The organism is bacterium (assembly GCA_030652805.1).
Classification (GTDB): Bacteria; JAHJDO01; JAHJDO01; order JAHJDO01; family JAHJDO01; genus JAHJDO01.
Genome location: JAUSPT010000036.1, coordinates 1 through 56,729, shown reverse-complemented (window position 1 = coordinate 56,729; position 56,729 = coordinate 1). Strand labels below are relative to the sequence as shown.

Annotated in this window: 49 protein-coding genes and 1 tRNA gene; 37 read left to right on the top strand and 13 right to left on the bottom strand. The window is 39.9% G+C overall.

All coding sequences use genetic code 11. From position 1 onward, the window contains the following. From Q7J67_03975 to bioF, 25 genes are all read left to right on the top strand, one after another. Window positions 1-590 (top strand): hypothetical protein (locus Q7J67_03975; GenBank protein MDO9464436.1); only part of this gene is annotated, 590 nt, incomplete at its 5' end. Window positions 591-621: 31 nt separating this feature from the next. Next, complete coding sequence (ltrA, locus tag Q7J67_03970; protein MDO9464435.1) at window positions 622-1,893, top strand: group II intron reverse transcriptase/maturase; 1,272 nt, start codon at window positions 622-624, stop codon at window positions 1,891-1,893. A gap of 10 nt (window positions 1,894-1,903) precedes the next feature. Continuing rightward, entirely contained in the window at window positions 1,904-2,692 is a 789-nt protein-coding gene (locus Q7J67_03965) for a DUF1559 domain-containing protein (GenBank protein MDO9464434.1), read from the top strand. A gap of 82 nt (window positions 2,693-2,774) precedes the next feature. Then, window positions 2,775-3,557: a LamG domain-containing protein gene (locus Q7J67_03960; protein ID MDO9464433.1), complete on the top strand. Its 783-nt coding sequence runs from the start codon at window positions 2,775-2,777 to the stop codon at window positions 3,555-3,557. A 45-nt stretch (window positions 3,558-3,602) separates the two neighbouring features. Next, on the top strand, window positions 3,603-6,227 hold the full coding sequence (locus tag Q7J67_03955; GenBank protein ID MDO9464432.1) for a hypothetical protein: 2,625 nt from the start codon (window positions 3,603-3,605) through the stop codon (window positions 6,225-6,227). A gap of 118 nt (window positions 6,228-6,345) precedes the next feature. After that, complete coding sequence (locus tag Q7J67_03950) at window positions 6,346-6,525, top strand: hypothetical protein (GenBank protein ID MDO9464431.1); 180 nt, start codon at window positions 6,346-6,348, stop codon at window positions 6,523-6,525. Beyond that, a complete protein-coding gene (locus tag Q7J67_03945; protein MDO9464430.1) occupies window positions 6,522-9,050 on the top strand; it encodes an alpha-galactosidase in 2,529 nt (842 codons plus the stop codon). The genes Q7J67_03950 and Q7J67_03945 overlap by 4 nt, the downstream gene beginning before the upstream one ends. Continuing rightward, window positions 9,047-9,418, top strand: a complete 372-nt coding sequence (locus Q7J67_03940) for a cupin domain-containing protein (GenBank protein MDO9464429.1) — start codon at window positions 9,047-9,049, stop codon at window positions 9,416-9,418. Before Q7J67_03945 ends, Q7J67_03940 begins: the two co-directional genes overlap by 4 nt. Before the next feature lie 21 nt (window positions 9,419-9,439). Then, window positions 9,440-10,867: a trimethylamine methyltransferase family protein gene (locus tag Q7J67_03935; GenBank protein MDO9464428.1), complete on the top strand. Its 1,428-nt coding sequence runs from the start codon at window positions 9,440-9,442 to the stop codon at window positions 10,865-10,867. Further along, complete coding sequence (locus tag Q7J67_03930) at window positions 10,860-11,897, top strand: transaldolase family protein (protein MDO9464427.1); 1,038 nt, start codon at window positions 10,860-10,862, stop codon at window positions 11,895-11,897. The genes Q7J67_03935 and Q7J67_03930 overlap by 8 nt, the downstream gene beginning before the upstream one ends. Beyond that, window positions 11,894-13,375, top strand: coding sequence for a CoA-acylating methylmalonate-semialdehyde dehydrogenase (locus Q7J67_03925; GenBank protein ID MDO9464426.1), 1,482 nt, complete (start codon window positions 11,894-11,896; stop codon window positions 13,373-13,375). Before Q7J67_03930 ends, Q7J67_03925 begins: the two co-directional genes overlap by 4 nt. 14 nt (window positions 13,376-13,389) lie before the next feature. Then, on the top strand, window positions 13,390-14,277 hold the full coding sequence (locus Q7J67_03920) for an SMP-30/gluconolactonase/LRE family protein (protein ID MDO9464425.1): 888 nt from the start codon (window positions 13,390-13,392) through the stop codon (window positions 14,275-14,277). A gap of 22 nt (window positions 14,278-14,299) precedes the next feature. Beyond that, entirely contained in the window at window positions 14,300-15,643 is a 1,344-nt protein-coding gene (locus Q7J67_03915; protein MDO9464424.1) for a sialidase family protein, read from the top strand. Between the two features lie 25 nt (window positions 15,644-15,668). Then, entirely contained in the window at window positions 15,669-16,703 is a 1,035-nt protein-coding gene (locus tag Q7J67_03910; protein MDO9464423.1) for an alcohol dehydrogenase catalytic domain-containing protein, read from the top strand. A gap of 4 nt (window positions 16,704-16,707) precedes the next feature. Continuing rightward, a complete protein-coding gene (locus Q7J67_03905; GenBank protein ID MDO9464422.1) occupies window positions 16,708-17,541 on the top strand; it encodes a sugar phosphate isomerase/epimerase family protein in 834 nt (277 codons plus the stop codon). Next, a complete protein-coding gene (locus tag Q7J67_03900; GenBank protein MDO9464421.1) occupies window positions 17,538-18,599 on the top strand; it encodes a uroporphyrinogen decarboxylase family protein in 1,062 nt (353 codons plus the stop codon). Before Q7J67_03905 ends, Q7J67_03900 begins: the two co-directional genes overlap by 4 nt. 51 nt (window positions 18,600-18,650) lie before the next feature. After that, the gene (locus tag Q7J67_03895; protein ID MDO9464420.1) at window positions 18,651-20,000 is read left to right on the top strand and encodes an aminotransferase class III-fold pyridoxal phosphate-dependent enzyme; all 1,350 of its coding nucleotides are present in this window, start codon (window positions 18,651-18,653) and stop codon (window positions 19,998-20,000) included. A gap of 16 nt (window positions 20,001-20,016) precedes the next feature. Beyond that, window positions 20,017-23,076 carry a glycoside hydrolase family 38 C-terminal domain-containing protein gene (locus Q7J67_03890; protein ID MDO9464419.1) on the top strand — a complete coding sequence of 1,020 codons (3,060 nt, stop codon included), beginning with the start codon at window positions 20,017-20,019 and terminating at the stop codon, window positions 23,074-23,076. Between the two features lie 118 nt (window positions 23,077-23,194). Beyond that, complete coding sequence (locus Q7J67_03885) at window positions 23,195-24,025, top strand: carbohydrate-binding family 9-like protein (protein MDO9464418.1); 831 nt, start codon at window positions 23,195-23,197, stop codon at window positions 24,023-24,025. Then, window positions 24,022-25,284 carry a sialidase family protein gene (locus tag Q7J67_03880; protein ID MDO9464417.1) on the top strand — a complete coding sequence of 421 codons (1,263 nt, stop codon included), beginning with the start codon at window positions 24,022-24,024 and terminating at the stop codon, window positions 25,282-25,284. The genes Q7J67_03885 and Q7J67_03880 overlap by 4 nt, the downstream gene beginning before the upstream one ends. 109 nt (window positions 25,285-25,393) lie before the next feature. Next, a complete protein-coding gene (locus tag Q7J67_03875; protein ID MDO9464416.1) occupies window positions 25,394-26,380 on the top strand; it encodes an AIR synthase family protein in 987 nt (328 codons plus the stop codon). Window position 26,381: 1 nt separating this feature from the next. After that, complete coding sequence (locus tag Q7J67_03870; protein ID MDO9464415.1) at window positions 26,382-27,506, top strand: uroporphyrinogen decarboxylase family protein; 1,125 nt, start codon at window positions 26,382-26,384, stop codon at window positions 27,504-27,506. A 5-nt stretch (window positions 27,507-27,511) separates the two neighbouring features. Continuing rightward, complete coding sequence (locus Q7J67_03865; GenBank protein MDO9464414.1) at window positions 27,512-28,318, top strand: histidinol-phosphatase HisJ family protein; 807 nt, start codon at window positions 27,512-27,514, stop codon at window positions 28,316-28,318. Beyond that, the gene (bioB, locus tag Q7J67_03860) at window positions 28,311-29,285 is read left to right on the top strand and encodes a biotin synthase BioB (GenBank protein MDO9464413.1); all 975 of its coding nucleotides are present in this window, start codon (window positions 28,311-28,313) and stop codon (window positions 29,283-29,285) included. Before Q7J67_03865 ends, bioB begins: the two co-directional genes overlap by 8 nt. A 21-nt stretch (window positions 29,286-29,306) precedes the next feature. Continuing rightward, complete coding sequence (bioF, locus tag Q7J67_03855; GenBank protein MDO9464412.1) at window positions 29,307-30,488, top strand: 8-amino-7-oxononanoate synthase; 1,182 nt, start codon at window positions 29,307-29,309, stop codon at window positions 30,486-30,488. Here bioF and Q7J67_03850 read toward each other — a convergent pair whose 3' ends face one another. The 13 genes from Q7J67_03850 to Q7J67_03790 form a co-directional block, all read right to left on the bottom strand. Further along, window positions 30,489-30,851: a PilZ domain-containing protein gene (locus tag Q7J67_03850; protein ID MDO9464411.1), complete on the bottom strand. Its 363-nt coding sequence runs from the start codon at window positions 30,849-30,851 to the stop codon at window positions 30,489-30,491. Between the two features lie 43 nt (window positions 30,852-30,894). Beyond that, entirely contained in the window at window positions 30,895-31,722 is an 828-nt protein-coding gene (locus Q7J67_03845) for an ABC transporter permease (GenBank protein MDO9464410.1), read from the bottom strand. Window positions 31,723-31,895: 173 nt separating this feature from the next. Then, the gene (locus tag Q7J67_03840) at window positions 31,896-32,873 is read right to left on the bottom strand and encodes an ABC transporter permease (protein ID MDO9464409.1); all 978 of its coding nucleotides are present in this window, start codon (window positions 32,871-32,873) and stop codon (window positions 31,896-31,898) included. After that, window positions 32,866-33,807 (bottom strand): NAD-dependent epimerase/dehydratase family protein, encoded by a 942-nt coding sequence (locus tag Q7J67_03835; GenBank protein MDO9464408.1) that lies wholly within the window; start codon window positions 33,805-33,807, stop codon window positions 32,866-32,868. Before Q7J67_03835 ends, Q7J67_03840 begins: the two co-directional genes overlap by 8 nt. A gap of 54 nt (window positions 33,808-33,861) precedes the next feature. Further along, window positions 33,862-34,089, bottom strand: a complete 228-nt coding sequence (locus Q7J67_03830; protein ID MDO9464407.1) for a type II toxin-antitoxin system HicA family toxin — start codon at window positions 34,087-34,089, stop codon at window positions 33,862-33,864. Continuing rightward, the gene (locus tag Q7J67_03825) at window positions 34,086-34,298 is read right to left on the bottom strand and encodes a type II toxin-antitoxin system HicB family antitoxin (protein MDO9464406.1); all 213 of its coding nucleotides are present in this window, start codon (window positions 34,296-34,298) and stop codon (window positions 34,086-34,088) included. Before Q7J67_03825 ends, Q7J67_03830 begins: the two co-directional genes overlap by 4 nt. Before the next feature lie 261 nt (window positions 34,299-34,559). Continuing rightward, complete coding sequence (locus Q7J67_03820) at window positions 34,560-38,654, bottom strand: LamG domain-containing protein (GenBank protein MDO9464405.1); 4,095 nt, start codon at window positions 38,652-38,654, stop codon at window positions 34,560-34,562. A gap of 242 nt (window positions 38,655-38,896) precedes the next feature. After that, on the bottom strand, window positions 38,897-39,253 hold the full coding sequence (locus Q7J67_03815; GenBank protein ID MDO9464404.1) for a four helix bundle protein: 357 nt from the start codon (window positions 39,251-39,253) through the stop codon (window positions 38,897-38,899). Between the two features lie 195 nt (window positions 39,254-39,448). Then, window positions 39,449-40,855 carry an undecaprenyl-phosphate glucose phosphotransferase gene (locus Q7J67_03810; GenBank protein MDO9464403.1) on the bottom strand — a complete coding sequence of 469 codons (1,407 nt, stop codon included), beginning with the start codon at window positions 40,853-40,855 and terminating at the stop codon, window positions 39,449-39,451. Beyond that, window positions 40,855-41,988, bottom strand: a complete 1,134-nt coding sequence (locus Q7J67_03805; GenBank protein ID MDO9464402.1) for a glycosyltransferase — start codon at window positions 41,986-41,988, stop codon at window positions 40,855-40,857. The genes Q7J67_03810 and Q7J67_03805 overlap by 1 nt, the downstream gene beginning before the upstream one ends. Window positions 41,989-42,129: 141 nt before the next feature. Then, window positions 42,130-43,434, bottom strand: a complete 1,305-nt coding sequence (locus Q7J67_03800) for a DUF1015 domain-containing protein (protein MDO9464401.1) — start codon at window positions 43,432-43,434, stop codon at window positions 42,130-42,132. Window positions 43,435-43,446: 12 nt separating this feature from the next. Next, window positions 43,447-44,724 carry a DegT/DnrJ/EryC1/StrS family aminotransferase gene (locus tag Q7J67_03795; protein ID MDO9464400.1) on the bottom strand — a complete coding sequence of 426 codons (1,278 nt, stop codon included), beginning with the start codon at window positions 44,722-44,724 and terminating at the stop codon, window positions 43,447-43,449. Window positions 44,725-44,759: 35 nt separating this feature from the next. Continuing rightward, complete coding sequence (locus Q7J67_03790) at window positions 44,760-46,085, bottom strand: hypothetical protein (protein ID MDO9464399.1); 1,326 nt, start codon at window positions 46,083-46,085, stop codon at window positions 44,760-44,762. Between the two features lie 153 nt (window positions 46,086-46,238). Here Q7J67_03790 and Q7J67_03785 point away from each other — a divergent pair, with 153 nt between their 5' ends. The 12 genes from Q7J67_03785 (at window position 46,239) to Q7J67_03730 (ending at window position 56,567) form a co-directional block, all read left to right on the top strand. Next, window positions 46,239-47,084: a sulfide/dihydroorotate dehydrogenase-like FAD/NAD-binding protein gene (locus Q7J67_03785; GenBank protein ID MDO9464398.1), complete on the top strand. Its 846-nt coding sequence runs from the start codon at window positions 46,239-46,241 to the stop codon at window positions 47,082-47,084. Then, window positions 47,060-48,481: an NADPH-dependent glutamate synthase gene (gltA, locus tag Q7J67_03780; protein MDO9464397.1), complete on the top strand. Its 1,422-nt coding sequence runs from the start codon at window positions 47,060-47,062 to the stop codon at window positions 48,479-48,481. The genes Q7J67_03785 and gltA overlap by 25 nt, the downstream gene beginning before the upstream one ends. Window positions 48,482-48,592: 111 nt before the next feature. Further along, window positions 48,593-49,315, top strand: coding sequence for an amino acid racemase (locus tag Q7J67_03775; GenBank protein ID MDO9464396.1), 723 nt, complete (start codon window positions 48,593-48,595; stop codon window positions 49,313-49,315). Beyond that, window positions 49,308-50,657 carry an adenosylmethionine--8-amino-7-oxononanoate transaminase gene (gene bioA, locus Q7J67_03770; GenBank protein MDO9464395.1) on the top strand — a complete coding sequence of 450 codons (1,350 nt, stop codon included), beginning with the start codon at window positions 49,308-49,310 and terminating at the stop codon, window positions 50,655-50,657. The genes Q7J67_03775 and bioA overlap by 8 nt, the downstream gene beginning before the upstream one ends. Then, a complete protein-coding gene (locus Q7J67_03765; GenBank protein ID MDO9464394.1) occupies window positions 50,629-51,168 on the top strand; it encodes a TlpA disulfide reductase family protein in 540 nt (179 codons plus the stop codon). Before bioA ends, Q7J67_03765 begins: the two co-directional genes overlap by 29 nt. 197 nt (window positions 51,169-51,365) lie before the next feature. Continuing rightward, window positions 51,366-51,824: a nucleotidyltransferase gene (locus tag Q7J67_03760; GenBank protein MDO9464393.1), complete on the top strand. Its 459-nt coding sequence runs from the start codon at window positions 51,366-51,368 to the stop codon at window positions 51,822-51,824. Window positions 51,825-51,920: 96 nt separating this feature from the next. Further along, window positions 51,921-53,039, top strand: a complete 1,119-nt coding sequence (locus Q7J67_03755) for a pyridoxal phosphate-dependent aminotransferase (protein ID MDO9464392.1) — start codon at window positions 51,921-51,923, stop codon at window positions 53,037-53,039. Beyond that, window positions 53,032-53,781, top strand: a complete 750-nt coding sequence (locus Q7J67_03750; GenBank protein ID MDO9464391.1) for a glycosyltransferase family 2 protein — start codon at window positions 53,032-53,034, stop codon at window positions 53,779-53,781. Before Q7J67_03755 ends, Q7J67_03750 begins: the two co-directional genes overlap by 8 nt. Then, the gene (waaF, locus tag Q7J67_03745) at window positions 53,769-54,809 is read left to right on the top strand and encodes a lipopolysaccharide heptosyltransferase II (GenBank protein MDO9464390.1); all 1,041 of its coding nucleotides are present in this window, start codon (window positions 53,769-53,771) and stop codon (window positions 54,807-54,809) included. The genes Q7J67_03750 and waaF overlap by 13 nt, the downstream gene beginning before the upstream one ends. Beyond that, on the top strand, window positions 54,809-55,546 hold the full coding sequence (gene cobS, locus Q7J67_03740; GenBank protein ID MDO9464389.1) for an adenosylcobinamide-GDP ribazoletransferase: 738 nt from the start codon (window positions 54,809-54,811) through the stop codon (window positions 55,544-55,546). The genes waaF and cobS overlap by 1 nt, the downstream gene beginning before the upstream one ends. Continuing rightward, window positions 55,543-56,478: a PfkB family carbohydrate kinase gene (locus Q7J67_03735; GenBank protein ID MDO9464388.1), complete on the top strand. Its 936-nt coding sequence runs from the start codon at window positions 55,543-55,545 to the stop codon at window positions 56,476-56,478. Before cobS ends, Q7J67_03735 begins: the two co-directional genes overlap by 4 nt. 15 nt (window positions 56,479-56,493) lie before the next feature. Continuing rightward, a tRNA-Gly gene (locus Q7J67_03730) sits at window positions 56,494-56,567 on the top strand. Window positions 56,568-56,729: the final 162 nt, after the last annotated feature.

Below are 56,729 nucleotides of genomic sequence, written 5' to 3'. Positions count from 1 at the left end.
AGGTAGGTAGCCTGACTGCTGGGGCGTGTGGTAACATACGTTCTCAATGCGCAGTGACAAAGTCGCCAGAAGGGGAGTTTGCTCGTTATGAACAAACGACTCGTAGTCAGTCAGAGCGGCGAGGCAAAGACATAGGCTGTAGTAAAACGAACGACTGTAGGCATCGTAAAAGTGAGCCAGCAAGTATGACTGATAGAGCTGGAGATTTCGGGAGGCAATCCTTCGTTCTATGGGAGAAGCCTGCCATTATCAGGGAAGAAAATGGGTGTAAGCACCTGATGACCCGACGGTGTAAAAGGCGGCAGCATGTGTTGAAAGTTCATCTAAGCAACTGGGGAGAGCCTGTATGTTTCCAAGAAAGAGATAGGGTTTTGACGAAGAAAGGGGTTGTCCCTAAAGAAAACAACCAAGACCGCCAAGAGTGTTGCTCTTCGTGGTGGTTAGGAATAAAAGAGCGACTGGGGATAAGCTACAGTATAAGGCGAAATGCAGAAAGCTGTGGTAAAGGCATGCAGGAAGTCGGAGATGACCATAGTAGCGAGGATAGCAAGGACACTATAACCTTGCTTAGCGAAGGGTCATTAGCTTGAGTATGTTTTCAAAGGAGTGTGGAGACCTATTATGAGTGTCGTAAAGGCTAAAACCATATCAATGAGTTGGGTTAGGACATTCCAGAGAAAGCTATACTGTGCAGCCAAGAAGAGTGCAACGAGAAGGTTTGGGATATTGTATGACAAGGTCAAGAGAACAGATGTATTAGAAGAAGCGTGGAAGCGAGTTTCGAAAAAGAACAGCAGTGGTGGAGTAGATGAGAAAAGTATCAAGTGGATTAAAGAGCACGGAGTAGGTAAGTTTATGGAAGAAATACGGGAAGAACTGGAGAGAGGAGAGTATAGAGCAGCTAATATACGGCGGGTATATATCCCAAAGGGAGACGGACGACAAAGACCGCTGGGAATACCAACAGTAAAGGATAGGGTGGTGCAAATGGCGGTAAAGCTGATAATAGAACCGTTGTATGAGGCAGATTTTCTCCAATGTTCCTACGGATTTCGACCAAAGCGAAGTACACATCAAGCAGTAAAGGAAGTGCATAAACAGGTCAACTATCGTAAGTGGGTAGTGGATATAGACCTGAAGAGCTACTTTGATACAATTCCGCATGGACAGCTAATGGAATGCGTGCGAAAGCGAGTAACAGACCGCAGGATACTACATCTTATCAGAAAGTGGCTTAAAGCAGGAATACTAGAAGAAGGTAAGGTGAGGTATGTAACAAGCGGTAGTCCGCAGGGCGGAGTTTTAAGCCCGTTGCTCAGCAATATCTATCTGCATGAATTTGATAGACAATGGAGTGAGCAATACGGAAAGCTGGTGCGTTATGCGGATGATATGGTGATACTTTGCAGAACGCAAGAAGCGGCGAAACAAGCTTTACAAAGAGCAGCAGCGATAATAGGGAAGTTGGGATTGGAAATGAACCAAGAGAAAACGAGGATTTGTCATGTGCGGGAAGGGTTTGATTTTCTGGGATTTACCTACAGAGAAGGGTATTCAGCAAGATTGGAAAGGAAGGTTCGGGTAAAATACCCAAGAAAGAAAACGATGAAGTCCATAAGGCAGAGAATAAAGGAAGTCATCAAAGGCTTTCCATTGGGAACGGAGTTAAAAGAGGTTATAGCGGAAATCAACAGGAAGGTAAGGGGGTGGGCTAATTATTTTCGTATAGGCAATGCATATGCAGCAGCAATTAGTCTGAATAATTATGTATGTGCGCAACTTCGTATATTTTGGAGACGACGAAAACAACGAAAAGGTATATCTGGCACTCGGAAATGGCCGAATGCTTTCTTTTATGAAAAGGGGGTATGTTATGTTCCAAACTTACTTTAGTACTCAACGAATGCTACATAAAGAAACTCAGGGGGAAAGCCGTGTGAGGGAAAACCGCACGCACGGTTTGGTCGGTGAGGCGAAGCGAAATAAGTGTAACTCCTTTAGGGATAAGCACTTACACGGCTTTACTTTAATAGAACTTTTGGTCGTGATAGCTATTATAGCCTTGCTTGCATCCATACTTTTACCAGCGCTTAGTGAGGCAAGGGAGATGGCAAGGCGAATAAAATGCGTATCTAATCTCAGGCAATTAGGATTGGCGTTTCAGATGTATGCCGATGATTATGATGACTGGCTGCCGCCTTTTTGTAGCGGCAACCCGGCGGATTACCCGCCATATTACACCAATATTCTGGTAGACGGAGGTTATCTGCCTCCTGTAGAGTGGCAGAATGTGAATTACGGATGGGTGAGCTCACAACCAGCAAGTGTGTGGTTGTGTCCTTCAGCCAGGAGTTTTAACCATAGTGCAGGTTATGGGATATCTTACGGGGGGACTTTGACCACCACCATACATGTTTACAGACTATACTACGCAACACCGCCCAATACAAAGATATCCAGGCTACTCCGGCCAAGTGAAATAATGTTGATAGGAGACGCCCAAACGTCCGGTACTGATGAGAGCACGTATGAGGTCATCAGGTGTCCGATTTGTTGGCCTGACTATATCAATGCATCTACCCGGCACAATGGCGGCGGCAATTACTGTTTTATAGATGGGCATGTTTCGTGGCTGTCATACGATGATGTTGCCGCGAATAAGAATGATATGTTTGCCCACGATTCATGGTGATTTTGGTAATGTTTAAATATGCATAAAATTAGATAAATGTTACTTTAATCAGAATTTGATAATTAAACAAGGAGGAGAAGACATGTATGACATAAACAAAAAAATCAGGATGAGGTTAGTTAAAGATTTTTTGGTTGTATTTCTTTTATCAGCTTTTACGTTTAGTTCTTTAGCCAGTGCAGAGGAAGGACTTGTAGGTTGCTGGAATTTTGACGAAGGAAAGGGGGATATAGCCAAGGATTCTTCTGATAACAAGAAGGATGGAAAAATCAGTGGAAATCCTCAATGGGTGAAACAAGATAAGGGTTATGCTTTGAGCTTTGATGGCATAGATGATGAAGTTACCATATCAAATGCGCCGGTATTTTTCCCCTCTGATAATTGGACTGTTTCATTTTGGTCAAAAATCGACCCTGCTCAAACTAGTTGGCAAGGGGTGATTTGTTTTAAAAGTGGCGCTGCTTGGGGGATATATGCGTGTCATCCATATACTGCGTCTCATCCTAATACGGCTTTTCTCTATACAGCGGGAGAAAAACACACAGGGGCGACAGCAATATACTTTCCAACTAAAGAGATTCTAGGCCTCGGCAATTGGAAATATTACACCCTGACTAAAAGCGGTTCTATTTATAGATGGTATATTGATGGAGACAATTATGCCTCTCAGGATAAAGGTAAAGGAGATGTCACGATGAATACCAGTTCTACGTGGAAGATTGGTTTTAAATATATGAACAGATACAAGGGCACAATTGATGAAGTCATGGTTTACAACAGGGCATTAACAGCTCAGGAAATAAAAAAACATTATGAAGCCGGAAGCTGGCGTGTTGAAGAGGGTTCAGAATTTGGTATTTTTTAAATTGATTTGACAACTAAACTATAACGAAAAAAGGAGGAAAAGAAAATGGGAAGAATAAAGAAAGCGGCACTGGCGGTAACTGTCCTCTGCGCGCTGGGCTGGATTATCACAGGAAGCGCGCAGGGCGAGGCGGCAGAGGCGCGGTTCAAGAACCTGGCGTATGTCTATCCCCGCGGCGTGCCTTGTGTAGCGCGGCTGGCGGTTTCCGGCGCGGACGAAGTTGAGTTCGACGTAGGCGGCTGGCTGACGCAAACCGTACCGGTGAAGGAAGGCGAGGCGCGGTTCAAGGTGGATACGATCCTCCTGCGGCCTGGCGACTATAACGTGCAAGCCCGACTGAAGCAGGCCGGCCGCGAGGTGGGCTGTGTACGGATGCTGCTGACTATAGCTCCGCCGCGTGACACGGAACGGATGCCGGTATGGAACTGGCTTGGCATCGATGGGTGCCGCGAAGGGGACGCAATCGAGGACTCCCGCCTCCGAAAGGAGTGCGGTTATACTGGTGGTTTGATTTTATGGCGGATGGATCCGACCGAGAGGCCTTCTAGCCGCACCAATGATATGCGTCTGCTTGATCAGGCGGCGCGGCTGGGTTTCGACGGAGGCTTTATGCTCGCCCCGTACAATTCGAAGGTCCTTCAGGATCGCCAAGACCTGCGCGGCGTCTTTGCGGACGGGTCAAAGGGAAAGGGCATCTACCCCAGAGCGCCGAAGGCGTTGGACTTTGCGCGGCGCACAGCCGACACATGGGTGAAGTCGCTGGCCGAATTCCCCGCGTTTCGCTACCTGTTTCTGAATACCGAGATCGAACCTCCTCTCGCAATCCATCCCGAGATGGCCCGTTTGGCGCAAAAGGAGATCGGCCTGGATCTGGCGAAGCTGCCGATTTCGTCGCAAAAAACCCCAGGGCTTGATGAGGGGCCAGGGACACATGGAAAATTAAATATAAACCCCGCCGAGTTCAAGAACGGGATCATCCCCGATGACCACCCTCACCTTCGTTACCTGAAATGGTGGTGGGAGGGGGGGCAGGGAACGGCGGCAATGAATACGGCGATGGCTGAGGCCGCAAAGAAGCATCATCCCGAGCTAATCACACTCCACGATCCCTATCGTCTCGCTCCCGTGCGGCATTCACATAGGGGACTGGATATGATCGCGACGTGGACCTACGGCACCCCGGACATCAAGCACCTGGTTTACACCACCTATTTGCAGGCCGCTGCGCGCCCTGACAAACTGCTGGTCAACCAGAACATCACGCTTCTTGTGGGTGACAATGAAATGATGGTGACAAGGACAGACGTCAAGAACGACTTTAAGTATGACTTCCATGGGGATCGGGGTTATTTCTCAGCGGGACCGGATTACGTCCGCGAGGCAACCTGGCTGGTCATCTCACAGCGTCCCGACGTGCTGACATACTACCCAGGGGGTATAAATGACTTCACCAACCCGCGGAATGACCCTAATGCGAACCTGCCGGAGACCCTGGGAGCGATAGCACAAGTCACCCGCTTGCTGGTCAAGCCCTACGGTCCGGCTATCCTTGACAGCGAACGCTGGAAACCGCGTGTTGCCCTGCTCGCCTCGGCGGTTGGCGCCTGGTTCGGAGGGTACGGGGGAACCGGGGCATACCTTCCTAATCTAGGCTGGGCAGGCGAGCAGACCCTGCCGTATGCCACGCTCCTCCTGATGAATCACGCGCCGTTTGACGTGCTCCTGGACGACGACCTCATTGAAGGAGCCGCCAGCCGGTACGAGACGCTCGTCCTGCCCTTATCCTGCATGGTAACGCAGTCCATGGCAGACCGGCTTAAAGAGTTCATCGCCGCCGGCGGCCGCGTCATCGTCAACGAACCCTTCCGCCTTGATTTGCCCGGAGCAATCCGCACCCGCTACAACTTCGCGTTCGAGCACCACACCAGGGGAAATACCGCCGCTGAACACCTGGTCACCGCTCACGAGCATCGGAAGCGTGTGGAGAAATACGCGGCTGATCTGGCAAAACACATGGAGGGAATCGGCGGGCCTGTCCGGATCAGCGGCCCGGTACAGTCGGGTATGCGCGTCCTCACCAACACGCTGGAGGCAGGTGAAGTGCGATATCACTTCCTTATCAACGATTACCGCACGTATGGTCCCAGGTTCGGCAAACACAAAGTCCGGTTCGAGCTGGGTGTGCCGCAAATGGCTGATGTTACGGTTATGGATCCCAAGCGGCCTGTCCTCTATGACGCCATTCGGCGCAAGGAGATCACAGTGGAGAAGCAGGACAATGGCGCGGTAAACTTTGAGATCGGTTTGCCGGCAGCTAGCGGCAAACTGATTGCAGCCCTGCCCGAGCCGATAGACGGGGTAAGGATAGATCTTCCGAAAGAGGCCGCGCTGGGTAAGACGGTAACGTTCCAGGTCGTTGTTCTCGGCAAGTCCGGCCGCGTTATTCGCGGCAGTCTGCCGTTGCGGGTGGATATTGAAGACGCGTGGCAGCGCCGCAGCGAATGGTCCCGGTTTACCACCACCCGCCGCGCAAAGGACGGTGTGTGCGAGTTTACGTTTGTTCCCGGTGTCAACGACCTGCCTGGAGAATGGACGATCAACGTGACCGACCTCGTGGGCGACAAAAGAGCCACTGCGACGATCATGATCACGGATCCAGCCGCGGACTGAGGCGAAAAAGAAAGTGTGGAGAGCTTGTATTGCCAATATCTTTTTATAAATAAAACAAAAACGAAAAAAAAGTTAAAAAAATTAACTTTTGATAGCTAAACTATAACAAAAAATCGGGATGAAGTTAGTTAAAGATTTTTTGGTTGTATTTCTTTTATCATCTTTTGCGCCTGGTTCTTCAGCCCATGCAGAGGAAGGATTAGTAGGGTACTGGAGTTTTGATGAAGGGGCTGGTGACATAGTAAAAGACAGCAGCGGCAATGGAAATGATGGAAAAATCAAGGGAGCTCAATTATGAAGATATCGATAGGTTTAAATATAAAAATAAATAATGGACTTCTTACAATCACTGCGCCTGAGTGGCCTGGTTTTAAAATCGGCCCGTCTGACTGCCGGATTGTAGTTAATGATAAAGAAATCCATATGGAGGGTGTGAAATCTCACGAACTTAAAGGCAAAAATACAGAACTTATCTGGAAAAGCAAATTAACAGGCGCAACTATTAAACAAACCATTATACAGGAAACATCGAATCGCCTGAGGTGGAAAAGCACATTGACAAATATGGGAAAGGAACAGTTTGTTTTCAGTCACGTTGATCTGTTGACCATAAGTGATGTGCCTGAATCAAAATTTGAGTTTGGTTCAAAGTTGTCACAGGTACGTATTCTTGAAAATAGAGCCTATCGAGGCCAGGTACGGTCAATAGGTCAAATTATGACAGGTATAGACGGGCTTAAAGCTCTTGACGGAACAGAACGTTCTTTTTGTTCCGAAGCCGTAACCTTGGCATACAGTAATCATGACAAAAAGGGAGTTTTGATTGCTTTTGAAACTTTCAGTCGTTTTAAAGGAATGATAAAAGCATCAGCTCAAAAAATAAAAAAAGAAGAAACATCATCGTGTGGATTTGATAACGTTGATGGCGCCTCAATAGATTCATCACGTATATCAATGATCTGTCCTGAATTAGAGACAGAAGATCATTTTACTGAAGCGTCAATAGGGTTTTGCGGAGCTGATTTACCTATAGAACCCGGGCAGAGTATTGATCTGGAAGAATTCGTTATCGAAATTGGAGACGATCCTTATCTTCTTCTTGAAAAGTATGCAGAAAGAGTTGCTAAACGCTACAGCATAACCGATGTGCAAAAACCGTTTGCAAACTGGTGCAGCTGGTATTCCCACCGTTTGAGCGTAACTGAGAAAGATTTACTTGAAAATGCTGAAATAGCCAAAGCCAGGTATCTTGACAAGATAGGACTGCGTTTTATTCAAACTGACTTAGGCTGGGAAAAAGATAATATACCAACGTATTTTGAAGAAAATAAACGTTTTTCGCATGGTTTGAAGTGGCTGGCAAAAAAACTTATGGCATTGGGCTTTCAATTAGGTGTCTGGACGGGTTTTACCTGCGTTAGCGAGAATCATCCTGTTGTTAAAGAACATCCTGACTGGCTGATAAAAGATAAAAAAGGCAATTTGAAAGACATGGGGAAATGGTTTTGGCAGCCGCATGACAGAATTTTTACGCTTGATGCAACTAATCCTGATGTACAGGGGTGGGTTAGAGGAAAAATAATGTCTCTTGCTAAGAGAGGCGTTCGATATCTTAAGTGGGACTTTGGTGGAAACTTACATACACCCGGCAGTCATCATAATTCTCAAATAGCCTGCAGTAACGCAAATGAAGGAATGAGAATAGTAAGCCGAATTATACACGAAGCAATGAATTCTCAGGATGAAAAAGGGCTGGTGTTGGATTGTACTGGCAGGGAAACAGCTAATCTAGGTTATGTTGACCTGCTTTATACGAATAGAGATACTGGCAATACAGGAACAGGATATAAGTATTTAAAAGAAATTTATGCAGCGTTAGGAACACATCTTTTTAAAAATCAACGATGGGGACTTATTCAGCCATCATGTTTTGTTGTGGGGTTGCCGGGAACTTTAGAAGAGGCTCGCGTGCGAGCTACAGCCACATTTCTTTGTGCGGGGCATGTTGATATTTCTGATAATCTGGCAATATTGCCGGAAGATAGATGGCAAGTTTTGCTGGCTACGCTTCCTCCTTTGCAAAAACCAGCTGTGGTTGTAGATCTATTCTACCCTGTTCGCATCAGTCTTGGTAGTTATGCAGCAATGTGTAAAGGCGAAAACAAGGACAGTCCATCCACAATCGAACCACAGGGAGCGAACATTTGGCATGTTCCAATCAAATCAGAGTGGGACAGCTGGCACCTTGTAGCTGTTTTTAACCTGTTTGAACCTGAAAAGGAAGAGTCCGGCTGCCCTGTACCTTTCAGATTTGGGGTGGATTTTAAGCTTCTGGGCTTAGATTCTGAAAGAAGTTATTGGGCATATGAATTCTGGTCAGGACAGTTTCTGGGAACAATTCCTGTTCCACTCAAGCCAAAAGGTTCATACCGGCATCCCGGAGACTTTGCTGCATTAGTGAATGATTCATTACCCGGTAAACTGGATGTAACATTCTATGGCCCATCAGTTAAACTTCTGGTTATCCGTCGGAAACGGTCTCATCCATGGCCTGTAGGGACTACATTTCATCAGAGCAGCGGTCTGGAACTGACAAAAGTAAAATGGAATGTGCGCAAACGAACATTATCCGGTGAATTACATCGTCCGCCTGGTGAGAGAGGCTCAATCATAATCGCAGGATTAAGATCCCAGAGTAAGGTTGCTGTAACAGTTGAAGACAGGAAAGCATTGACCCGAATTACTGCAAATGGGGCAGTTTGCATTCCTGTAGTTACTGAGGATTGGACTACAAAGTGGCAATTGAGGGAGTTGAAGATATGATTATTATTCATGAAAACAACGCGCTTGAAATGAAGGTACCTGCTCCGTTTAAGCGCACTCTTAAGGTTCTTCTTTCTCCTGCTATTAATCCGGAGCTCAAATCTCTTGCTGTTGGATTAACGATTCTTCCCCCTGGTGGAAAATCTGAAGAACATAAACATATAGAAGGGGAGATGTTTTATGTTGTTTCCGGAAAAGGAAGTATAAAAGTTGGAGAAGAAATAGAAGATGTGACAGCGGGTACAGCGATATGGTCATCATCAGGGAAAAGTCATCAGTTGATGAATAATAATAATGACACATTGAAAATTCTATGGGTTTTGAGCCCTCCTGGCAGGGAAGCAGCTATATTAAAACAATCAGGTTAAAAATAAAAAGGATATGATTTTATGAAACCAAAATTCTTTGAAATTTTATCTCAGGAAGAGATAGTACAGATAGATACTGAATCCAGACGTATACTGGAAGAATGCGGTATAAGGATATTAAATGATGAGTGTCTTGAACTTCTTGAAGGGATTGGCTGTAAGATAGACAGGTCATCGAAAATAGTCAAAATGTCTTCAGATGTAGTACGGAAAGCCATAGAATCAACACCAGAAAAATTTTCACTTTATGGTAGAGATCCTTCATATAAGCTTGATGTAGGAGGGAATAATGTATATTTTGGACCGGGGGGTTTTGCAGTTTTTGTCGAAGACCTTGAAACAGGAAAAAGACGTAGGGCAATAAGAAAAGATTTAATTGAGCATTTAAGGATTTCGGATGCATTGCCTGGATGTGAGTTTAACCATGTAAATGTATTTCCTTCCGATGTGCCGGAAAAAACAGGAGATCTTCACCTATGGGCAGAAGCATTAATTTACCAGACAAAACCCATCATGAGTGAAAATTACAACCCAAAATCCGTTGATGCTTTAGTAAAGATGGGAACGGTTTTGAGAGGATCACAAGAAGAGTTTATTAAGAAACCATTAATTTGTTTGGATATGTGTTGCCTTTCTCCTTTATCACAAGACACTCGACAAGTGGAACTTCTTATGTCAGGGGCAAAATATGGGTTGCCTATAAGTATAGAGTCAGGTCCGATAGGGGGCGGTTCTTCTCCGGTTACACTGGCATCAATAGTATCACAGGCAAATGCAGAGATACTCAGTGCCATAGTTATTACTTATGCGGTAAAACCAGGAACTCCTGTTCTCTATGGCAGCTGGGGTAGACATCTTGATATGAAATATACAACAGTTACAATGGGAGGACCGGAATATGCGCTTCAAAAAGTTTGTATGGCACAGATGGGTCGTTACTATAAGTTACCTACTCGCGGCGGAGGTGTACTTACAGATAGTCTGATATCAGATACTCAATCCGGATACGAAAAGATGATGACTGCTCTCATACCTGCAATTGGAGGGATAAACTATATTTCTGGAATGGGGCTAAATGAGACAGAGAATTGCCAAAGTCTTGCTCAGTTAGTTATTGATGATGAAATAGTAGCAATGGTAAAAAGAATTATGCGAGGCATAAAAGTAGACACTGAACATCTTGCAACAGATATTATTATATCCAAAGGGCCCGGTGGGTCTTTCCTGGAAACAGAACATACTCTGAACTACTTCAGAGAACATTTTGATCCAAAAATCTCAAACAGAAAAGTCTATGAAAGATGGGTTAATGATGGTTCAAAGACAACAAAAGAAAGAGCTGCTGAAAAAGCCAGAGAAATTTTGAACAAAAAACCAGAACATACATTAGATTCTAAAATTGTAAACGAAATTTATAATATAGTAAGGGAGGTGGAAGGAAATGGTTAAAGATAGTTATTTGCAATGGTTAGTAAAAGAAATAAAAACGACATGGTGGCATGATTCAGGAGATCCTGATGAGCTTCAACAGGCACTGTTGCACGGTGCTACGGGAGTTACCACTAATCCTGTACTTATATCTAAAACTCTGCATTCTAGTCCTGAGAAATGGAATCATTTGCTGAAAGATATTAAAAAGGATTTATCCTCTCAGGAACAGGCAGAATTTCTTGTGAGCGTTGTAGTTAAGAACGCAGCAAAGATGTTTAAACCCGAATATGAACGTACTTCAGGGAAACTGGGGTATGTTTGCGCTCAGGTCAATCCGGCTATAGCAAGGGATACAGAAGCAATGATATCCATGGCAAGAAGGTTTCATTCCTGGGCGCCGAATATTGCTGTAAAGTTTCCAGTAACAGCAGCAGGACTGGACGCATTGGAGGAATGTGCATCTGAAGGAATTACAATAACAGCTACTGTGAGCTTTACGGTTCCTCAGGTTATTGCTGTTGCTGAACGGTTTCGTAAGGGTAAGCAACGCGCTCAACAGGCTGGTAAGATACCCGGGCAGTGTTTTGCCGTTATCATGATAGGCCGTCTTGATGATTACCTGCGTGATATGGCTAATGACAGCAAAGCCAATATTAATGAGTCAGATATTCGACAGGCAGGTCTTGCTGTAACAAAACGGGCTTATTCTATATTTAAAAAACACGATTACGAAGCAACTTTAGTAGTTGCAGCATTACGGGGAACATATCACATGGAGGAATTGACAGGAGCTGAACTGATAATGTCCATCCATCCGAAATATCAGACATTACTTTTACAGCCGGGGATACCGAGAGACCCGCAGCGTATTGATGTGTCCATAGATTCAGAAGTCATTAATAGATTAGAAACAATACCTGAGTTTGTACGTGCGTATGAACCTGAAGGTATGAAGCCAGAAGAATTTGTGACTTATGGAGCTGCGCAGCGAACATTAACCCAGTTCAGTCAGGCTGGCTGGATGCAATTGGAGGAATACAGGATATGAGTGTAAAAACCATAAAAAATTATATTAATGGAAAATGGATAGAAGCAGAAAATACCGGCTACATTGATATTGAGAATCCAAGTACAGGCGAAATAATCGGGAAAGTGCCGTTATCAACGCCTGCAGAAGTAAATCGTGCTATTGACGCTGCTTCTGAAGCGTTTAAGAACTGGAGCCGCACACCTGTTTCTCGACGAGTTCAGCCTTTATACAAGCTGATTGGATTACTTCGGAAAAATGAAGAAAAAATTGCTCGAACTCTTGTTGAGGAAATGGGAAAATCCATTCCCGACGCTCGCGCAGAAATGAAACGAGTGCTTGAAAATTGTGAAGTAGCCTCTGGTATGCCAATATTACAGCAGGGTGATAAACTGATAGGTAGTTCTTATGGAATTGACGGCGAGGTAATCCGTTTGCCTCTGGGTGTATTCACAATGATTGCACCATTTAACTTTCCTGCGATGGTTCCTTTTTGGTTTCTTCCCTATGCCATAGCTACCGGAAATACTTTTATAGTTAAAGCTTCCAAGCAAGTCCCCTTAACTATGCAGCTAATTACTGAATATATAGACCAGATAGGATTACCTATAGGAGTTTTCAATCTTGTCAATGGGGATAGAGTGGTTGCAGATACTTTTATGGAAAGCACAAAGGTTAAAGGTGTATCGCTGGTCGGCTCGACTCGCACATGCCAGATTGTCGCTGAAAAATGTGCTAAAACCAATAAACGTTTTCAAGCGATGGGTGGGGCTAAGAATCATTTGGTTGTCTTGCCTGATGCTAAGATTGATGATGCTATTCGCAATATGATTACTTCATGTTATGGTTGTGCAGGTCAAAGATGTATGGCTTCTTCTGCGATAGTCGCTGTTGGGAATGATATGTACAGGACAATTTGTGAGAGGTTTATTGAGGAATCAAAAAAGATTATAGTTGCCAACCCGCTTGATCCAAAAGTTGCAGATGAACCTATGGTCATGGGACCGGTTATTTCCGCCAAGTCAAAAAAGTTTATTCTTGATATGATTGAGACAGGAATAAATGAAGGCGCAACACTGGCTCTGGACGGCAGGAACATTATGGTTGATGGCTGTGAAAAAGGTTATTTTATTGGTCCAACAATCTTTACGGATGTAAAGCCCGGAATGAAAATTCATGAAACTGAGATATTCGGTCCGGTAGTTGTTATTTTAAAAGCTGATACTCTTGATGAGTCAATAAAGATTATTAACGACCATCAATACGGGAATGGTGCATCTATCTATACGCAGAATGGCTATTATGCTCGCAAGTTCAAACTTGAGGTTGAATGCGGAATGATCGGCATTAATATAGGTATCCCTGCCCCTGTATCGTATTTACCGTTTGGCGGGATGAAGGCTTCGCAGTTTGCTGATATCAAAGCGCAGGGCAAAGCAATTGTTAACTTTTTTACGGAAGATAAGATAATAACTGAGAGATACTGGCCTGAGAAGTAATTTTTTGGTTTTTTATGATGTACAATATTGAAATTATTGCTGAAGATAACAATCGCTGTGGTGAGGCGCCATTATGGGACTCGACGAACCATCGACTCATATGGGTAGATGCTGAAGCATCATTGGTTTTCCAGTATTCAACATCTGATGATAAAAAGAGTATTATCAGTCGTGACCTTGCGGTATCTGGTATAGCACTGAATAGAAACAATTCATTAATAGTTGCAGGAGCGGGACTGCACCTATGGCGAGGTCAGGACAATTATAGGACAATTGTCAGCCAATACGATGGTGAATCACTTTTCTTTAATGACATTATTGCTGATTCTAAAGGCCGTATTTACGCTGGTACATATTACTGGGAAACGAATGGTATGGAGAAAACAGGAAAGCTTTATTTAATAGACATTGACGGTTCAATCCGTGTTGTGGATGATGGAATAAAACTTTCTAACGGACTTGGGTTCAGCCCGGAAAATCGTACGCTTTATTACGCTGACTCTGCAGTAAGACGTATTTATGCCTACGACGTTGATATAAATACAGGTAATTTGAGCAATAAACGAAATTTTGTAGAAGTCCCATCTGATGAAGGCATTCCTGATGGTTTGACAGTAGATGCTGATGGCTATGTGTGGAGCGCTCAGTGGTATGGCGAACAAGTAGTACGCTATGACCCTGACGGTAAGGCAGAACGCCGGATTCCTATGCCGGTGAAACAAGTTTCAAGTGTAATGTTTGGTGGTTTAGACCTGACAGACTTGTATATCACCACTGCCGGTGAATACTGGTCAAGCAATTTTACACCACCTGGGTTTGATTCCAAAGTCCCGATGGGTGGATCGCTTTATCGCATACGTCTTGATATAAAAGGTAAGTGTGAATACATGGCAAACTTTTAAAATATGGGAGGATGAGTGAATTATGAGAAAGATAACTGTTGAACGGTCTATACATATCGACAAGCAAGGTATTGAGAAAGAAGTGGATACGATAGCTGCTTGGGCATCAAGTATTTCCTATGTATCGACTAAGAAGAATAAATTGGTTGAATCAGTATACATTTCTGATATACGCAATTATTATTTTCGGGTGATTGGAAAAGATAATCCTGATAAGAAGGAAAATTACGCTTTTATCCGTTCTTCAGAGGATAATGGTTATACATGGGAAAAATGTGAAGATTGGCAGATGATAGAAGTATTAGGCCCAAATCGTCAGACAGAGAGAGGGGTCCCTGATTTCTTTTTAGATCCTGATAATGGTTTTCTTTTGCGGGTTTCTTTAGTTGCAGAAGACAATCCTGAAATCCTTCCATGGAGGAAAGAATCTCCTGTTATAAGAACTAGACGCATATATACACAGATTTCAAAAGATGAAGGAAAAACATGGAATAAAATTGAGCAGCTTGTACTCAAAGGAAAAGAATTCGATTCTGTCCACTGGGCGAAAGAAATATGGTATGGGAAGAATTCTGGTGCTGTAGAAGGATCCCATGCACCGAAACTTGCAAACGGTACGTTCTTGATACCGCATTGGATGAATTCCCTTTTTGAAGATGGAACCATGTATTCTCCTGATGATGGTTTTATGTTACACAAAGCTGGTTGTTTTATTGGACGCTGGCAAACTGATGGAAATGGTATAGATTGGGATCAGGGAGAGTACGTAACTCTGCCAAGAAAATTTTCGGCGGATGGAGCTGATGAACCTTCCGTAGAAGTTCTTTCTGATGGCAGAATAATTATGATTATGCGGACAACGATAGATAAAAGGTGCGAAAAAGCGGAAATACCAAGTACAAAATACTATTCTATATCATCGGATAACGGTTACACTTGGTCGGAGCCAAAACCATTAAGATACACTGATAATGAAATCGTTTATTCTCCTGCATCTTTGGTAAATGTATTCCGTTCAAGTAAGAATGGCAGATTATACATGATTACCAATATACTAGATAAACCTACATACGGCTGTGATCCCAGAAATATTATTCAAATAGCAGAAATTGATACAGATACCTTTAAAGTTATCAAGGAAACGGTAACTGTAATTGATAAAAGAAAACCTGAAGAGGGAGAACCTGAGTTTATCCGTTTTTCCAATTTTCGCTGGTATGAGGATCGGGAAACAAAGGATATTGTTTTATTGATGACGCCTGCTTTGATAGATCCGGGTATAAAGAAGTTGGAAGATATAAAAAATAAAAAGGTGGAATGTCCAATGCACAGTTATAGATATGATATTCATTTACCAGAAGAATAAATAGTAATGGATAGGAGATTTTGGGATGGCTAAGTACAAAGCAGTGGTATGGACAGATGTTTATAAAATTAAAGTTGTGGAGAAACCAACACCAAAGCCAGGTCCGGGTAAGGTGCTTTTGAAAATAAAAGCAGCAGGAATATGCGGTACAGACCTTCATATACTGGCTGGTAAACATCCAGAAGCAAAACCTCCCTTGGTTCCAGGCCACGAATTTGCAGGTGTAGTTGCTGATGTAGGCAAAGGTGTAGACAAAAAACTTATAGGAACCAGAGTAGGTTCAGATTCATACCTAGGATGTGGTGAATGCAAATATTGTTTAGCAAGGAGACCGCAACTTTGTGAAAAAGGGACGCGTGAAATTGGAATTAACGTAGATGGCGGATGGGCTGAATATGTTGTTGCCCCGCGTGAGAATATATACATGCTTCCAGAAAATGTTGATTTTTCCCTGGCAGGAGCAGGTTGTATTTTGAATTGTCCAATGGCTGCTATAGAAACAGTAAAGGTTGAACCAGGAGATATAGTGCTTATTATTGGTGATGGACCGTCAACTCTTATTATGATACAACTTGCGCGCCTTAAAGGAGCATCAAAAGTTATCATAGCCGGACATAGAGAAGGACGTCTTTCCTTAGCTCTTGAACTCGGCGCAGACCAGGTGATAAATACTCACTCAGAGGATCTGAGTAAATTAATCAACTCGCTTCCAAGAAAGCCGCATGTGGTCATAGATGCAGTGGGGAAAGCGGAGACTTTTGCAATGGCACTTTCTCTTGCCGGACGAGAGGGTAGGATCCATCTCTTTGGTCTGCCAGAAGAACCTGCAAATAATATACCACTTCATTTGTTGTTATTTAAGGAACTTACAATCGTAAGTTCGACAGGCGCACCCGCTCTTTGGCAAGCATCAATGGATTATATATCTCGAGGATACATAAAAGTAGCTCCTATTATAAGCCATAGGTTTTCAATTGATAAAGCTCCTGAAGCTTTGGAATTTATTATGAATAATCCGAAAGAAATTATTAAAGCTATATTTGAAATGAACGGGAGATAAGACTATGAAATTAAGCTGTTTGCCGGTATCTTATTTTAAGGAAATCATCAATGGAGATATGTCAATTGGTGAGTGGGCTCATCAGGCAGCTACTATAGGTCTTGATGCCATTGATATCAGTATTATTCTTTTTAAGAATCGCAGTACTGCGTATTTAAAAAAAATGCGTGAGGAAATTGAAGATGCTGGTATGCATATTGCTGTGATGAATACATACCCAGACTTTACTCATCCTGATCCTGTTGAACGAAAACGTCAGCTTGTTCAGTTGAAGAGGGATATTGCTTCAGCAAACGTGCTGGGTGCGGAAATGGTTCGTGTAACCGCAGGTCAGGCACATCCGCAAACTAACCGAAAGCAGGGAATTGCCTGGGCAATTGAAGGCCTGATGGGCGCTGTTGACACCTCGGAGCGTGAGGGGGTGAAACTTGTATTTGAGAATCATTCCAAGCCAGGTGCATGGGAATACTATGATTTTTGTTATCCTCCGGATATATTTCTGGAAATAGCCGGACGTCTCACGGATACTCCGATCAGGATACTCTTCGATACCGCCAATCCCGTGGCGTATGGCCATGATCCTTTGTCTGTCTTGCATCAGGTTATCGACCAACTGCTTTGCGTGCATGCTGCCGATACGCAGACACAAGGAGTTTTCAAGCCGGTGTTAATCGGTACAGGGGCGGTGCCTTTTAGCGATATATTCTCAGTTTTGAAACAATCAGGTTATGATGGATGGATTAGTATTGAAGAAGCAAGCGGTCTTGGAGAAACAGGCGTGGTAGAAGCAGTCAAATTTGTTCGAAGAGCATGGAAGGAGGCTGGTGGCACATTATGAATTCAAAAGAATTGGTAATAAGAGCTCTGCATGGGGAGAAAACCGATATCATACCTGCTGGAGTACATGGATGGGGTATGTACAAGTTTGCTCTTATGGGAATTGTGTCGGATTATAGTAAAGAGAAAGAAGCGTGGAAAATACATGGAGAAGAACTTGCAAAAATAGAAGAAAATTTCCAAGAGATTTTTAACCCTGATTATATGCATTTAGCGGAAGCATTCTTTGAATCAAAAAAGGAGATAATAAATGGTCCAAAGTATAAAGAATTGTTGGAAGCAGTCAGAAAATTGAATTCTGAAAAGGTTATTGACGAGTTTTTAGATATAGTGTATCTGAGTGCAGAAGAGTTAAAAAAAAAGAAAAAATTTGATCATCTAAAAATTCTTTCAAAAAAGTATGGAGACGATATTTTTATTTTTCTCGAAACAGAAGGACCTATTCACGATATTTTTGATAGTGATGGTATTATGGGATTTGAACATGGGATGGTGCAAATGATAGATAACCCAAAACTGTTTTTTTATCTTGGTGAAGGTATGTACAGAAGACAGTTAAAGTATGTGGAGGCAGTGAAAGATTGTGGGGCACATGGTTATGCCCAGTCCATATCATATCTTGGAGCTGATTTATCTTCACCTGAGATATACAAAAACTATGTAGTTCCAATTCAAAAGGAATTTTATAAAGAGGTGGAAAAGATTGGATTGATTCCAATTATGAATTTTTGGGGTAATGTTACCCCAATCGTAAAATATATTAAGACCACCAATATAAAGGGGGTGTTGATTGATGAGTCAAGAAAGGGGTATGTTTTAGATGTTGGTGAAATTAAAAGAGAGTTGGGAAATGAAATAGGTCTATTTGGAAATGTGAGTAGTGAGCATACCCTTCTGAAAGGCAGTGTTGAAGACGTAAAGAATGAAGTTATATCCCAGATAAAAAAAACAGGTCTCAATGGAGGGTTTCTTTCTTGTTGTGGACCTCCAATTACATTTGGGACACCGGTGGAAAATGTAAAAGCATTAATTGACACTGCACGGAATTTCAAGATATAAGGAACGGTTGCTCCAGCAAAACTTTACATAAAATTTGGAGGAGATAGAAAAATGAAACTTAATGAACATTATTTTTTTGCCAGGGATTTGGAACGGGATTATCCATTGGCAGTTAGGGGAAAGGGCTCATGGGTATGGGATGAGAAGGGGAAAAAATACCTTGATGGTTGTGCAGGAGCAAATGTAACAGGTATCGGTCATGGAGTAGTAGAAATTGCCGATGCAATGGCTGATCAGGCAAAGAAAATTGCCTATGTTCCTCCACAACACTTTCTAAATCAACCTACTCTGGATTTTAGTAAAAAGCTGATAGAAATGGCTCCTGAGGGATATGCCAGAGTAATGCTGCTTTCCGGTGGGTCAGAAGCTATAGAAAATGCTTTAAAGATAGCCCGGCAATTTTATGTATACACGGGGAAGAGTGCGAAATACAGGATAATTTCCAGGTGGCAGGGTTTTCATGGCAATACATTGGCTGCAGATTCAGTCTCGGGCAAGACAGACAGAAGAACTATCCAGATGCCTATGCTTATGCCGGTTCCACATATTGTTCCGGCTTGCTGTTACCGATGTTCGTTTGATAAGAGCTATCCTGGTTGTGGCGTAATGTGCGCAAAAGACCTTGAACGAGTGATTATCCAGGAAGGGCCTGAATATATATCAGCTTTTGTTTCTGAAACTATTGTTGGAGCAGCAGCAGGAGCGGTAACCCCGGTACCTGAATATTATCCAATGATACGTGAGATATGTGATAAATACGATATACTCTGGATTGCAGACGAAGTGATGACAGGAGTAGGCCGTACAGGAACATTCCTAGCTATTGAACAATGGGGTGTTACACCGGATCTTGTAGTGTTGGCGAAGGGATTGTCCAGTGGGTATGCTCCTCTTGCAGCAATACTAATTCAAGAAAAAGTGTTTAATGCTTTTAGCAAATCGAAATCCTCCTATGTAGGAGGACACACTTATAATGCACATCCTGTGACCGCAAGTGTTGGACTTTCCGTTTTAGACTATTTAGAGAAACACAGAATTATTGAAGGGGTTAAAGATAAGGGACGTCTCCTTGGTGATGGGCTTAAATCTATTGCTGATAAAATATCTATAGTTGGTGATATGCGCGGCAGAGGTCTTATGTGGGGTTTGGAGTTTGTTAAGGATAAGAAAACAAAATTACCATTTGATCCGACTCTTAAAATATGTATGCAAATTGTGCTAAAAGCCATGGAAAAAGGTCTTCTTGTTTACCCGGTCAGCGGTTGCGCAGATGGCAAAAGGGGAGACGGTGTTCTGATATGCCCGCCACTAACAATAAGCAACGAAGAAATCGATATCCTTATTCAAAAACTTGAAGAAACATTATCCGAAATAAGTAAAGAAATTGGATCTAAAGAGTAGATGAAAGGACTGAAAAATGTTAAATATTGTCTCAATAAAACCAACGGCGTTTTTTAAAAGAAAAAAAGATAAGATTGTCCAATTAGTTTATATAACCATAAAGAACACCGGTAAAAGGATAAATGCAACGTTAAACGTAAAAGCCGGTTCAATGAATATAAAGATAAATTTCGGATTAATTGAGCCGAAAGAAAAAACATACCAGATACACATTCCTGAAATTAATAAACCAATAAATGCAGAATTTATTATTTTCGTTGATGGAAAAGCACAAGATAAACAATCCGTAAAATGGGAGCCGCAAAAACATTGGGAATTTTATATTGTGCATCATTCGCATCATGATTTAGGATATACTAATTTGCCTTCTGATACTCTTATTGAATATAATAATTACATTGATGATGTATTAAAATTTTGTGAAAAAACAAATAAATTTCCTAAGGAATCGAGATTTAAATATGTATTTGAACAAGCATGGTCCGTAGCAAACTATGTTAAGAGTAGGCCTAAATATGTCGTAAGTAAACTCATAAAATATATAAAAGAAGGCCGAATAGAAGTCCCAGTATTTTTTGCTAATGAAATTACTCAATATTGCAGTCATGAAGAATTAGTAAGATTAATGTATCCATCATTTAAACTGAAACAAAAATATGAAATACCGATTTATTCTGGTGCCATGTGTGATATGCAAGGATTAAGTTGGGGAATACCAAAAGTGTTAGCAGGAGCAGGCATAAAATATTTTACAGCAAACCTGCAGCGATGGTACTCCTATCGTTCTGACGGAAAGAAAGTGCCTATACCATATTGGGATGAATCAAAGGTTATACCAGCCAATATTCCAGGCATATTTAAATGGGAAGCTCAGGATGGTTCACAGGTAATATTTTGGTATGACTCTGGGCGTTTAGGAATATGGAGTTGCCAGCAGTTATTTGAAGTTATTTCTAATAAAATTGAGCTATTAAATAAACAAAATTATCCATTTAATATCATTCGTTACACTGCTACTGGTGCTGACAGAGATAATTCTCCGCCTACAATGAATATAAGTCGTATAGCTAAGGAATGGAATAAGAAATGGGTATATCCTAAACTTATAATGTCGACAAATCACGATTTTTTTAATCAAATTGAAAAAAAATATGACAAAAATCTTCCTGTATTCAGAGGAGAAATACCCGACACAGATTATCCAATTGGTCCATTATCAACGGCAAAGGAAACAGGTATTAATTTTATTACTCATAGTCTTTTAAATCAGGCTGAAAAGTTTGCTGCTATAGCCTCTATAGTCAGTAATTATACTTATCCGGGTAAAGAAATAGAAGATGCATATGATAATACAATACTGTACGATGAACACACATGGGGACTTGGCCAGGTAGCAGGACCGGGACATGACGGTAATTGGTCGGAAAAAAGCAATTATGCATATAGAGCTTCCGCTTTAGCCCATAACATACTTTCCAAAAGCCTGAATAAAATAACTGATGAGATAAAAATTGCAGATGATGGATATCATATCAATATATTTAATTCGCTATCCTGGAAACGGACAGATTTGGTACGCATGTTATTTTGTGACCATACACCTTGCGAAAGTTCACTGTATTTAAAATATTCTGAAGATAAATCTTATTATTCACCTGCCGGTTGCAGAGCAATTGGCAGGCCTATAATCAATTTACCAATAGAACTAATAGAAAAAAAGTTTAAGATCATTGATTTAGAGACAAAACAAGAAGTGCCTTTCCAAATTATTAAATTAAAAAGCCCGCAAGATCCCCTGCCTTATGCTGCGCATAGGTATGCGCTTGGCGAAGTAAACCCTGCCGAACGCTTCGAACTGATTTTCGTAGCAGAAAATGTTCCTCCAATGGGTTACAAAACGTATCAAATTATGCCAATTAAAGACAAACAAGGATTTAGCAGCAGTATATGTATCGGCAAGACAATATTAGAAAATAGATTCTTTAAAATCAAAATAGATACTGATACGGGCAGTATTATGAGTATTTATGATAAAGAACTGCAAAGAGAAATTGTAGACAAAGAAACGAAACATAAGGTTAATCAGCTTATCGTTCGATATTCAAAAACGCATCAAGAAAATTATCTTAAGAATGTAAAAATACAGGAAGGAGAGAATGGTCCGATTTGTGGTAGCGTAAGGATATTTGGTGAAGGAGTTGGTTGTCCTCAGGTATCACAGGAAATTTTGATTTATGATAATATTAAACGAATAGATTTTAATAACAAAATTTTAAAAGATTCCACATCTTTTTTGGAAGTGTATTTTGCGTTTCCTTTCCATGTTGAGAATCCCAAATTAAAATTTGAAGGGGCAAATTCTGTGATAGAACCTCTCAAAGATCAGCTCCCGGGTTCTAACTCAGACTATTATGTAATGCAGAACTGGGCTAAAGTTTATAACAGGGATATGAGTATAACATTATCAAGTGCTGAATCACATGTTATTGAGTTTGGAGGTCTTTGGCCGGGATATGTCTCATATGCACATCATGCTGTAACCCCGCCGGGTTATGGTCATCAGTTTAAAAAATATGGTGAATTTAAAAAGGGGCATATGTATTCGTATGTATTATCAAACAACTTTCAGACAAATTTTCAGCCTGTACAAGTAGGTGAAATTCTATCCCGTTATTCTATAACCAGTGAGAAAAACAGCGCAGGAGATATAAAATCCCGGAATTTCGGATGGGAAATTAACAATCCATTGAAATCAGTATGTATTGTTGGTAAAAAAGAAGGCAGACTAGAAAAAAATAAAACATTTTGCACGATAGATAAACCGAATGTATCAGTTTTGACATTAAAGCGCGCGGAAAATAATGGCAATGATCTGATAGTTCGATTGATAGAAACAGAGGGTAAAAAATGCAACGCAAAACTAACTTTACCATCTATTTCAATAAGAGAAGCATATCAATCAAATTTGGTTGAAGAGAATGAAAAAGAAATACGTGTAGGTGTAGATAAACACAAAGTGGCAGTAACTATTAAACCTTTTGGTATTATTACACTTAGGATTAGGTTGCTGAACTGATTCCAACTTGTGCCGGCACAGCGGACAGGTATATGATTCTAAATGAGAATATGATAGAGTGTTATTTAGATGAGAGTTTAACAAGGTGTCAATCAAAATAAAAAGAGGAGGAAAAAACATGTATGATGCAAACGAAAAGTTTAAGATGAATCTGCGTAAAACGAGGATATTTCTTTTATCAGCTTTTGTAATTATGGGGTTAATGCTACAAGGTTGTGCTGCCTTACGTATATTTTCTAGAGAGCCCAAATGCGAAGTGCGGAAGGAACCATATCCTGTCGTCTATGCTGCGGTTCCGCCGAAAATAGATGGAAAACTTGATGATGCGATATGGCAGCAAGCAGTGGCGCTCAGCACTTTTTACAGATACGCTGAGTCCGGACAGCGTACACACATCGGAACAGCTTATTTAGCGTGGGACAGGGACAATCTCTATTTTTGCATGGACATCAAGGATAAGGATCTCTACGTTACAGAGAAAGAGAATAACGAAATCCTGTGTAGAGCTGATGTGGCGGAATTATTCATCAAGCCATGTGATGATCGCCTCGATTTTTATGAGTTTGAATTCAACGTGTGGAATGCTCTCTGGGATATTCACTACATTGGTCGTGGCGGCGGTGGTGCGTCGCGATTCACGGAGCACTTCAACTCCGGCGCAATCGTCAGGGCTACTCACGCGGGGACTATCAACGATTGGAATGATGTGGATGAGGGATGGACCGTAGAGGTGGCGATACCGCTTAAAGCGTTTGCTCGCGCTGTACCAGAGGGACCACAACCCGGTGATTTATGGAAGTTCAATGTCTCAGGGTATGATTTTAGTTGCTATCGCGAGAAGGGCTTGCTTTTCACCATGTGTGACGGCAACTTCCGTGGTTTTGCTGAATATGAGCTTTATCCTTCGATGCAATTTATGATAAATAAAAAAGGAGAGAAAAAAAAATGACTAAGCAAGATGTAAAAGGAATTGTTGTAGAAAAAACGTTGCATATGAAGAATGCTTTTGTCAGTAGTATGGGTTATACGTCTTTAAGCAAACCAATCTTACAAGAAACTATCAAGATTGATGGAAAAGACCTTATTCGTATTTCAGAAGATAATGGAAAAACATGGAAAATGGAAGGTGAATGGAGTGGGGAGAAGAAGATTGGAAACAGAATGATCATAAGAGGCGAGACCAATTATTATCTTGACTCGGATCACGGTCTCCTGGTTGATTTTTATAGTGTATGGGAGCAAAAAATTGATCAGGACTATTCATTCGGCCCGGATGCTACTGGCGAATTGCTTCAATTACAAACCCACAGAATATTCTATCGTTTCTCAAAGGATGATGGTAAAACATGGGGCAAGGAAAGACAACTCATCCAGAAAGGTGATAGATATGATAAAATTCACTGGGCCGACGGAATCTGGTATGGAAAGAACTCAGGCCGTTTCGACTCAGGATTGCGTGTAATAAGTCTTCAAGACGGTACCCTCATTATGCCTGTATTGTTTCATCCTGTGGACAACAATGGACAACTGATAAGACGCGCCGATCGTTTTGGCTTTACTGTCTGGCCATATGAAGCTGTGGCCTGTTTTCGTGGGCGTTGGAAACAAGATGGGAGCGATATTGACTGGGAGATGTCTAACCATATCAGCGTGCCAGAATATATGTCCCGCAGTCTGGATGAACCGGCAGTTGCTGAGATGAGTGACGGGACGCTTATGATGGTTATGCGTGGTGAGTGCGGTCCACTACAGGCAATGACTGCCGCGAAGTTTTTTTCTATTTCCAGAGATAAGGGGAAGACATGGGGTCCAGCAGTACCGTTAACTTATCCAGATTCCAGTCTTATTCATTCGCCGGGGTCACTTCCAAATCTTTTTCGTTCCTCAAAGAACGGCAAGGTATATCTGATAGCAAATATATTACCCAGTCCAACCAGACACTGTGACCCGCGATACCCTCTTCAGATCGCTGAAATAGACCAGACGTACTTCTGGGTAAAACCTGAAACAGTAACGATTATTGAAAATCGCAAGAAACGTCATCCAAAGTTTGTCCGTTTTTCCAACTGGCAGAGGATAGAGGACAGGGAAACAGGCAACCCGGCTATTTATATGACTGAAGCTCGGATTGATGCAATTATTCCCGATCCTATAAAAGGGACGATTATCCCTGATTCGTATCGTTACGAGATAAAATTGCTGGATTGATAAGAGCGCTCGAAATACTGCCCCTCCTTTTGCTTATACTAGTGGGGTTTACTGAATATTTACAATATAAGAACTTATAATGTCCTTACTCTCTCCAGGCAAGTTGCCTATGAAATTACTTGATAGATTGCTTTCCTCATATGAGGTAAAGGATAAGCGTGTAATTCTGGGCCCAAAGATCGGTGAGGATGCTGCAGTAATAGATATGGGAGATAAATATCTTGTTGCGAAAACAGATCCTATTACATTTACTGCTGAAAATATAGCATGGTATGTTGTTAACATTAATGCAAATGATATTGCTACAATGGGAGCGATTCCCAGGTGGTTTTTAGCCACAGTTCTTCTCCCCGAAAAGAAGGCGAATACTAAAATGGCAGAAAAATTATTCAAGGAACTAGTTTCTGCTTGTGAAGCTTTAAATATCAGTCTTTGCGGAGGTCATACTGAGATTACATGTGGACTGGATAGACCAATTATAATAGGCAATATGCTTGGTGAAGTGGAAAAGGACAAATTAGTAGATGTAGGGAATATTGAGGTTGGGGACAGTATTGTTCTTACTAAAGGGATAGCGATAGAGGCAGCTTCTATTATTGCAAGAGAAAAAGGGAAGGAACTGGCTAATATATTTGGCAGGAAATTTGTTAATAGAATTAAAAAATTTATATATGCTCCTGGTATTAGTGTGGTAAAGGATGCAATGATTGCCTCGAGCGTGGCAAATGTTCATGCAATGCATGACCCGACTGAAGGAGGACTCTACACTGGACTATTGGAGCTGTCAAAGGCAGGAAATGTAGGATTGGTCATATACAAAGATAGGATTTCGCTTATTTCAGAATCTAAAATATTGTGCGAACATTATAATCTTGATATTATGGGAGCAATCGCATCAGGCGCGCTTCTTATAGCTGTAGATAAAAGGGATACTGAGAAATTAATAGCAGCATTGCAAAAAGATAATATATCATCGGCAGTCATAGGGAAAGTTATGAAAAAATCTGAAGGAGTGAAAATAAAAGAAGAAAGATGTTTGAAAAACCTGCCGGAATTTCATGTTGATGAAATAACAAAAATATACAGGAGGTTGTAAAATGCCAATTACCCCATGCAGACCGAAGTGGAAGGGAACTATGACAGACAGAGAACGCTTTAACAGGCAGATGCACTATAAATCAGTTGATAGATGTTTTAATATGGAATTTGGATACTGGAATGAAAATTTTGAGAGATGGAAGGAATTCAAGGAAAAGGGTATTACAAATAATGCTGAAGCAGATATATTCTTTAATTTTGACGAAATAAAAGAGATAGGTGGCAAAGTTTGGATGATTCCACCATTTGAGCGCGGCAAGATTATATCGGAGACAGAAGATAAAAAGATTATTTTGAATGCTGATGGTCTCACAGCAGAAGTTCCGAAGGATGGTCATGATACAATCCCGCATTTTATAAAGTCATCAATTGTTACTCCAGATGACTGGAAGGAATGTAAAAAGAGATTTTCTCGCAGTCATCCTGAAAGAAAGTTTGATATTGGAAAATATAAGGGGATGCATCCTGAAGACAGAACCTATCCTCTGGGGGTAGATTGTGGCTCCATGATCGGAAGAATAAGAGATATGTTGACATTTGAGGGGCTAGCATATGCAACTTATGACTATCCTGATATGGTTGAAGATATGGTTGAGACAGTATGCACTTTAGTAGAAGATTTTCTGGACCAGGTTTTGCCTCATTTTGACTTTGATTTTGCATCAGGCTGGGAAGATATATGTTTTAAAAATGGACCGATTGTCTCAGTTGACTTTTTTAATAAAGTTGTTGTTCCTAGATACAAAAGGATCAATAAGAAGCTTAAAAAATACAATATAGACATCTGGTATATTGATTGTGATGGCGATGTAAGGCCAATACTTCATGGTTTCATGGAAGGTGGAGTTAACTGTCTTTTACCATATGAAGTTAATTCATGTACGCATCCGGCAGATCTACTGAGGGAATATGGCAAGGATCTTCGCGTTATGGGTGGTGTTAACAAGATGAAGCTTATACAAGGGCATGATGCCATTAAGGAATACATGGAATCGTTAGTTCCTATTGTAGAAAGAGGAGGATATATTCCATTCTGCGACCATAGATGTCCTCCTGATGTAAAATATGAAAACTATATTTATTACCTTGATCTCAAAGAAGAAATGTTTGGTTTAAAAGGATAAGATTTATGCTTGTTGATTATCATATACATACCAGAATGTGTGGTCATGCAGAGGGAGAGATGGAAGAATATGTCAGGGGAGCTATTAGAAAAGGTCTGGGAGAGATAGGGTTTAATGAGCATTTCCCGATTTTGCATCTTGAGGATAAAGAACTTGCAAGAAGGCTTGCTATGTCCATTGATGAGTTTCCAATATATGTAGAACATGTACAAAGATTGCAGAAAGAATTTAAAAAACATATTTCAATAAAACTCGGGTGTGAGATTGATTATTTGCCCGGAAACATGAAGATCGTAATGCATACTATCAATAAGTATGATTTTGACTATTTGTATGGGTCTGTGCACTTTTTGGATGATTGGATGATTGATCATCCTGATCATAAATCAAGGTTTGAAAATCAGGATTTGTATAAAGTGTACAAAGATTATTTTAGTCTGGTTGAAGAAGCTGCAGAATCAAGGCTATTTGACTGTATTTCTCATATAGATGTTATAAAGAAGTTTGGATATAAGCCTGATAAAGATTTAACATGTATCTATGAACAAACAGCAAGCATCTTAAAACATGCAGATGTATGTATTGAGGTTAATACTTCCGGGCTATACAAGCCTGTAGGAGAAATATATCCACAGGAGAAGTTCCTTAAGATTTGTTATAAGCATAATGTGCCTGTTACACTGGGCTCTGACGCGCATAAACCTGAGCATGTGGGAAGGGATTTTGATAAGGCAGTTTCTTTAATAAAAAGAGCAGGATACAGGGAAATAGTCAGATTTAGTAGACGACAAAGGTCGTATGTGAATGTATAGAACAATAGAAGATAAGGTTTTAAATGGCATACAGCCTACTGATGCTGAAATTTACGATCTGGTTAAGATAGACGACAATCTGATAGACCTCATATCGGTAGCGGATAAAATACGCAGGAAATTTAAAGGAAAGAAAGTAAAGTTCTGCTCCATTGTAAATGCAAAATCCGGCATGTGTGCAGAGAACTGCGCTTTTTGCGGACAGTCGGACTATCACAAGGCAAAAATTCTTAAATATCCCCTGTTAGATACAGAAGCAATAGTTAAATCAGCAATGGATGCTGCACATAACGGTGCAGCAGAGTTTTCTATAGTGACCAGTGGTAAAAAGATAAACTCCAGAAAAGAGATTGAAAAGATAAAAAGCGCAATAAGAAAAATCAAGAGTGAAACTCCTCTGGAGTGCTGTGCGTCTCTGGGAATTTTAGACAAGGATTTTTTTGCGGAATTAAAAGGCGCTGGTCTGGATAGATATCATCATAATCTTGAGACATGTCCAAGTTTTTTCTCTCAGATTTGCACAACTCGCTCTTACGATGAGAATATAGATACAATCAGAGCAGCTAAAGAAGCAGGGTTAATTACATGCTGTGGGGGCATATTTGGAATGGGGGAGTCTCAGCAGCAGAGAATAGAGTTAGCTCTGACCTTGAAAGAATTAGATCCTGACTCTATCCCGATAAATTTTCTGAATCCTGTTAAGAATACTAGACTTGAGAACATGTCTCTGCTAAAGCCTTTGGAAGCGCTAAAAATAATAGCTATATTTCGGATTGTTTTCCCAAAAAAGGATATTATTATCTGCGGGGGTAGGGAAGTTGTATTGCGGAGTCTTCAGCCAATGATGTTCCTTGCAGGAGCAAATGGTATGATTCTAGGAGATTACCTAACTACAAAGGGAAGAAGCGTGAAGCATGACTTAGATATGATAAAAGATTTGGGACTCAGCAGAGACTCAAAATCTTGAGTCTCTACATGGTTAATGAAAATGAATAAATTGGATTTTCTTGATGAAGCGCTTAATATTTTTAAAAGAAAAGATTTATATCGTACGTTAAAAACATGTTCTCAGTTTAAATCTTCAAAACTGGTTCTTGATGGGAAAGAACTAATTAATTTTTCATCCAATAATTATCTTGGTTTAGCAGGTGATCCTGTTCTAAAGGAGGCTGCATGCAATGCTATAGAAAAGTATGGTTGCAGCAGTACTGCATCGCGTCTTATGTGTGGAAATTTAGATATCAATGAAAAATTGGAAAAAAGAATAGCAGACTTCAAGCGGACAGAAGCAGCTCTTACGTTTAATTCCGGGTACATGGCTAATATAGGTGTGATATCTGCCTTGATGGGAAGGCAGGATGTTATATTTGCAGATAAGTATAATCATGCAAGTCTTGTAGACGGCTGTATATTAAGCAGGGCGAAGCTTATGCGATATCCCCATAAGGATGTAAAAAGCCTGGAACAAATTCTTAAAGATGTGGGTAAATATGGCAGACGTCTGATTGTTACTGACTCTGTCTTCAGCATGGATGGAGATATAGCACCTTTACCGGAGATTATAGAACTGGCAAATAAATACGATTGTATGGTGATGATTGATGATGCACATGCAACAGGTGTACTGGGGGAAAAAGGTCGTGGGAGTGCGGAATATTTTGATATTCCTGAAGGAGCGATAGATATTCATATGGGGACACTTGGAAAAGCTCTGGGAAGTTTTGGGGCATATGTAGCGGGATCCAGAAGTCTTATGGAATTTTTAATTAACAGAGCACGAAGCTTCATCTTTACAACGGCTTTACCGCCATCTGTTATAGGTTCTGTTATTGCTGCTATATTAATTCTTGAGATGGATAATACGCGAATAAAAACACTAAACAATAATGCCAGTTATTTCAGAAATCAACTGAGAAAAGAGGGTTTTAATATTTTAAACACCGAGACTCAGATAATACCCCTGATAGTAGGTGAAAATAGAAAAGCTATACAATTCAGCAGGTTCTTGATGCAGAATGGAATTTTTGCCGTACCTATTAGACCTCCGACTGTTCCTTTAAACACTGCAAGGATAAGGTTTTCAATCACAGCAGCTCATAGCAAAGAGGAACTTGGTCATACAATAGAAATAATTAAAAAAGCTGGCAAGAAGTTCGGTATCGCTCAGTGACTATTCATTACTATCAAGGATTTTAGAAGGACGCTTTACAAGATAGTCCTTGCTAAGTATTTTTTTATCTTTTTCACTAATCTTGATGAATTTTAAATTCAGCTTATATCCCGACCATATTGGTTCCGATTTTACTACTTGTGCAACAGCTTTAATCTCTTTTTTAAGATAAATAAGATGTATTATTAATTTAAGGGACGTTAAAGCAGGAATATTCTCTTTTGTAAATACAAGCGCTCCACCGCTACTAATATTCTTAGCCCTGCCTTTCTCGCCATCATATGATATAAAATATACTCTTTTTTTACATAAAACAGGAAGATCTACATTAAATCTTTGATACTTTCTTCTATCCGTAATCATTTTATTTCTCCAAATTTCTCCCGAGACCGTAGCATATATCTTTTTATGTGTCAATCCTTGGGTCAAGTATATCTCTCAAACCTTCGCCTAACAGGTTATAACTAAGTACTGTTATAAGGATAGCAAGTCCGGGAAATGCCGTAATCCACCATGCAAATTCTATTGTTGATTTACCTGTAGAAAGTAGATTTCCCCAGCTTGATGTTGGTGGCTGGACACCTAGACCCAAAAAGCTTAGAGCAGATTCTGTAAGTATTGCTCCGGCTATGCCAAAAGTAGCAGCAACATATACAGGAGCCATTGCATTTGGTAAGATATGGCGAAAGATAATTCTCATATTGCTTACGCCCATTATTTTCGCTGCTTGTGTAAATTCACGTTCTTTTAGAGAGAGAAACTCTCCTCTAACAAGCCTGGCAATACCCATCCAGCTGGTTAAGCCAATAATTATCATTATATTGGTTATACATGGTTTTGTTATTGCTACAACTGATAGAATGAGGAAAAAGCTTGGAAAGCAGAGCATCATATCAACGAATCTCATTAAGACTGAATCAACCATTCTACCGTAATATCCGGCAATGGATCCAATAAGAATGCCTATTATGATTGAAATACCTGTTGCTACGAATCCTACTTTAATGGATACACGTGTACCCCATATTATCCTTGACAGCACATCGCGGCCCAGGCCATCAGTTCCAAGAATATGATTGTTTTGAAAAGGGCTTAAAAAGATATGATCTACATTTATTTTATTTGGATTGTATGGTGATAGAACAGGCGCAAAAATGCCAACAAAGAACATCGCAAAGATAATAACTATTCCAAAAAGAGCCAGCCTATTCTTTTTAAATTTGGCCAATAACATATTAATAAGACTCAATGTTGTTTTTAGATACGGAGTTTTTAAAATCAGAAATCCGAATATCGAAACTCGAAACAAATTCTAAATTCAAATTTTTAAAATTCAAAACACTGTTTTGAACATTTGTATTTTGGTCATTTGATATTGTTTCGTATTTAGTGCTTCGTGCTTCGAATTTAGTTTTTCTCATACTTTATCCTTGGGTCAGCAATGCCATAACATATATCTGCAAACAGATTACCAATTAATGTAAGAACTGCTCCCATAGTAAGGATTCCCATTATAACAGGATAGTCTCTGGACATTGCAGATTGAAAAAATAATCTGCCCATACCTGGAATTGCAAATATGCTCTCTATAATAACGCTTCCTCCAATTAGACCCGGCACAGAAAGTCCTAGAATAGTGATAAGAGGTATTACAGCGTTCTTTAAGGCGTGTTTGTAAACGACCCGAAACTCGCTCAAGCCTTTTGCCCGCGCTGTTCTTATATAGTCCTGATTCAGCACCTCAAGCATATTTGATCTCATATATCTGGACATACCTGCAATTCCTCCAAATGCGCCTATAAAAACAGGCATTACAAGATGCCTGCCAAAGTCAGTCAGCCTTTGGAAATAACTCATCTGGTCATAATTTAATGAGTGAAGCCCTGAAATAGGAAGCCAGCCAAGTTTTATACTGAAAAAAATAATAAGTAGTAATGCAAGCCAAAATGACGGCATTGAAAAACCAACGAATACGAATACTGTTGAGAATCTGTCAAACCATGAATGTTGTTTTGTGGCTGATGCAATTCCTACAGGTATTGCAATAAGGAGTATAAATATAATTGATAATACGTTGATTATTAGAGTTATAGGAAGTGTTTCTAATATTTTTAAACGTACGGACCTGCCGTCTGTAAAGGATGTCCCGAAATCAAGGCGGATTATTTTTTTAAGCCATGCAATATACTGAACATGCAGGGGTTTATCCAGTCCGTATAGTTTTTCCAGTCTCTCTCTTGTTTGTTGGGATATTTTAGGGTTGAGTTGTGTTTGAAGGTCTGTTGGTTTGCCCGGCGCAAGGTGTATTACTGAGAAGGTAATTATGCTTATGCCTAAGAGAAGCGGGATAATGCCGAATAGGCGTAGAAGTATATAATTACCCATTTCTTCTGAAGAAATCTACTGTTCTCTCAAACCCTTTGTATAAGCTGACACATGGTTTCCATGAAAGCGTTTTTTGCGCTTTATCAAAGGACAAGATACTTTGTTTAAGGTCTCCTTCTCTGGCAGGACCGTACTCGCAATCTTTAGGGAAATCTATTATGCGCTTTAACTCACCAAATACTTCATTGACATCTGTTCCTTCGGCAGTTCCTATATTGAAAGCTCCGCATATATTCCGATTGATAGCCGACACATTAGCTGCCACAATATCATCAACATATACATAATCTCTAACGCAATCGCCTTTGCCGAATATTGTCGGTTTTTTGCCTGTAAGCATGGCTTTTATAAAGATAGCTATAACTCCGGCTTCTCCATGCGGATCCTGACGCGGACCGTAAACATTTCCATATCTCAGCACTGTATAAGGAAGATTATATTCATGTTTATAGAATGAGAGATAATACTCAGTGGCAAGCTTGGAGACTCCATAAGGGGAGAGTGGACAGAATGGCTCGTTTTCTGTTGTGGGAACATTTTCTGCCTCTCCGTAAACAGTCCCGCCTGAGGATGCGAAAACTATTTTCTTCGTGTTATATTTTACGCAGTTTTGCAGGATGTTAATTCCTCCCAGTATATTAACGTCCGCATCAAAAACAGGTTTTTTCATTGATACTGCGACACTCATCTGCGCAGCATGATGGTCAACGCAATCAGGTCTTTCCTTTTTGAATACATGTTCCAATGTAGGGGCACGGCGCGCCGGGCCCCTACTACGGATATCAAGGTTGTAGAATACCGCTTTTGGATTAATATTTTCCTCTTTTCCAGTTGAGAGATTATCCACTATTACGACCTGATGACCTTCATCAATCAATCTGTCCGCAATATGCGAACCTATAAATCCCGCTCCGCCCGTTACTAATATTTTCATAAAAAAAACTTCCTCCTCTTTTTTTAATTTTCGTAATTATAGCATAAAAGCTAATTATTTGATTAGCTTGATGAATTCTTCTACGGTCAGTCCAGCTTGCCTGATTATTGCTCTCAAGGTTCCCTTGGCAATTTCTTTATGACTGGGAATTGTCAATCTTCTGTATGGAAAAACATTTCTTCTAAGGATCATATGGCTGCCTGTTTGATGGTCCAGCTCATAACCAATCTTCGAAAAAGCCTTTGTAACGTCCTTACCTGATACCACAGGTAACCTGCTCATACAGCAACCTCAACTATCTCTTCTGTAATTCCAAGCGGAACAGGTTCTCCATGTTTTTTTAAACTCTCAAGATATCCTTTAATAGCATCCTTTATGTTTTCTTCGGCTTTTTCTCTTGAGCTGCCTTGAGAAATGCATCCAGGCAGACTTGGACATTCAGCTACAAAAACTCCATCTTCATCCTGCTCTATATGGACTATATATTTCATAGAATTCACTCCTTTTCTTAATTTCATTTTAATTATAACATAAAACTTAATTTTTAATTACTAATTTTATAATCTCTAAGTGTCTGCTCAGTATATGTCTCGTCTCCGCAGCAAACACTCTCCTGTCTCCCTTACGACGTACTGGAGCTGGCAGGCTCAACATACACCTCGCATCCATACATTTATTGTTTTGAGCATTTGTATTTTGGTAATTTGATATTGTTTCGGATTTCGTGCTTAGTGCTTCGGATTTGTCCTTACCTATTCGCTTTCTTCTCTCCAGTACTTCACAGGATCGCCTGGAGGAGCGATGGCTGAAGGATGAGCAGGATCTTCAATTGTGAAGGTAACTGAGGCAGGGGTTGGATCTACCACGCCTCCTGTCAAGTTTCTAGCCTGTACTCTAAATGTGTAATTTCCATAGCTTGTTACTGAATAAGGATATTCTGCTGTACCGGACCAGCCAGTCCATGAAGAGCCATCTGTGCAATACCTATACTCATATCCTGTGTTATTTCCACCTTCTCCTTTAAACTTAAATGTCGTACTGTAATTGCCGTCATCGTCAGTTATTATGCCAAATGCTCCTGAATAGATTATAGTATCTGGCGCAGGAGTAAGACACTGAAATATATATGATGCGCTGTCTGCGCCATCGCATTCATTAAGCGCTTCATCCTTTGCCATGACAAAACACCTGTACCAATTTTGAGCAGCGGTAGTGCTTAAATCTGTAAATGTTGCTGAGCCTTCATCTGATGTCGGGGACCACGGCTGATAAGAGGTCCATGATCTGTAACTGGCGCTAACATCATCAGGTGTAGCTTTTGCGCTTCCCTGCTGCAGCATTGTCTTGAACGCAGAGAGCAGCGGGCTGTCATCGGCAGAATTATCATCAAACTCGAAACTTGCGGATGTTGAGTAATTCGCTTCTCTCGGACCCGCTGTGATTCTTGGGTCTGGCGCTAATAAGTCAACATTAATGTAATATCCTTTGCCTGTAGTAGAACAACCGGAAGTTTGAGTTGCGTAATAGGTGGCTGCTCTGTGCGAATATCCCCAATTCCCTGCTTTATCCTTTTGAGCAAACTGGATAAGAACATTCTCTCCTTTTGTACTGCTTGCAGGCGCAATTGTGCCTATTGAACAGCGGTAAAGACCCAAACTCAAATCATCTGCACTGTCGTCACTGGGTTTAGTTTCGGCAAGAGCATCATTAGCTTGTATAACCATATATCTATCCGTCCACACATTCGTGTCAGCAAACGCCCATTCTGCTATATCAGCGCTTATGCCAGTTAATAATTCTGACGCGTTCCATGTAGTTCCACCATCCAATGAATATCTGTATCTTATACTTGTATCATCTTCATCCAGATCTGAACAGTCACTTGTTCTGCCTGATGCTTGGTTCTGGTCCGAAACCTTTACCCTTATGCCTGAATCATCCGCTGAACTTTCAATATTAAACCAGACATATTCGGTATTATCTCTGTAGGACGTACATGTGGTACTTTCAGGGTAACTTAGGATTCCCTTTACACCCACATTTGTCCACAATGTATTGGTCGCGCTATTTGCACAGACAGTACTGGTATATCCTGATACAGATACTGTGCCGTCCACTCCTCCTGTAGTATTTGCAGCCCCTGGCGGTGTGATGTCCCTCATCATATATATTATTGCTGTATCGCGCCTGTCATTATCATCATTGGGCTTGAAGTTTGTTGGAGCTGGTTCTGTTCCTCCAGTACTTGATACAGCTCTTGACTGTAGAATATATCCTCCTTCTGTGGCAAAATCTGTTGCGAGATCTGAAGTTGAATAGGTCAGTGTCCATGTTATAGTATCTCCTTCTGCCGTTCCTTCGTAACCCTCACCGCTTGCATACTGTCTCCAGTCACTCCACGTGTAGTCATCTATATCCTCAGGCCACTCGTCTGGATAGTTAACCGCGGTTGTCTTTCTTATACCGAGTCTGAGATCTACTCTTGAAGCTGTTGTCGGAGTAGCCACATTGACTGTTATAGCGCCATTAGGAACACCTATATTATCGCCTTGGTTATCATAATTCTCCAGGTTGTAGCACCAAACTGTGTCTGCGCCATCTATATCCGTATAATTAAACTCAGCTGGTGTTATACTAGTATCCCTTGGAGTAAGCGTTGAATATGTATGCCTGTCCTGAATAATCCTGCTCCATATACTGTCATCACTTGTTGTCTCCTCATAACTCAGTCTAACCCAGTAGAGATACGGAGTAGTGTCATTATTTATATTATCCGTCAGTGTTGCTTCATAGTGGCAGTAGCGGTCTATTGGAAAAACCTTGAAGTCGTCAAAAACAGTATTGTTCTCTGCATATAATCCTGCCTTAGCTTTATACGTTGAAGTATTGGAAAAACTGATCTTCTCTGCATCATCAACATATACTCTGTCATTGGTGCCGTCGGAAGTTACCTTTAGCGTATACCATGTGTTTGTATTAATTGTCATGCTTGAACTGCCTTTTGAGGTAGCTAGACCGGTAGCGTCCATTGAATACGCCTTTACTCCACTTCCCTGCTCTAAATACGCTACATAACCATAATTAGATCCAGTACCTTTTCTATAGATAATACCCGACTTTCCTCCTGCTGTCTTTATCTTTACCTTTGCCTCTACCTGCTCATCATACCAGTTTGTATTATCTGCAATAATAATAGCAGTATCACCTGCGCTTGCGCTTAGACCGCTTATCTGAAGAAACCCTGTATCGTCAGCAATATTGTCTATATGCCAGGTCCCGTCTTCATATGCTGTCCAGTCGCTTCCAACTACTCCGTCATTAAAATCATCCGCAAAAAGCACAATATCATCTATGTCCGCATTCTTGTAATACGGAGACCAAGGCGACCATGGATGACCGCCCCGCGCGTCTATTGCAATCTGGTCAGCTGTGCGAACATAATTATAAAGTCCGACCTCATCTATTAAGCCGGCAAAATAGGTCGAGCCTGCTTTTCCTATGTTGAATGCGCTCGCATTTATACCAGTATCGTAATTTATTGCTACATGTGACCAACTAGTGGTAAGCGTTGTGCTTTCACTTCCATTAACATAAAAAGTCGGAGACGTTAAATTTGGAGCCTTAAGTGTTCCAGACAAGACATACACAGTATCCGAAGTATTAAATTCCAATAAAGACTGGCTTGTATTATCAGCTTTAACCCAGAACTCCGCATTCTTTACACTGCTATTAACATTAACACAGCTTACATAATCGTCCGACCCATCAAACTCTACGCACTTTCCAAACATTCCCCATTGATACCAAGCAGGTTCTCCTGCGCCACTAAAGTCTCCATTATTTCCATATACTGATGAATCATAAGCAACTATTGACGTAGAACTGTTCTCCAGATTATCAAAATGCCACAGACCTATCGGGCTGTCAGCGCCGGTTCCGTCAAGAATACTTGAGGTTGTCTGCGTCCTGAAGCGCATCTGCGTGCCCTGCGCGTCCTGCAAGATCTCCTCAGCTGTTTTTGCCCGGCTGTAGATAGCAACTTCGTCAATTGCGCCAGTTATTTTTGCACCACCATCTCCCATTCCTATGTAATAAGTATTAGTTCCATTTATATCAACTGAATTGCTCATAGACGTGCTTCCATTTTGGCTGCCATTTATATACATATAACAAGTCCCATCTCTGTCAATAGTCACAGCAACATGTGTCCAGGTATTTAATGGAATAGCGTCATCACTCGTAAGGTTTAAAGCCCAAACGCCAGACCCATCTCCAACAAAAATATGTATTTTTCTTGTAGTCAGAATGGAGAATAGATATGCTTTGCTGCCAGTACTTATAGAATTTGGTCCTACGATTCCAGTATAGTTACTCACTGGAGTACTAGCTAAGTATATCCAAGCCTCTGTAGTCCAATCTTGTGTACCCATTCGGATACTTGCATCATTCCCAATATTTACATAATCATTACTTCCATCAAAGCTCAACGCGCTCTGAAAAACCGCTGAATCCTCTGACGCGTTTCCCCATACGCATCCGTAGACAATGCCTGTGTTGGTATTTGTTGATTCATCATACACTGTAGAATCATCCGCGCTTGTTCCGCCTGTTAAATCCTCTCCCTCGTCAAAATGCCATAGAGCTACAAGACCATCCGTCTCGTCCTTTCTTAACCGCGAATCTCCTCTTTCGTATGGGGCAGTTGATGTGCTCGGATTATTCCATTCTATTGTTTTCCACACAACAGGCGAGTCAGCGTCAAACGTGGAAGAAAGCAGCACACCTGTGTCAATATCGGCACTCTCACCTGCGTTGATGATTGATATGGATTTATCGCTATTTATCACACAGGTGTCATCTATATTAACAGCTGTATCGTAGCGCGTGGTGTCATACCAGAAAAACTGCGAATCCCCGCCCGACCAGTCGGTCTGGGTCCAGGCATGGGCGTTATTACTAAACGTCAGACAAGAAATAAGCGTTAAACTACAAATGAGAAAGTTTAAACAAATTCTACTAGGAAAATCCGAAATCCGAAATCCGAAATTCGAAACAAATCCCAAATTCAAATTTCCAAATTTTCTAAACACTATTTCATTCCTCTCAGAATTGCGCCGAAAATATTTGTGAGTTCTGAAGATTCTTGTATTAAATTTTTTCTTTCTTTTTCATGCTCAACATTGTTACTTATATCTATCAAATTTAGCCAATAACTGCTTTCTTTGGCTTCTTTTCGACAGATCTTAACTCTCATTGCAAAATCTTTTTTACTTAATGATTCATTGGCTTCAATATAATTTGCGCCAACTGAACCAGATGATCTAACAAGCTGTTTCCCATCCTCGATGTTTGCTATCGTTTTTGGTAATTTCTTTATAAATGTCCTCACTCTTCTTGCAAACTCAAGAGTGCGATCTTCTAAGTCATACTGTTTCGTATTTTTCATTTTCTTTTGCCCACCATAGTAAATAAGCAAATTCCATGCCAAAACTTTAAGATAAAATTCAAAATCCAAATATTGAAATCCGAAACAAATTCAAAATTCAAATTTTTGAAATTCAAAATATCGTTTTGGACATTTAGATTTCTGTTATTTGATATTGTTTCGTATTTCGTGCTTAGTGCTTCGAATTTGCTTTTACTAGTATGCATGTTTATGAAAACAGAACTCCAGAATTGTTCTTACAAGGATTTTCAGGTCAAAGGCTATAGACCAGTTCTCAATATAGTACAGGTCGTATTTGGTTCTTTCTGCAATTGATGTATTCCCCCTTAGTCCGTTTACCTGCGCCCATCCTGTTATGCCCGGTTTTATCCTGTGTCTTGACATATACCCCAGTATATCATTCTTAAACTGTTCTACAAAGAATGGTCTCTCTGGTCTCGGGCCAATAAGACTCATATTTCCCCTGATTATATTCAAAAGCTGTGGAAGTTCATCAAAGCTCATCTTTCGCATAAACGAGCCAACTTTAGTCCGTCTCGGGTCCTTTTCCTGCGCCCATACAGGGCCAGTATGTTCTTCAGCGTCCATACGCATTGACCGAAATTTATACATAGTAAAAATCTGATTGTCCTGACCGACTCTCTCCTGCTTGTACAATACCGGCCCCTTTGAATTCAGCTTTATAGCTATTAAAAGAGCTAATAATAAAGGTGAAAGTATGATCAGCAGGATAGCGGACAATATCAGGTCAAAGGCTCTTTTCAGGAAAAGATTGAAACCCTGAAGAGGGGATTCCTTAAGCCCTATTACAGGTATGCCGTCTATGTCATCTACATTTACTTTGCTTGTTACAATTTCATACAGGCCCGGCACAATGGTGAAATCTACGTTCAGCTCGGTACATTTTAATATGATGTCCAAGGTGTCCTTGTTTGACACATTAGGCGATGCAAAGATGATTTTATCAATGTTTTTCTCTCTCGCTATTTCAGGGATTTCAGAGATCCCTCCTAAAATTTCCGGATTATTTTTGCTTTCCGAAGAAGTAATTTCCTTATCTGAAATATACCCGATTATTTTATAACCCAGCGCAATATGCTTCTGGATTTTGAACGCTATTGCTTTTGCGGTTTCATCCGTGCCGACAATGATTACATTTCTAATGCCAAAGCCTCTCTTTATAGCTGCTATCTGTATTTTTCTGATCGCCATGCTCATAAGCGTAATACACAGGAAGTTAAAGGCAGAAGCATACCCGAATGTTAATCTGGAATAAGAAAACTGGCGGTACAGGAATGTTATAGCCATTAAAACCAGAGTGGCAAACAGGACTGCTTTAAAGATGAGATATACTTTATCAATCGGCGAAATGAAAGAATTTCTCTGTTTATACAATCCGTGATATGAAAGCGATATCAGCCAGATAGGGATTACAATTATCAGCAGTTTTAGATAAGGATGGAAAGCAGGAATGTATTCTGCAGGAACCTTGTGTATGTAAAAGCGAATATAATAGGCTAATAAGAAGGATACTGCAGTCATTAGAGTATCTGAAATCACAGAGAGTATTATAAATGGAGACTGCTTAGGATTCTTAACCATTACACGAAATTGTGTTTTGTATATTCTTGGTATTTATTCATAATCGCATCCTTGATTTCCTTCTTGAATCTCTGCTTGTTGAAAGAAAGAGTGTTTTTGCGGATTTTATCTTTATCAAATCTTATTTTCTCAAAAGTTCTTACAGCTTCAATCAAAGAATGCGGATTTTGTTCTTTAAATAGAACTCCATTTAGACCGTGTTTAACTGTTTCCAGAACGCCGCCTTCAGCGTATGCAATTACTCCTTTGCCGCATGACTGAGCCTCAATAGGAGTTATGCCGAAATCTTCCTTGCCCGGGAATATAAAACCTTTGCACATAGCATAGTATTCGTGCAGTATATTATCAGGCTGCCAGCCTAAAAACGTTATGTTAGGATTTGCTAAGGCTTTCAGCTTTTTTTCTTCCGGACCGCTGCCGATTATTATAAGAGGCAGTTTCAGCTCATTGAACGCTTTAATGGCTATATCAATTCTTTTGTAATAAGTTAATGCTGAGATCATAAGATAAAAATTTTTATCCCGAGACAATGTCTCAGGCATTGCCTCGGGCATCGGTGTATAGAAATCAGTGTCCACAGGCGGATATATAACGCTTGATTCTCTTCTGTAATAATGTTTGATTCTTGTTGCAACATGTTTTGAAATAGCGATAAAATCATCTACTCTGCGGGAGGATGCTTCATCCCATACCCTTATGCGGTTCATAAAAAAAGGAACGGTAAACTTAGAAATAGGACCGAGCCGCTCGTGGGAGAAATACTCGTGATACATATCCCATGCATATCTCATTGGCGTGTAGCAATAGCATATGTGATAGGTTTCTGGAGGCGTTAGGGCGCCTTTAGCAACGCAGTGGCTGCTGCTCAGGACAATATCATATCCCCTCATATCAAATGACTCTACAGCAATAGGAAAAAGAGGCAGGTAATTTCTATATTTTGTTTTTGAGAAAGGTAGGTTCTGAATAAAAGACGTTTTAATATTCATTCTGTTTATAGTGTCTGTTATTTTCTCGGGAATATGGACGAGTGTGAAGATTTGAGCGTCCGGAAACAGCTCGCAGAATATCTCCAGACACTTTTCTCCGCCCCGCATACCTGTGAGCCAGTCATGGACTATTGCAACTCTCATTTTAATTTCCTTTTATTATTGTCTGCTCGGCATATGTCTCGCCTCCGCAGCAAACACTCTCCTGTCTCCCTTACGACGCACTAAAGCTGGGCGGCTCAACACACACCTCTCATTCATAATTAAGCATTAAAAACTGAAAATTCACAATTTGTTAATTACAAGTCCAGTAAGCAACTTAGGATAGAAATATGTGGATTTTTGAGGCATAACTTCACCTTTAAGAGATATTTCCTTAATCTGGCTGAGTTTTGTCGGATTTAAGAATAGTAGAAGCTCATAGAAACCATTATCTATTTGCCTGATGCCTTCCTCTTTGTCAGATACGTATTTTATGTTCTTTTGGCTCTTTACTTCCTCTTCTGTAATTCCGAGTATGTTTTCAATAATTACCTTATGCAGGATTGCGACATCAAGCTCTTTCCATGCATCGGGTATATTTTCCTGAACAAGGGGTTTCAACCCCTTGTGTTTCAACGCGTAAAATTCACCCTTTCCCATATATAGTCCAAATATGTGTTTATCTCTGTTTTTCTCCATATATTCAAATAGATTCTTTTTGTTGGTCTGGATCACATCAAAATAGGCAGATAAATTTTGTTTGAATGTAGACTTGTCAAATTGAGGTATTACCTCTTGAGGTATTACCTCTTCAGGCAGATCTTTTAAAAGCCTGTGTGTCGGGAGAACAACAAGACCTGAGTCATTCATTTCACATAGGTACGTCATGATAAAGTTATAAGGTTCATCTCCAGTATGACTGCTATTGGTTTTAGCTAATTTTTTCTTATAATTAAGAGCTGTTTCATACCTGTGATGCCCATCAGCAATAAAAACTTTTTTATCCTGCATAGCGTTAATGATCGCGGCAATATCATCCTTATTCGCAATCGCCCATAGTTTGTGTTTTTCTCCTTTTGTATCTGTAACATCCGCAATGGGCGAATCGGAAGTGTGTGTTTTTAGTATTTGAGATATGGTATGTTTTGTGTCCTGATACAGTCCGAATATTTGAGAGAGGTTCGCTTTACATGCGTTCATTAAGCGCAACCTGTCTTCTTTAGGCGCGCTCAACGTTTTCTCATGCGGCAGAACAGTTCCAGTTTTAAAATCTTCCAATTTCAGCAAACATATAAAACCTGTTCTTGTTATATCATCTCCATTAATATTAAAAATCTGCTGATATATGTATATTGAGAGACATTCGTCTCTTTTTATAATATCAGAGTTTAACCACTGATTAAGCAGATTGCGTGCAGAGTTGTATTTGTCATTTCCCCCGTCAGGCTCAGGCAATATGAGTCTTATAATATTATAGGGGCTGGAATTAAGATAGTCTCTTTTTTCCTGCTCGGAGATCACATCATACGGCGGCGAGACAACCTTTTCTAAGTTCTGTATTTTTTCTTTATTGTATCTAATGCCTCTAAAAGGTTTAATAATAGCCATATTTATCTCCCATTAACGCATATATGCTTCTGCAACTTTACAGAATGCATCTATCATGTATTGAATGTGTTTTTTTTCATACACTGGATGAACAGGAAAGGCGCATGTTCTCTGCTCAAGCCACGAAGCATTTTTACATATAAATCCTGAATAGTCTACTGCTTCAGCTCGTGTATACTCTTTTGACTCAAATGGGAATTTAGCTGTGCCAAAGCCCATATGCTCAGTAAATGCTTTTTCCCTGTAGGATTGCCACCACTGAACAGGCATAACAGGAACGCCCTCTTTTGCTATAGAATCTACAAAGGTCTGAATATCGCATGTCAAATTATCCATATTCAGTGTAATTGGAAAGAGCCAGAATGCATTTAACCTGTCAGATTTATGAGGCGGTAAGTACTTAATCGCATTATGATTGGATAATGCTTTTATTATCATCTCTCCGTTTCGTCTTCTATTCTTTAAATGATAGCTGTCAAGTCTTGCCAGTTCTTTTAGTCCTATAGCTGACTGCATTTCTGTCATTCTATAATTAAAGCCAACCATCTCGTGAATATATGGGAGCCTCTTGCCCTCTGCCTGAGCTTTGAGTCTTGCCGGGATGTTATACCCATGGTCTCTGAATGACTTGCATTTCCATGACAGGTCTTCATCATTTGTAATTGCGCATCCACCTTCACCACCAGTTGTAAAGTGTTTAGTCTGACAGAAACTAAACGCTCCAGCATTACCTATTGTACCGGCTTTTTTCCCTTTATAAACTCCTCCGAAGCATTGTGCGCAGTCTTCAATTACAAACAGGTCATGCTTTTTTGCAATCTCCATGATTGGATCCATATCGCAGACAATACCGTAGAGATGCACAACAAGAATGGCTTTAGTTTTTTTATTTATTTTTTTTTCAATGCTCACAGCGTCAATTGTATGATCTTCCTTTTTAACATCAGCAAAGATTGGTATAGCCCCTGCCTGCAGAATACAAAAGGAAGATGCTATAAAGGAATATGAAGGGCATATTACTTCGTCTCCGGGTCCTATTCCTAAGCATGAAACTGCTGTATGCAGCGCAGCAGTTCCGTTCATTACAGATATACCGAATTTTGCTCCGTTCCACTGGGCAAACTTGTTCTCAAATTCCATTCCCAGAGGGCCTGTCCAGTAATTAGTTTTTCCATTTTTTAAGGGGCCCATTGCGGCCTGAATTGTTTCCTCTTCAAAATGTGGCCATTTTGGAAATGATTCTTCACAAACTGGTTTTCCTCCGTTTATTGCAAGTTGTTCTTTACTCATATGTTCTTCTCCTTGTCTGGGATACAATCCACTTACTATTCACTTTTATATAGTTTATTAAGTAATTCTACTGCTTTATCTCTTAATATATAACCTGCTTCCTGCTTGAAAGCTGCGCCTGTTGATTCATATCCTCCCTGTTCAAAAGATTCCTTTCTGGCAATATATCCCAGATAATCTCCGCCTAGTTCTATAACGAAAGTTTTTGAGAAAGGAGATATTTCCTTTATTTCAAGTCCGAACTCCACAAAATATTCACATGGTACAGTTATAAATGCTATATCTCCTATTCTGACAGCGGTAATTTCTGTGGTGTATTCACCCTTGCCCAGTTCTTGAGTTCTGAGCAACCCTCGGCTCGCAAGAAATTCTTCCATATGTCCAGGCCAATCTGAACCTGCGTAATTTTTTCTGCTTGATACTATTTCTTTTGCCTTCCTGATAGAATTTTCATCATAATCCTTTAAAGGCATTTTTACCTGGATTCTTTTTCCTGAAACAGTAGCGTCATCTCTGAATTTCTCCATTCTTGCAACAGTTTTAATTATCTCAGAGCCTAGAACTCTTCCTGTGCGTAATGCATGTTCAAAATATTCGTATTTTTTATTTGGGTCTCCTTTTACATTATGATGATTGATATTGCCCATAGCTCCTGAAGTATAAACAAATCCTATATCTCCCATTTGTCTTGCAATAACATTGTTTATGACTCCCGGGAAATCTGCCGATACTTCATATCCATCAACAGTGTCTGTATGTAATGCGAAATTAACTATAAGTCCATCAATTTTATTATAGTCCTCTCCAAAAGCCAAAACTCCCACTTCAGGGTCAATTGGCCCTGCAGGCTTAATAATATCAGGATTTCCTATTCCGGGATTTGTTATGACTTTTCCATTTTTCATTATAAATCTGCGGTTAAAGGAAACACCATGTTCTTCTCCACTCAAGCACGCTACTTTTGTTTCTTTTGTTGAGTGGAAAGCATCAACTGCTGCAGACGCTATTCTGGAAGGCAATGCTGTAAGCCATTTTTCATCCAGTCCATGTGTAATTCCAGAGTCGTTTTTGTATATTAATGAAGGACCTGTATGTGTGTGTGTTGCGCAGATAATGATGTTTTCATCAGGGATTCCAGTTTCTTTTTCTATGAGGTTTCTGGCAGATTTAACTTCCTCCTTCTCCATTCCAACTAAATCACATGAAACTATGCAAATTTTGTTTTTGCCGTCATCAAATACTGCAGCTTTAGCAAACAATGGATCATGAATTTTTTTAGCTATTCTTACATCAAAGTGCCCTTGAAGATAGCATCCGATATCTGGAGTGATGTCTATCTTTGAAAATCCTGCTTTTAACATTTTTACTCTTTCTACTTTCCTTTTTGGGAAAATTCAACAAACATTATATCTGATATTTTATTTGTATCATAGGAAATTTTTACGCTTGTAATTTGATAAATGCTAAAGTATATTAATTTCCCGTTACATATGTAAAATCATAGGCAATTCAGTATGTTCAGAATATTAGATGTAAAACAGTTATCCAAAGAGATAAAGAGCATGGTGGTCTCAGCGCCGGAAATAGCCAAAAAAGCAAAACCAGGGCAATTTATAGTGCTTAGAATAGATGAGAAAGGGGAGAGAATTCCCCTTACAATAAATGATTTTGATCCAAAAACAGGCAGTATTACCATAATATTTCAGGAGGTTGGGAAAACAACAAAAAAATTGGGAATGTTAGAAAAAGGGGATTCCTTAATTGATGTTGCAGGACCTCTTGGACATCCGGGAAGAGTAGAGAAGATTGGAACAGTTGTATGTATTGGAGGAGGAGTCGGCGTAGCGGTTATATATCCTGAAGCCAGGGCATTAAAAAAAATAGGGAACGAAGTTCTCTCAATAATTGGAGCAAGAGCTAGAGATATGGTTATTCTTGAAGACCAAATGCGGAAAATCAGTGATGAATTGTTTATTACAACAGACGATGGCTCATATGGAAGAAGAGGAGTTGTTACTGACCCGTTAAAAGATATATTGACAAAAAGGAAGATAGATCTGGTCATAGCTATCGGGCCTATAATTATGATGAAGTTTGTATGTCTTATGACAAAGCAGTTCAACATTCCGACAATTGTTAACCTCAACCCTATAATGGTGGACGGCACTGGTATGTGCGGTTCATGCAGAGTGACTGTAGGGGGTGAGGTAAAGTTTGCGTGTGTTGACGGACCTGAATTTGACGGGCATCTTGTTGATTTTGATGAGTTGACGAACAGAAATGCCAGATTTCTGGATGAAGAGAAGGAGTCCTTATGTGCTTCTGGAAAGGGGGTATGCAGATGCAAAAAAGACTCTTGATGCCTGAACAGCTGCCACAAGAGAGAATAAAAAATTTTAATGAAGTAGCTCTTGGATATACTGATGACCAGGCAATTGCAGAAGCAAAAAGATGCCTGCAATGTAAAAAAGCTCCATGTATGGCAGGATGTCCTGTAGAAATAGATATTCCGGGATTTATAGAACTTGTTGCAGAACGCAAATTTCCAGAGGCGCTGACTATACTAAGAGAAAAGAATAATCTTCCTGCTATTTGCGGTCGTGTTTGTCCTCAGGAGACACAATGCGAAATAGTATGTACTTTGAAGAAAAAAAGTGAACCTGTTGCAATTGGGAGGTTGGAAAGATTTGTTGCAGACTGGGGGAGGAAAAACAGACGACAGACGACAGAGAGAAAAGAGCAGAGGGCAGAGGGCAGACCACGAGCAGCAGTTATAGGTGCAGGTCCGGCTGGTCTAACATGTGCCGGTGATTTAGCAAGGATGAGTTGGAAGGTAACTATCTTTGAATCCTTGCATGCGCCAGGAGGGGTGTTAAGATACGGTATTCCTGAATTCAGGATGCCGAGAGATGTTCTTGATTATGAAATAGAATATGTTAAAAATTTGGGAGTAGAGATCAAGACAAATATTATAATTGGAAGGACTATTACAATTGAGGAATTATTTGACGCAGGCTATAAAGCTGTGTTTATTGGTACAGGTGCAGGATTTCCGTATTTTCTTGGGATACCCGGTGAAAACTATAATGGTGTTTATTCTGCCAATGAATTTCTTACAAGAGCAAATCTTATGAAGGCTTACAGGTTTCCTGAATATGACACTCCAATCAAGATAGGAGTGAAGGTTGCTGTGGTTGGAGCAGGGAATGTGGCTATGGATTCAGCAAGGGTTGCGAGACGTCTCGGGGCAAAAAAGGTTTGCATAATTTATCGCCGTTCGCGTTCTGAAATGCCTGCAAGAGCTGAGGAAATTCACCATGCAGAGGAAGAAGGAATAGAACTTGATCTGCTTACATTGCCTATTGAGATAATAGGGGACGAGAAAGGTTGGGTTAAGCAGGTAAAGTGTCTCAAAATGAAACTTGGAGAACCTGATGATACAGGAAGAAGAAGACCTCTTCCCATAGATGGATCAGAGTATTTAGTAGATATAGATACAGTAGTTATTGCAATTGGGCAAGGGCCAAATCCTCTGCTCTTATCTATGACTCCCGGGTTGAAATTAACTAGAAAGGGGAATATAGTTGCTGATAATATTACAGGAGAAACCTCTCTCGAAGGAGTATATGCTGGGGGGGACATTGTAACAGGTGCAGCCACAGTGATTGAGGCTATGGGAGCAGGCAAGAGAGCTGCTAGAGCTATAGATAACAGCGTAAATTCGAAGCACAAAGCACGAAATACGAAACAATATTAAATGACCAAAATATAAATGTTCAAAATAACGTTTTGAATTTTGAAAATTTGAATTTAGAATTTGTTTCGGGTTTCGGATTTAGAATTTAGGATTTTTATGTAACGGAGTTCAGTGAATATTTACAAAGAAAAAATAATCGGTATTCTGGGGGGAATGGGTCCTGCCGCAACTTGTGATTTATTCAGCAGAATAATAAAACTCACCAAAGCAAAAAAAGATCAGGACCATATCCATATAATTATTGACAATAATCCTGAAATTCCAGATAGGACTCAGGCTATATTCAATAATGGGGAAAGTCCTGTTCCCGCATTGATAGAATCAGGCAGAATGCTGCAAACAGCAAAAGCAGATTTTATTGTAATTCCTTGTAATACAGCACATTTCTTTTATGACGAACTTAAAGGGCACCTAGGGATTCCAATAGTCCATATGATAAGAGAAGTTGCAAAAAAGATTCATAAAGAATTTCCCAATGTTAGAAAAGCTGGATTATTATCTACGCGAGGCACAATAAAAGCAGGGCTGTATCAGAAAGAGTTGATAGATTTTGATATAGAGGTAATCAAACCCGATGAGAGAGTACAGGACATGGTTACTGAAGCAATATTCGGGGAAGAAGGAATAAAATGCGGATGTTTGGAAGGAAAGAGCAAAAAGCTAATTTATAATGCAATTGATAATCTTATAAACAATGGCGCAGAACTTATAATAGGCGGGTGTACCGAGATTCCGCTTGTGGTAGATTTAAAAACAGTGCCTCTGCCATTCATTAATTCCAACCAGGTATTAGCAGAAACAGCTGTAAACATGGCTAAGGGTAATTATGCATAAGGATATAAAAAAGAAACTTAAGCAGATTGATCTGGACCATATCTGGCATCCCTTTACTCAGATGCAGGAGTATGGAAAAGAGGAACCAGTTATAATAGAGAAAGCGTATGATTCTTTTCTTGTTGATATTGACGGCAAGAAATATCTTGATGGTGTTTCATCCCTCTGGGTTAACATTCATGGTCATAGAAGAAAAGAAATAGACAGAGCAATAATAAAACAAATTAAGAAGGTGTCTCATACAACGCTTCTTGGATTGTCCAATACGCAGACAATATGTTTGGCTAAGAAACTTGTTGAGATTACACCTCCAAATCTTAAAAGGGTGTTTTTCTCTGATAATGGTTCTACAGGGGTAGAAATAGCCTTAAAAATAGGTTTCCAATACTGGCAGCAAAAAGGAGAATTACAAAAAAACAAGTTTGTCTCCTTTATTGGAGGATATCATGGAGATACTTTAGGCGCAGTTAGTGTTGGTGGTATGGACCTCTTTCATAAGAAATATAAACCGCTTTTATTTAATAGCTTTAAAGTACCATGTCCATATTGTTATAGATGCTCAAAAACATTTCGGCTATGTAATATGGCTTGTTTAAAGAGATTAAAAAATATACTGGAGCAAAAACACGAGAAAATTATTGGTGTAATTATAGAGCCGTTGGTGCAGTGCGCAGGAGGGATCATAGTAGCTCCAGAAGGTTTTCTGAGGGCAGTAAGCAAGTTATGTAAAAAGTATGGGGTGTTATTAATAGCAGATGAAGTAGCTACGGGTTTTGGCAGAACAGGAAAGATGTTTGCTTGTGAGCATGAAAAGGTGAAACCTGATATTATGATTATATCTAAGGGACTAACAGGGGGATATCTTCCTCTAGCAGCCACATTGGTTACAGAAGAAATCTATAATCAGTTTTTGGGTGAGTATGATGAACATAGAACTTTTTACCATGGACATAGTTATACTGGTAACTCTCTTGCCTGTGCAGCTGCACTGGCAAGCATAAGAATTTTTGAAGAGGATAGGGTTCTTGAGTCTATAGAGGAAAAAATAGAATTCTTACAGATCGGGCTTAAAGGATTTGATAAGCTGGCTCATGTAGGAGATATCAGGCAGAAGGGGCTGATAGCAGGGATTGAACTAGTTGAAAATAAGGATAGCCATAAACGATATCCTCCGAACAGACGAATAGGGCATAAAGTAATTTTAGAGGCTAGAAAAAGAGGGTTAATTATTCGTCCTTTGGAAGATGTCATTGTTCTAATACCCCCATTGAGTATTAGAATTAAAGAACTTAGTCAGATTCTAAAGATAACCTATGATTCCATTAAAGCAGTTACAGAATAATTATATCTATAGGCTTGTAATTACATTGTCAGTGTGTGTATGTTTTCTTATTACATCATGTGCCAGAAGTAAGCCACAGGTAACGCTTGACAGGCATCCTCAAGCTCCAGATTTTTCACTAACGAGTATTGACGGTGATAGAGTATATCTCTCTTCATTCATTGGCAAAGTTGTTATTCTGGAGTTCTGGTATAGCTGGGACCCTCTTTCAAAAAAGCAGGCAGAATACTTGCAGCATATACAGAATGTTTATAGTAAACGCAAGGTTGTAATTCTGGCAGTTGTAATGGATGAAGGTAGTTTATCTCCTGCAAGGTTGTTCACGAAAAAATTTGGCATAACATATAAAGTTCTTATAGGAGAGAAGTATGTATATGAGCTGTATGGAGGCATTAGAAGTTTCCCGACTATATTTATGATTGATAGGCAGGGCAGAATATATGGAAAGGGATTTGGCTTGCAAAAGCTAGATGTGTTGGAACCTGCTGTTTTGAAGTTGTTAGAGGAGTGAAGCTCAATATTGTGTACGCATTTGCATTTTATTGCTATTTTTGTTCATAAAAGTATGATACTATAAAGTTGTTATGGATAAAAAGCATTTTGAGGTTTTACCTTTAGGAAAAAATGATGACGATACATATTGGAAAACAAAATCTTATATAGAAAGACTTCAATGTATTGAAACGATGAGAAAGCATATGTTTAATTATGATAACCTTTCCGAAAGACTTCAAAGAATTTATACAATTGCTCCACTCAAAAAAGATTGAGTATCTTGTCATTGGTGGTTATGCAGTAGGTCTTTATGGCCATCCTCGCACGACTGGTGATATGGATATATGGGTGGCAATTCACGAAAATAATGCTTTAAAATTAGTGGAAGCATTGCATGAATTTGGATTCACTTCTCAAGAAATAAAAAAAGATTTCTTCTTGAAAAAAGCACAGATAATTCGAATGGGGGTCCCTCCACTTAGGCTTGAAATTATTACTTCCATTGATGGTGTTCTTTTTGAAGAATGCTATAAAAATAAAAATACAGTATTAATAGAGAATGCCGAAGTTGATTTCATTTCCTATGAAGACTTAATAAAAAACAAAAAAGCGAGTAAGCGACATAAAGATTTAGACGATATTGATCATTTAGAAAAAATTAATGAGACATAATAAACTGATTTACTGAATGCTATTCCAATTTCGTTCCTATCAATGCTTGCCCAAGTCGCTGATTTTGGATTTTTAACATAGAAGGAGTGAAGCTTAATGAACAGTGTGATTGCTGACAGAATGTCTTTAATAGATTCTTCCGGAATAAGGAAGGTTTTTGCTTTGGCGTCTAAATTAAAAAATCCGATAAATCTGAGTATAGGACAGCCGCATTTTGATGTGCCGGAAGAGATCAAAAAAGCTGCCATACAAGCAATTCAAAATGGATTGAATAAGTATACACTCACTCAGGGTATACCTGAATTGAGGGGAAAGATTAAGGCTCAGCAAAAAGAGAAAAGGAATATAAGTCTTGAGGAGATAATGATTAGTTCTGGTACATCAGGACTGCTTCTACTGGCTTTTATGTGTCTCATTAATCCTGGTGATGAAGTTATTATATTTGATCCTTATTTTGTAATGTATAAACATTTGGTCAGAATAGTTGGAGGTGTCCCCGTGTTTATTGATACATACCCATCATTTAATATTCCTGTTGATAAGATTGAAGGGGTTATATCTAAGAAAACCAAAATTATTGTAATAAACAGTCCATGCAACCCAACAGGAGCCGTATATAGCAAAGATCAGTTAAAAAATCTTGCGGATATAGCTGCGAAACACAATATTCTTATAATTTCAGATGAAATTTATAATGAGTTTGTTTACGGGGAAGATTCTATTTCAATTGCAGAAATCTATGAAAACACATTGGTACTGAATGGATTTTCAAAGACCTATGCTATGACAGGATGGAGACTTGGCTGGGCTGGGGGTCCGAAATGGTTGCTTGATGAGATGATTAAATTGCAGCAGTATACTTTTGTTTGTGCCCCTTCAATTGTTCAATATAGTGGGCTTAAAGCCATGGATTATAATACAGCTCACTTAATAGATTCATATAAAGAGAAAAGAGATTTGATGTATAATGGCTTAAAGGATTATTTTGAGATATTAAAACCGGAAGGCGCATTTTATATGTTTGTAAAGATTCCAAATGGGGTGACTGATGAAAAATTTATTAACGAAGCTGTGAAGAACAATTTATTAGTCATACCAGGAAGTGTGTTTTCAGAAAGAAATACCCATTTTCGCATCTGTTATGCTGCAGAGAATAAAGTGCTCTATAAAGGTATAGAGATTCTTCAAAACTTATCAAGGAAGCAATATGTCTAATTTATCCGCAATAATTTTAACCCATAATTCATCCGACACATTAGAGAAATGTCTTGAAAGCATTAAATGGATAACCGACATAGTTATAGTAGATTCCGGAAGCACAGACAGAACAATTGAAATAGCTAAAACGTATACTGACAGAGTATACTATAACAAGTACGTAAACTATGGAAGACAACTGAATTGGGCACTGAAGAAGATAGCGAATGACTGGATATTGGTAGTTGACTCTGACGAAGCAGTAACAACTGAGTTATCCAGGAATATAGAAAAGCTTATAAAAAGCAGGCCTGCTCTGAATGGCTATTACATAACTCGCAAGAATTATTTTTTAGGAAAACCAGTTAACTATTGTGGATGGTATCCTGATTATGTCTTGCGACTATTTCAGCGTGAGGGAGCAGTATATAAAGACAGAGAATTAGGTTCAAGCGTTGAGTTGAAAGGGGAAAAAGGCTATTTATGTGGAGATCTGATTCATCAGCCATATCGTAATCTGGAACATTATTTCCAGAAGTTTAATAAATATACTGATTTGGCTGCTAAGGAAATGCTAAAGAAGAAGCGCAGGATAGGGATATTTCATTTAGTTCTATGGCCTTTTGGTAAGTTCTTCAAAATGTATATTCTTAAAAGGGGTTTTTTGGATGGAGCTGTGGGTATAATAGTGTGCACATTAGGCGCTTTTTATGTATTTTCTAAATATGCAAAAGCGTGGGAAAGAAAATGCAAGAAATAGATACCAGTCAAGTTAAAAAGATTGTTGTAAGAAGTGTTAACTGGATAGGTGATGCCATTATGACTACGCCGGCAATCACACAACTGGCAGAAAATTTTCCAGATGCAAAAATTACCATTGTTGTAAAAGAATGGGTTAAAGATGTGTTTATTGGCAATCCATTTATTGATGATATTATTGTTTGCAATCCAAAGAACCGAGTCGGATATATCAGATTGATTAAAAAGTTAAGAAAGGAAAGATTTGATATAGGAATAGCCTTTCCTAATTCCTTTAGTTCAGCACTATTTTTATTTTTACTTGGCACAAAGTATAGAGTGGGATATAAGACGGATTGTAGAAACATGTTTTTAAACATAAAGACTCCACGCACAGCAGATTTGGAGTTTGAAAAGCTCAGGATAGATTATTTTTTAAATATAGCTAATTTAATAGGCAAAAAGCAAGCAGATAGAGAACTAGTTCTAAATGTTTCAAAAGAGTCGGAAGCCTTTGTGAAAAATTTTCTTAAGAAAAATAAGATAGATGAAACAGATACAATAATAGGATTTAATCCTGGAGCTGCGTATGGGAAAGCAAAGTGCTGGCCTGCTAAAAAATACGCAGAATTAGGTCTCAGATTGATTAGTGCTTATAATGTAAAATTAGTTTTGTTTGGCGGTCCGCATGATCAAGGTCAAGTAAATGGACTGGCAAAAGGATTAAGAAACAAATGCGCTATGGCAGCTGGAAAGACAACTCTTCAGGATAGCATAGGTCTGGTTAATAAATGCAGATTATTTATAACAGGGGATACAGGGCCTCTGTATATTGCATCTGCGTTAAGAGTTCCAACACTGGCAATCTTTGGCCCGACAAATCCAAATACAGTTGCAATTCCATCTGAAAAATTACAGATAATATATAAGAGAGTTAGCTGCTCACCGTGCTTTCTTCGGAAATGTCCAAATGATCACAGATGTATGGAGGAAGTGAGTGTGGAAGAAGTGTTTGCTGAGATTTCAAGAATGATAGAGAAGTTTGTGTAATGGAAAGTCTATTCTTTGCAATAAATTTTTTGACTATTCTTCCATTTGAGAAATTCTCAAGAAGTATTAAAGAAAAGAAAATAAAGGACTCCGTCCTGTTTTTCCCTGTTGTTGGCATAATTCTTGGATTGATGCTTTCCACTGTCTACTTAATCCTTAGAAACATGTTCTCTCCACTTGTGTTGAGTGCGTTTATTGTAACGATACTTGCAATACTAACAGGAGGACTGCATCTGGACGGGTTTATAGATTCTGTAGACGGTTTATTCGGCGGCAAGAATAGAGATGATATGCTAAAGATAATGAAAGATCATAATGTAGGTGCATTCGGCGTTATTGGAGTAGTGTGCTTGTTAATGTTAAAATTTGCACTTATAGGTTCTCTTCCTAAAGATATATTTGCAAAAGCAATATTCATAATGCCTGTTCTTTCCAGGAGTAGCATGAGTTTCGTTTTATTATTAACTCCAAGTTCAAAGAATAATGGATTAGGAAGTATTTTTGCAGGGGAAAGGAAAGCAGTGTATTGGTTAATTCCTGTACTTATTTCTTATATTCTTGTAGTCTTGCTGTTCGGAGTAAAAGGAAATTTCATCACTTTTTTCGCTTTTTTGTTTGCGATTATTATGCGAGGATATTTTTTAAGGAAGATAGGTGGTGTTACAGGAGATACTCTGGGTATGTTGAATGAATTAGTAGAGGTATTTGTTCTGTTTTGCGTGCGGGGATTTGTATGAGCATATTAGTCATAGGTTCTGTTGCTTTGGATTCTGTCAGGACTACATTTAAAGAGGTAAAGGATGTTCTGGGCGGCTCAGCATCTTACTTTGCATATGCAGCAAGCTATTTTGGAGGAGTCAGTTTAGTAGCAGCGGTAGGAGGGGACTTTCCACAGAAGTATGTGAATCTGTTTGATGAAAAGGGGATAGATATTACCGGATTGGAAAAAAAGGATGGGAAAACATTCAGATGGTCTGGAGTTTATAGGGAAGATATTAATCAAAGGGAAACATTATCTGTGGATCTGGGCGTTTTAGAAGACTTCTGTCCTGAACTTTCAGATAGACACAAGAAATCAGACTATGTTTTTCTCGCAAATATTGATCCTGAACTTCAGCTCCATATCTTAAATCAGATTGAAAATCCGAAACTAGTTGTCTGCGATACAATGGATATTTGGATAGAGAATAAAAAGAGCGAACTTCTGGAGGTATTTAAGCGAGCAGATGTAGTTCTGCTGAACGATAGTGAGGCAAGACAGCTGGGTAAAGAATCTAATCTTGAGAAAGCAGCTGATAAAATATTAAAGTTAGGTGCAAGATATGTGGTGATAAAAAAGGGGGAACATGGAGTGATGCTCTTTATAGAAGATACATGTTTTTCTTTGCCAGCATATCCAGTAAGAAATGTGCTTGATCCTACAGGCGCAGGAGACAGTTTTGGTGGCGGATTCTTAGGTTACATTTCCAAAGTGAATCCCGATGAATATATGGACAATGCCATTCGTAATGCCCTTGTTTATGGAACAATAATAGCATCTTTCACTGTGGAGGATTTTAGCCTTAACAGGTTAATAACTCTTAAAGAACATGAAATAAAAAAGCGTATCGAGGAGTTCAGGAAGATACTAGAGATAGAGAATTTGACACAGTCTTTTGGCTGTGTATAATGGATTTTGAGAATTGCGGGTGTAGTTCAGTGGTAGAACTTTAGCCTTCCAAGCTAATAGCGTGGGTCCGATTCCCATCACCCGCTCCAAACAGAAAAGCGCTTGGGTATTCTGTAACACCAAAATGATAATGTCCTATTTGGCCAAAATAGAAATGTCCGCTTTTAAGGAAGCTATAATACCCGATTTAAGAGGAGGGTATTATGGCAGAAAGGGACATAATCATGGCGAGTCAAAGGGAATTAAAGCGG

Bases quoted from the DNA above. Each gene is read 5' to 3' on its own strand.
- ltrA (MDO9464435.1), top strand. From the start codon at position 622: ATGAGTGTCGTAAAGGCTAAAACCATATCAATGAGTTGGGTTAGGACA.
- Q7J67_03965 (MDO9464434.1), top strand. From the start codon at position 1,904: ATGCTACATAAAGAAACTCAGGGGGAAAGCCGTGTGAGGGAAAACCGC.
- Q7J67_03960 (MDO9464433.1), top strand. From the start codon at position 2,775: ATGTATGACATAAACAAAAAAATCAGGATGAGGTTAGTTAAAGATTTT.
- Q7J67_03955 (MDO9464432.1), top strand. From the start codon at position 3,603: ATGGGAAGAATAAAGAAAGCGGCACTGGCGGTAACTGTCCTCTGCGCG.
- Q7J67_03950 (MDO9464431.1), top strand. From the start codon at position 6,346: ATGAAGTTAGTTAAAGATTTTTTGGTTGTATTTCTTTTATCATCTTTT.
- Q7J67_03945 (MDO9464430.1), top strand. From the start codon at position 6,522: ATGAAGATATCGATAGGTTTAAATATAAAAATAAATAATGGACTTCTT.
- Q7J67_03940 (MDO9464429.1), top strand. From the start codon at position 9,047: ATGATTATTATTCATGAAAACAACGCGCTTGAAATGAAGGTACCTGCT.
- Q7J67_03935 (MDO9464428.1), top strand. From the start codon at position 9,440: ATGAAACCAAAATTCTTTGAAATTTTATCTCAGGAAGAGATAGTACAG.
- Q7J67_03930 (MDO9464427.1), top strand. From the start codon at position 10,860: ATGGTTAAAGATAGTTATTTGCAATGGTTAGTAAAAGAAATAAAAACG.
- Q7J67_03925 (MDO9464426.1), top strand. From the start codon at position 11,894: ATGAGTGTAAAAACCATAAAAAATTATATTAATGGAAAATGGATAGAA.
- Q7J67_03920 (MDO9464425.1), top strand. From the start codon at position 13,390: ATGATGTACAATATTGAAATTATTGCTGAAGATAACAATCGCTGTGGT.
- Q7J67_03915 (MDO9464424.1), top strand. From the start codon at position 14,300: ATGAGAAAGATAACTGTTGAACGGTCTATACATATCGACAAGCAAGGT.
- Q7J67_03910 (MDO9464423.1), top strand. From the start codon at position 15,669: ATGGCTAAGTACAAAGCAGTGGTATGGACAGATGTTTATAAAATTAAA.
- Q7J67_03905 (MDO9464422.1), top strand. From the start codon at position 16,708: ATGAAATTAAGCTGTTTGCCGGTATCTTATTTTAAGGAAATCATCAAT.
- Q7J67_03900 (MDO9464421.1), top strand. From the start codon at position 17,538: ATGAATTCAAAAGAATTGGTAATAAGAGCTCTGCATGGGGAGAAAACC.
- Q7J67_03895 (MDO9464420.1), top strand. From the start codon at position 18,651: ATGAAACTTAATGAACATTATTTTTTTGCCAGGGATTTGGAACGGGAT.
- Q7J67_03890 (MDO9464419.1), top strand. From the start codon at position 20,017: ATGTTAAATATTGTCTCAATAAAACCAACGGCGTTTTTTAAAAGAAAA.
- Q7J67_03885 (MDO9464418.1), top strand. From the start codon at position 23,195: ATGTATGATGCAAACGAAAAGTTTAAGATGAATCTGCGTAAAACGAGG.
- Q7J67_03880 (MDO9464417.1), top strand. From the start codon at position 24,022: ATGACTAAGCAAGATGTAAAAGGAATTGTTGTAGAAAAAACGTTGCAT.
- Q7J67_03875 (MDO9464416.1), top strand. From the start codon at position 25,394: ATGAAATTACTTGATAGATTGCTTTCCTCATATGAGGTAAAGGATAAG.
- Q7J67_03870 (MDO9464415.1), top strand. From the start codon at position 26,382: ATGCCAATTACCCCATGCAGACCGAAGTGGAAGGGAACTATGACAGAC.
- Q7J67_03865 (MDO9464414.1), top strand. From the start codon at position 27,512: ATGCTTGTTGATTATCATATACATACCAGAATGTGTGGTCATGCAGAG.
- bioB (MDO9464413.1), top strand. From the start codon at position 28,311: ATGTATAGAACAATAGAAGATAAGGTTTTAAATGGCATACAGCCTACT.
- bioF (MDO9464412.1), top strand. From the start codon at position 29,307: ATGAATAAATTGGATTTTCTTGATGAAGCGCTTAATATTTTTAAAAGA.
- Q7J67_03850 (MDO9464411.1), bottom strand. From the start codon at position 30,851: ATGATTACGGATAGAAGAAAGTATCAAAGATTTAATGTAGATCTTCCT.
- Q7J67_03845 (MDO9464410.1), bottom strand. From the start codon at position 31,722: ATGTTATTGGCCAAATTTAAAAAGAATAGGCTGGCTCTTTTTGGAATA.
- Q7J67_03840 (MDO9464409.1), bottom strand. From the start codon at position 32,873: ATGGGTAATTATATACTTCTACGCCTATTCGGCATTATCCCGCTTCTC.
- Q7J67_03835 (MDO9464408.1), bottom strand. From the start codon at position 33,807: ATGAAAATATTAGTAACGGGCGGAGCGGGATTTATAGGTTCGCATATT.
- Q7J67_03830 (MDO9464407.1), bottom strand. From the start codon at position 34,089: ATGAGCAGGTTACCTGTGGTATCAGGTAAGGACGTTACAAAGGCTTTT.
- Q7J67_03825 (MDO9464406.1), bottom strand. From the start codon at position 34,298: ATGAAATATATAGTCCATATAGAGCAGGATGAAGATGGAGTTTTTGTA.
- Q7J67_03815 (MDO9464404.1), bottom strand. From the start codon at position 39,253: ATGAAAAATACGAAACAGTATGACTTAGAAGATCGCACTCTTGAGTTT.
- Q7J67_03810 (MDO9464403.1), bottom strand. From the start codon at position 40,855: ATGGTTAAGAATCCTAAGCAGTCTCCATTTATAATACTCTCTGTGATT.
- Q7J67_03805 (MDO9464402.1), bottom strand. From the start codon at position 41,988: ATGAGAGTTGCAATAGTCCATGACTGGCTCACAGGTATGCGGGGCGGA.
- Q7J67_03800 (MDO9464401.1), bottom strand. From the start codon at position 43,434: ATGGCTATTATTAAACCTTTTAGAGGCATTAGATACAATAAAGAAAAA.
- Q7J67_03795 (MDO9464400.1), bottom strand. From the start codon at position 44,724: ATGAGTAAAGAACAACTTGCAATAAACGGAGGAAAACCAGTTTGTGAA.
- Q7J67_03790 (MDO9464399.1), bottom strand. From the start codon at position 46,085: ATGTTAAAAGCAGGATTTTCAAAGATAGACATCACTCCAGATATCGGA.
- Q7J67_03785 (MDO9464398.1), top strand. From the start codon at position 46,239: ATGTTCAGAATATTAGATGTAAAACAGTTATCCAAAGAGATAAAGAGC.
- gltA (MDO9464397.1), top strand. From the start codon at position 47,060: ATGCAGATGCAAAAAAGACTCTTGATGCCTGAACAGCTGCCACAAGAG.
- bioA (MDO9464395.1), top strand. From the start codon at position 49,308: ATGCATAAGGATATAAAAAAGAAACTTAAGCAGATTGATCTGGACCAT.
- Q7J67_03765 (MDO9464394.1), top strand. From the start codon at position 50,629: ATGATTCCATTAAAGCAGTTACAGAATAATTATATCTATAGGCTTGTA.
- Q7J67_03760 (MDO9464393.1), top strand. From the start codon at position 51,366: ATGATAACCTTTCCGAAAGACTTCAAAGAATTTATACAATTGCTCCAC.
- Q7J67_03755 (MDO9464392.1), top strand. From the start codon at position 51,921: ATGAACAGTGTGATTGCTGACAGAATGTCTTTAATAGATTCTTCCGGA.
- Q7J67_03750 (MDO9464391.1), top strand. From the start codon at position 53,032: ATGTCTAATTTATCCGCAATAATTTTAACCCATAATTCATCCGACACA.
- waaF (MDO9464390.1), top strand. From the start codon at position 53,769: ATGCAAGAAATAGATACCAGTCAAGTTAAAAAGATTGTTGTAAGAAGT.
- cobS (MDO9464389.1), top strand. From the start codon at position 54,809: ATGGAAAGTCTATTCTTTGCAATAAATTTTTTGACTATTCTTCCATTT.
- Q7J67_03735 (MDO9464388.1), top strand. From the start codon at position 55,543: ATGAGCATATTAGTCATAGGTTCTGTTGCTTTGGATTCTGTCAGGACT.